The following is a 57,671-nucleotide window of genomic DNA, read 5'->3' as shown; positions in this document are numbered from 1 at the left end:
GCGCCACGGTAAGTGCCTTGCCAAAGTGCGATATGATCTTCTTTGGTTGAAATGAAGTAGGTCGGGACTTTGATTTTGTTCAAATCAATCCACACACCACCAATTTTCACGCCTTTATCTTTCACTAGGTTATTGTTCAGATAAAGTTCACGCAGCATGAAGTTATGGGTTGCACCCGCAACATTCGTGCTGTCGCTGTTCCAGTAAAGGAGATCGAAGTCGACAGGGCTGTTCCCCTTGAGGTAGTTGTCGACATAGTAGTTCCAGTACAAGCTGTTTTCACGAAGCAAGCTGAAGGTGACGCTCAGTGAGCGGCCATCCATGTAACCTTTTTCGGTGTTTTGTGCTTCAATTGCACTGACAACGCTATCGTTAATGTATGCGCCTACTTCGCCAGGCTGAGCAAAATCGAGAATCGTTGTGAAGAACGATGCTGATTTGATACGCGCTTTCATGCGTTTTGCCGCATAGTAAGCAATGGTGCTTGCTAATACAGTACCGCCGATGCAGTAACCTGCAGCATTGATTTGCGATTGACCAGTAATGTCTTCAATCGCAGTGACTGCTTTAACAACACCTTCAGTGACATAATCACCAAACTCAACGTTTCGTTGCTGTTCGCCTGGGTTGCGCCATGACATCATGAATACGGTGTGGCCTTGTTCAACCAACCAGCGCATCATCGAGTTCTTCTCGCGAAGATCAAGAATGTAGTATTTATTGACGAAAGGAGGCACTACCAATAATGGTGTTGCATTGACCTTTTCTGTCATTGGGCGGTATTGGATCAGTTCAAACAATTCATTTTGATACACCACATCACCTGGGGTGTTCGCAATGTCTTCACCAATGCGGAAAGCATTGTTGTTTGTCATTCTGACCTTCAGGATGTCAGAGCTAGATTCAAGGTCTTCTTGAAGCTGCTCGAGTCCTTTTACTAAGTTCTCACCATTTTGCTCAAGCGTTAGGCGAAACAACTCTGGGTTTGTCCCAATGAAGTTGCTAGGAGACATCGCATTGATGGCTTGGCGTGAGAAGAAAGTGAGGCGTTCTTTCGCTTTTTCATCTAGGCCTTCTACGGCATTGATGGTTTCAAGGAAAGTACGTCCAAATAGCAGGTAAGATTGTTTGATGAAGCTATAAAACGCTTCGTCTTGCCAGCTTTTGTCTTGGAATCGTTTGTCGTCTTTTTCTGGGCCAACAATGTCTTCGCAGTTTGAAGCGAGCGCCACGTTTTGCCAGATTTCGAGTTGCTTTTCCCACCACTGCATCTGAACTTGCAACATTGCAGCAGGTTGATTTGCGGCATTTTCAAGAAGTTGAGTCGTATCATTGATACTCATTTCTTGCATTGCTTTGTTCAGGGGGGTGTTTACGGCTGCCTTGCCTTGCTCAAGATCCTTAAACCATTTCTGGTTACTCTCTTGGAGTTTTTCAAGGTAGTCCGAGAAGAAGCTCTGAAACATGTGTAAACCCTCTTGATCGGATACAACACCGCCCTCCTAGAAAGGAGGGCGGTGACCTTGATTAAGCTGGAGTAGCCGCTTTAAGGTTTTCTGAAGTCAGTTGATCCAAATCGTCTTTGAACTCTTTAGCAACAGATTGAAGCTTCGCGCTGTCATCCATCATTTGTTGAGAAAGCTTAGTCATTGCTGCAAGTTGTTGGCTGCTGTATGACGTCAAAGAAGTCACATCAGTCACGCTGCTTGCTGCTTTAACTTGAGCTAGACCCATTTCGCTGTAAGTGCGAACTGCGTTTAGTTGAAGTTCAGTCAACGTTTCAACATTTTTAGCAACAAGCTTGTTGAATTTAACGTAAGGGGCAAGTGTTTTTTCAGTTTGCTCTGAGAATGCTTTAAACATATCTGTGTACATTGTGTATCTCCTAAGTGTTTGAATTAGTTCCAAAGGGGTTTTACGTTCGTTAGTTGCTAGCACGTTTCACGACAACTGCCGTACCCATGCCGCCACCGATACATAGCGAAGCCACACCATATGTGCCTTCACGCTTTTCCAACTCGTGGATCAGGGAAACGAGAACGCGGTTACCTGATGCACCTAGAGGGTGACCCAACGCAATTGCGCCACCATTCACATTTGCCTTTTCTAAAATGGCTTCAGGGCTGACGCCGTGTGTGTCAGCAAGCTGGTGGACAACACCCAGCGCCTGTGCCGCAAAGGCTTCATTGAGCTCAAACAGATCCACGTCGGAAATCGAAAGCTCTGCTTTTTTCAGCGCTTCGGTTACTGCACCCACAGGGCCTAAGCCCATAATTTTTGGATCTAACCCAACTTGTGCGTAGCTGGTGATTTCAGCTAACGGCTTCAAGCCAAGACGTTGCACTGCTGCTTCAGAAGCAACAATGATTGCGCTTGCGCCATCGTTCAAACCAGAAGCATTACCAGCGGTAACTGTACCTTCACGGTTAAACGCCGGACGCAATTTGCTTAGGCCTTCTTGTGTGGTATCAGCTTTCGGGTATTCATCGGTATCGAACGAAACCGTTTCACGACGTTGTTTCACTTCCACAGGGACGATTTCATCTTTGAATCGACCTGCTTCAACGGCTGCAACGGCTTTTTGTTGGCTTTGTGCTGCATAGGTGTCTTGTTGTTCGCGGGTAAGGCCAACAAGTTCAGCGACATTTTCTGCAGTAACGCCCATGTGATATTGGTTATAGACATCAGTCAGGCCATCAGTAATTAGAAGGTCTTTCATGCTGATGTCCCCCATTTTTTGACCGCCGCGCAGTGAGCCTGACGCCGCGAATGGGATTTGAGACATGTTTTCTACACCCGCTGCGACGACAACGTCAGCATCACCACAGCGAATGTGTGTAACTGCATCCATGACAGCTTTCATGCCGCTTCCGCAAACCATGTTGATTGCGTAAGCTGGAACGGTTTGTGGCAAACCTGCAAAAATAGCAGCCTGACGACCGATTCCCATGCCTTGTCCTGCACTAACGACGTTACCAAGGATAACTTCGTTAACCGCTTCTGGAGCAACGTTACCGGCTTCAAGTGCGCCTTTGATTGCAACAGCAGCAAGTTGACCTGCTGGTGTGTCTTTTAGCGAACCTGTGAACGCGCCGATAGCAGTACGTTTGGCTGCAACGATATACACTTTTTCCATGTGAAAAATTTCCTTGCTTAGTTCATGTACAAGCCGCCGTTGACGGACAGCGTTTCCCCGGTAATGTAAGCACCTGCATCACTTGCAAGGTACGCGACTGCTTCTGCGATTTCCTCAGGACGCGCAAGGCGCTTCATTGGGATCTCGTTTTTGATAGATTCAAGCACTTCTTCGCGCATCGCTTCTACCATTGGCGTACCAGTGTAACCAGGGGCAACAACGTTTGCCGTGACGCCTGAGCGTGCACCTTCAAAAGCCAATGCTTTAGTAAAACCAATCATGCCTGCTTTCGCAGCAGCATAGTTCGTTTGACCAAATTGACCTTTCAAGCCATTTACCGAAGAAATATTGATCACTCGGCAATTGCCTTTTTCGCACATGGCGGCAAACAGAGGTTGGGTGACGTTGAATAAGCTATTGAGGTTGGTGTCGATAACGGCATGCCAGTTATCAGCGACCATTTTCTTGAATTGACCATCACGGGTAATACCGGCGTTGTTAACTAAAACGTCGATAGTGCCTTCTTCGGCAAGAAGTTGAGGTAGACGTTCAGCACATTCTTGTGTGTTGGTCACGTCCAGTTCTAAGAGGCGTACTTGATCAGCGTTGAATCCTTTCTCCTCGAACCATTCCTCGGCACAACTTAGGTTCCCGGTGAAATACGTTGCAATCACGCGATAGCCTTGGCTGACCAGCTTTTCTGTGATCGCCGAGCCGATACCACCTTTCGATCCGGTGATGAGCGCGAGTTTTTTCATTGATGACTCCATTCTTTTAACAACAAGCAATTAAAATTGACCCCTGTAACTGCATTTGACCATCCAAAAATACAGGCACCGATAATTATTTAGTTTTAGCGCGATAAGGGTTAAGGCTTAGAAACTTAATTAGCCTTCAAATAAAATAAATTATTATTGTGATGGTTTTGTGACCACCGAGAACAAAGATATACAATCTGGTGAATAAGGCAAAAGGATGGAGGTGAGAATTGTGGAAATAAGATCTGACTCGACAAAAAATAAGCCAAAGTTAACAGGGTGTTAAAATAAGGTGTGCTTAGTGTTTTGTTGTGGTTTTTTTTGTGTTTTTCGTATTTGCTTTTTATAGAAACATGTCTTTTTATGCTGTTTAAAGAAGAAACGATGCGGCATAAAAATAAAGCAACACTATTTAAGAATTAGACGGGGATTAATGCAAAAAAAAGAGTGGAATAATTGACCAGCGTCGCACTGCTAAAATGAGGGTTGTACGGTAAAGTAGCGTCTATATGCGGTGAAATGCGTATCAAATCACCGCAACAATTGCAGAATTATATTTTCTTTATTTGTTCGATGATTGAGCGAATCCCATTGCTGCGAGACTGGCTTAAATGATTGAGTAAGTCCATGGCGTCGAAGTAGGCATCAAAATCAATTTTTCGAAGATCTTCACGTGTTTTACCTTCAATTTCTGCCAGAATTAATGAAATAAGCCCTTTTACAATGCGGGCGTCAGAGTCTGCCGAAAAATGATAGACCCCGTCAATCTCTTGCCAGATTAACCAAACCTCACTTTCACAACCGGGTATGTCCACGCTTTGACTTTTAAGTGACTGATCTAACGAGGGAAGCTTTTTCCCAAATTGGATGACAAGTCGATATTTATCTTCCCAGCTTCGGCACTTTGCCATATCACGAAGGATCGAGGTGTTGGTGATTTCAGTACCGAATGGATGTTTGGGAAAGTTATTCATGTTTGCTCAATAGTGGTTAAAGAATGTCGCAGGCTTTTTGAATGGCAGCGATGCAGCGTTCAATGTCTTCTTGGGTATTATACAAAGCGATGGATACGCGCACACAGCCTTTGATGTTTAGTGCATCCATCAGTGGGTGAGCGCAGTGGTGGCCTGAGCGTACCGCTATGCCTTGTTGATCCAGTAAGGTGGCAATATCAGAGTGATGAACCCCCTTAAGCGTAAAAGCCACCACACTTGCTCCAGCCTGCAAACCAACGAGAGAAAGATCATCAATGTCCTTTATGCCTTCAACCAATTGTTTTTGTAAGGTGGCGATATGTGCTTCTGCGGCTTTTTTATCGAGCGTGTTTAGCCAATCAATGGCTTTTGCTAGCGCTAATGCGCCTGCGACGTTTGGGGTTCCTGCTTCAAACTTGGCCGGAGACGCTGCAAATTGCGTCCCTTCGAACGTGACTTTTTCGACCATTTTTCCGCCGCCATGCCAAGGAGGCATGGATTCTAGTAGTTCTGCCTTGCCATAAAGCGCCCCGATACCCGCCGGTGCAAACAATTTATGGCCGGAAAACACATAGAAGTCCGCATCAAGTGCCGCGACGTCTACCTCTTCGTGCACCACGGCTTGAGCGCCATCAACGACCACTATTGCGCCATGAGCATGTGCTTTTTGGATGATCGTTTCGATAGGGTTACGCGTGCCCGTAACGTTGCTGATGTGACCAATTGCAACGATTTTAGTTTTTTCATTGAGCAAGGCATCGAAGGCGCGCATGTCGAGCGTGCAACTGTCCGTATTTATCGGAGATTTTACGACTTTCGCACCTGTTTGTTCGGCGACCAATTGCCATGGGACAATGTTCGCGTGATGTTCCATCTCGCTAATGAGGATCTCGTCGCCTGGTTTCAGTGTTTGTCGACCATAGCTTTGCGCGATGAGGTTGAGTGCTTCTGTCGCGCCACGCGTCCAAACAATGCATTCTTCACTCGCACCTAAAAACATCGCGACGGTTTTTCTGGCTGCTTCAAAGCGATTGGTCGCTGTTGCCGTGAGTGAATGGCTACCTCTGTGCACATTTGCCGTCGCCCCTGAATAGTAATCACTGATGCATTCTATGACTGGCAACGGTTTTTGTGCTGTCGCTGCGCTGTCGAGATACACCAATGGCTGACCATTGATGGAATGATTCAACGACGGAAAGACGTGTCGAATGCTATCGAGATGAAAGGTACGGCTTGTCATAGTGGAGTTAGTCGCTCGACTGGGCTATTGATGAGGGGAATGATCGCTTTTCTCTGAGGTTAACTCAAGTGTTGGCGCACTGTGTCAGAAAAACATCGTGTCGCTGGTGTGTTTAATTCGGTGAAAGGGAGAAAAAAAGATAAAAAAAAGCACCGAGCCATCAGCTCAGTGCACGATAAATCTTTGTGTAGATAGTATGAAATATACGTAGCGTATATAAAAATGTAGCTAATGCTACTGAGGCTCGGTAAAGCCGAAAAAATGCAAACACAACATCGCAACCAAGAAAAAACGTGCGTAGGGTACGCTTGTTCATTGGTGCCCGCGAACTATAGGTTTTCTCTGGTGACAGAACAATGGACATTTTATAATGTTCTATATTAGAAAATCTTATGTATAGGAAGCAGGATGGCTAGACGATTACCTCCTTTAAATGCGTTGCGAGTGTTTGAAGCTGCTGCGCGGCATTTAAGTTTTACGCGAGCAGCCGAAGAGTTGTTTGTGACGCAGGCTGCAGTCAGCCATCAAATCAAAGCCCTTGAAGAGTTTCTTGGCTTGAAGTTGTTTCGTCGCAGGAATCGCTCGTTACTTCTGACAGAGGAAGGGCAAAGCTACTTTCTTGATATTAAAGATATATTTACATCCATTGCTGATGCGACCGATCGCGTTTTAGAGCGTGGCGCGAAGGGGGCACTGACCATCAGTTTGCCGCCAAGTTTTGCCATTCAGTGGCTTGTTCCTCGACTGTCAGATTTTAATCAACAGCATCCAGAAGTGGACGTGCGGATTAAAGCGGTTGATTTAGAAGACGGTTCATTAACGGATGACGTTGATGTCGCGATTTATTACGGGCGAGGCAACTGGCCGGGGCTGAGGTGTGATGAACTCTATCCTGAGTTTTTATTGCCCGTGTGCAGCCCTTCTATATTGAGCGCGGATAAGCCGCTGACTTCATTTGATGATTTGAAGCACCATACCTTGCTGCATGATCGATCTCGTCGCGACTGGACCGCGTATGCAAAGCACTATCAGATTAGTAACATTAATCTAAACTATGGTCCCATTTTTAGTCACTCAGCCATGGTGTTGCAGGCTGCAGCGCTTGGACAAGGGGTCGCACTGAGCAATAACGTTCTGGCACAACCTGAACTTGAGTCGGGACGCTTAGTGTGTCCGTTTGATCATTTCTTGATGAGTAAAAACGCATTTTATTTAGTGAGCCAACAAAAGGACGCAGATTCTGGGCGTATTGCTGCGTTCAGGGACTGGGTGTTGGCGAAAGCCGCCGCAGAACAGGAGAGTATTTCTGCATGAATCAGGTTCTTATCGATGGCCCTTCTGAGGCCGACACAACGTTTATTTTTGCACATGGTGCGGGTGCTGGCATGGAACATGAGTTCATGGCTGTGGTCGCAAAGAAAATCGCGGCTCATGGTATTCGTGTCGTTCGCTTTAATTTTCCCTACATGGTGAAGCGCTCGGAAGATGGGAAAAAACGGCCACCCGATCGTGCGCCAAAGTTGCTAGAACACTACCAAGAAATCATCGCGACATACGGCAGTAAACACACTGTGATTGGCGGTAAATCCATGGGGGGAAGGATGGCGAGTCATTTGAGTGAAGAGCGGTGTGTGGCAGGCATCGCGTGTTTGGGGTTTCCTTTCCATCCACCGGGTAAGCCTGAAAAGGACAAAGGGGAACATCTTGCCCACATTGAAAAACCGACACTGATTTTGCAAGGTGAGCGCGACACATTCGGGAACCGTGCTGAATTAGAAAATTACCCGTTTTCATCGTCCGTTTCTTTGGTGTTTGTACCAGATGGCGACCATAGTCTAAAACCGCGCAAAGCTTCAGGCCACACGGAAGAAGATAATCGCCAACTTGCCGCGGATAAACTTGCCACCTTTATCGCTGAGGTATGCCAATGAAAAATAATCGACTGGCAGCTTTAGGGTGTGTCTTTGCTGGTATAGCGGTGGCCATTGGTGCGTTCGCTGCGCACGGGTTAAAGGCGCATCTTTCGGAATATGAATTGTCGATCATCGAGAAAGGTGTCCACTATCAGTTCTGGCATGCGCTGGCCCTCATTGCGTTGGCATTGTGGCAAAAACAAACGGATAGCACGTACGTTGCACTGTCAGGCGTGTTCCTTTCTCTTGGTGTTGTTTGCTTTAGCGGCAGTCTTTATGGCTTAGCACTAACGGATTGGACATGGTTGTGGCCTATCACACCTTTGGGGGGACTGAGCTTCCTTGTGGGATGGTCATTGGCTGCCTGGGGGCTTTGGCGCAGCGCCTGATTGTGTTTCATCGGTCACGTAAACCTGAAACTTTGGGCAATTTGGGTATAATGGCGCGTTATTTTTACCACGGCATAGTTAAAGGCATCGTGTGAATCAGATTTTATTGTATTGCCGCCAAGGCTTTGAGAAAGAGTGTGCGGGTGAAATTCAGGACAAAGCGACACAGGTAGAAGTGTATGGCTTCCCACGAGTGGTCAAAAACTCTGGGTATGTAGTGTTTGAGTGTTACCAGCAAGGCGATGCAGAAAAGTTGATTCAGAAGCTTCCATTTAGTTCGTTGATCTTTGCGCGCCAAATGATTGTTGTGGTGGGTCAACTGAGTGATTTGGACCCAGGTGACCGCATCTCTCCTATCCTTGCGATGGGTGGCGAATTGCCAAAATGTGGTGATGTTCGCGTAGAAACGCCAGACACCAACCAAGCGAAAGAACTGCTGAAGTTCTGCCGTAAGTTTACGGTGCCATTGCGTCAGTCGCTGCGTAAACGTGGTGTTTTGTACGCGAAAGAGCATTCAAAAAAACCGGTATTGCATGTGTGTTTTACAGAGCCTGGTTGTTGCTTTGTTGGTTACTCTGTATCAAACAACAACTCCCCGCATTACATGGGTATTCATCGTTTGAAGTTCCCATCTGAAGCGCCAAGCCGTTCTACGCTTAAGCTAGAAGAAGCCTTCCATGCCTTCATTCCAAAAGAAGAATGGGATGAGCGTTTGGCGCCGGGGATGAAAGCGGTTGACTTGGGTGCTTGTCCGGGTGGCTGGACGTATCAACTGGTGAAGCGCTCTATGTTCATCCACGCGGTGGATAATGGCCAAATGGCAGAAAGCCTGATGGAAACGGGACAGGTTAAATACCATGCTGCGGACGGTTTTAAGTTTGAGCCACCAAGAAAGAACATCACTTGGCTAGTGTGTGACATGATCGAAAAACCTTATCGCGTCGCGCCTTTAATTGGCAAATGGTTAGTTGCACGTTGGGCTGTAGAAACCATTTTCAACTTGAAGTTGCCAATGAGCCGCCGTTACGAGCAAGTGACTGAAGACATCGGTAATTTGAAAAAACAGCTGATCGAAAACGGCGTTAAATTCGATATTCAAGTTAAACACCTCTTCCATGATCGTGATGAAGTGACTGTGCATATTCGACGCACAAACTGATTACGTTCTGCCGAGAAAACAAAAAAGGGCAAGTATGATACTTGCCCTTTTTTGTGCGTGATAGGGTAGGAATGTTACTTAGCGGAAAACCGAATATCTTGTAGGTTGAACCCGAGCGTTATGTCTGTTTTCAAGGTTGCAACTTGCTTACAGCGCATGGCCAGTTCTTGGTTACCTTCGAGTTTCTTTTGCCACTTTGGCTCAATGTTGTCTGCTGCAAACAGGTCATCAAGCGTGCCATATTGGTTGAGCAAGCTAGATGCTGATTTGGGGCCAATGCCCGGCACCCCGGTGACGCCGCTGGAGCTGATACCGACCAATCCCCAATAATCTGTCAGTTGTTGTGGCGCGACTGAAAATTCTTTTTCGATAAACGGGCTGTCTAGCCAACGCTGTTGAAAGTAATCACGAATACGTAATGTAGGTTGCAGAAGCTGACAGTAGCCTTTGTCGGTAGAAACAATCGTTACTTGGCCATTGTGGCTGGCGACTTTTAACGCCAGCGTCGCAATCATGTCGTCGGCTTCATCACCCGATGATAACAATGAATCAATGCCCATTTCCCAAAACGCATCTTGGATTGTATCTAACCCTTGTTGTAGCGCTTCAGGCATCGGTTTACGGCCTTGTTTGTATTCAGGCACGAGCTCGGCACGCCATCCGCGATCTTGTTCTGTATGGTCAAATACTGCGACCATGTGTGTGGGTTCGGATGAACGAATGATCTTGGTTAAAGCGCGGCAACAGACTTGCGCGGTAGAGGCAATATCATCAGGGTTGGGCTGAGCGGCGTGAACGCGACGGATAAGGTTCATTGCATCAATGATGACAAGGTGGATAGACATGATGTGTCCGCTAAATGAAAAAATGGCCCGATAGGGCCATTCTAATTGCTTGAGAGATAAATGAAAGGTTAACGACTACGATTAGTTACCATTCCCTTGGACAATCTCATAGCAAGGAACATAAGCCGTGCCTGGAAGTTTCATGCGTTGTTGTTCAACGAAACCTCGCAGCAGTTTGTCCATTTTCTTCATGAGTTCCGCGTCACCGTTAATCTTGAACGGGCCGTGGCGCTCTATTTCTCGAATGCCTTCTTCTTTCACATTGCCAGCGACGATGCCGGAAAACGCTTGGCGCAGTGCAGATGCGAGAAGTTCAGGGCGTTGATTCATGTGCAAATCAAGGTTCGCCATATTTTCGTGTGTTGGTGCAAAAGGCAGCTGGAATTCAGGTGCGATTTTTAACGACCAGTTAAACGAGTAGGCATCGCCTGTTGATTGGCGGTGAGCTTTCACCGCAGGCATTGCTTGCTTAATAATACGCGCGGCTTTTTCCGGGTCACCGATGACGATTTCGTAATATTTTGTGGCTTCTTCACCAATCACATCTCGAATGAATTCGTCAATCACACGGAAGTAATCAGCGCTTTCTTTTGGTCCTGTCAGCACCACGGGCATCGGCTGATCTGCATTGTCTGGGTGCATCAAGATACCCAGTAAATACAGCAATTCTTCTGCCGTTCCTGCGCCACCAGGGAAAATAATGATCCCGTGGCCACAGCGCACAAAGGCTTCCAAGCGTTTTTCGATGTCTGGCATGATCACCAGTTCATTGACGATAGGGTTTGGTGGCTCTGCTGCGATGATTGATGGCTCAGTCATGCCAAGGAAGCGACTGTTGGGTACACGTTGCTTGGCGTGACCAATGGCTGCCCCTTTCATTGGGCCTTCCATTGCGCCGGGTCCGCACCCCGTGCATACATTCAGCTCTCGTAGGCCCAGCTCGTTGCCTACCTCTCTCGTGTACTGATACTCGATGGCATTGATTGAGTGTCCGCCCCAGCAGACAACCAAATTAGGATCTCGCCCCGGCACCAAGGCTTTCGCATTGCGCAGAATGTCGAAGATTAGGTTGGTGACGTGGCTGGAATTGGTCAGGTTGAACACTTTGGCGTGTTCTAGCTGCATGTTTAAGTGAATGATGTCTCGAAGCACTGAGAACATGTGTTCTTGAATACCTCGAATGATTTTTCCATCAACAAACGCATGTTCAGGTGGGTTGATGAGTTCGAGCTTCACGCCGCGTTCTCGACGCATGACGCGAATGTCAAAGCTCTTATATTGTTCCAGTAGCTCTTTAGAGCTATCAGTGTGGCTACCAGAGTTAAGTACCGCTAACGAACAGTTACGGTACAAACGGTACAGATCGCTTTTCGCGGTGTCCTTGAGCCTATCGACTTCAAGTTGGGAGAGTAGATCCATTGCCCCGACTGGGCTGATATGCGTGATCATAGTCACCTCCTGTGCAGAGAAAACACACTTTGTATTTTTGTATTAGAGGGGGACCCTAAGAAATTTATTTCAATGAAGATTACAGGTGGTTAATTAATCAACACTTTCATTGTTATAAAAATCAGTGTGTTAATTAACCATACACACAGACTTTTAGTTTATCCAGTTATCAATAGAAAAAAGCGGGTGGCAGGAGAGGGCAAGAAGGGGGGTAAACAGCGCTGCCATAGACAGTGCTGTTATGCCCAAATTAGCTTGTTGCGGCCGTTATTTTTTGCGTTGTAGAGTGCGCCATCCGAGCGCTCTAGCACAGTCACCGTGCTGTCGCCGTCTTGGAACATGCTTGCGCCGATGGACACGGTGACAGTGAGACGGCTGTCCTTAAACTTGAAGGGAAGTTTGGACACGGTTTCTCGTACATTATTGAGCATTTCTTCACGTTCATCGGGTTTTGCATCTGGAAGCAATACCACGAATTCTTCGCCACCAAATCGCGCGATGAAGTCGGTGTCTCGAAGGCATTGGTGAATGGTGCGAGCAACGACCTTGAGCACTTTATCACCCACTAAATGCCCGTAGGTGTCATTCACACTTTTAAAGTGGTCGATGTCGATCATGGCTAGGCAAAATGGCGTTTGATACCTCAACCAGCAGCGGTACTCATGTTCTAAACGATCATCAAGAGCGGCGCGGTTGTACACCTTGGTCAGCGGATCGAGCAGCAATTTTCGTTCTTGGTCACCTAAACGACGACGGTAATCCATGGTTTGCTGGTAAAGCGCATCCAGTTTTTGGTCGTTGTGTTTGAGTTGTTCTAGTAGCTGTTGTTCACGCTCTTCCAGTTCTTTGTTTCTTGCCACGAGCGATGACAGATTCACTGCGACTTGAGAAAGGTGAGGCCTTACTTGCTCTAACGATTCGGCCTCCTCAAGATGTGTTTCGATGGCGTTCACGGAAGACGCCAATTCTTCATTAAAGGCGCTACGTTGGGTGGAGATGGTTTGAGAGTTGTCGATAGAGCGGCCATTGTGGCGCTGGAGAATCGATAGGTCTTCATTCAATTGCGACAAAAAAGCTTGAGAGGCTTTTCTCTCGTTACGTGTGCCATCCAGAATGAGCTGCACGGATTCTAATGTCAGCTCAAGCAAGGTTTGTGCGTCGGGCGATAGCAGGAGTCTATTGCGGATGTCTAGCAGCCGATCACCCACTTCATCATCGAAATCTAACTCAGTGATTAAGTGTTGAAGTTCACTTGAAAGCTGAGAGATGCGGTCAATATTCAGGAGCTCTTTGGCAGACAATCCGTTAGATGGCAGAGAGAGCAATTTGAGTGCACGTTCATAGAGTTGAAGCAAGGCCACTATCTTTTCTGTGCTGCCTTTGCTTTCCGAGCCGGAACTTTGAAGTAGGTTTCGAAGGTCACGCTTTAGCTGTGCGGGTAAGCCTGTTAAGCATTTGAGGGTCTCACCGCTTTGCTGAAATTGGCATTCTAGGGCATCGCTGGCTTTTTTCTGAGTATGAGTATGTCGGTTGACCATTCGCTCCACCAATGCGAGCTGAGGAATTAATCGACTGACATCATCTTGCGCTTCAAGTTCTCGGCGAATTTGAGACAGTCGCTCATGGAGCAATGGATCATCTTGCGCTTGTGAAGCGGCAATCAGTCTGGAGATTAACCTTTTCAGGATCGTCGCCTCGCGCCGAGATTTAAGGGCTAAATCTCGGAACACCAGCTGAGAATGCTGCAACTTTTCTTTCAGTGTGATGACTTCTTCATCTGATGAGAAGTTGGACATAAAACTCGACGACAGCTCCAAACAACGCACAGTGAAAAACTCACTGAATACAGGGTGTCGTGCCTGAAAAAGTTGCAGGCACAGCCTCTAGCTATAACGGTTTATTACTATGGTTATCAATAAGCTGGCGCTAGTTTTTGTCAGATTCGTGAAGCGTCTGCCAGTTAATGCCTTCGCTTGCTGAAGTTTTAACCTTAATTAAGCCAGAACCAATGGCGTCGAAGCAGGCTTTTCGCACATTGGTATTGGCAAAACATGCTGCGGGTGTGGATTCAATTGCGCTTAAATGTACCCATTGACTGGTTTGTTCAGCCTTACAGGCTTGGCGCGCGGCGCTGGTGGCCATTAAGAGAATATCGATGAGTTCTTTGTCATTGATTGATGTAAATGCGCGAGGCAAAAATGGGTAATCCGCCATACCAATACGAAGACGATCATCCACGTCATCCAATTTCGCGTGAACGACAAAATCATCCACCATGGATTGAATTCTTTTTGCCATTTTATCAGGGTCGTTGAGCGTGACGGAATCTGGCTCGATGTAGATAAACATGGCATCAGAAAAATGATACACGCGTGCGGGGTCAGATATCTGAGATGCTAGGTAGTCACCCAGTTCGCGTTCCAACTCTAGGCCTTGATGGTACCCGTGCTGGAGATACACCACTTTCAAGAAAGGCACTTCAAACATGGCAAAACTCAGTTTGTCACTGAGTGGCTCGTGGATCATTTCACCCAAATACCACTGTTCAAAGTTGGCACTGGTTTTCGCGAGTGAATTCGACAGCCTGTCATTGAGCATTCGCAGGTTTCGTAGCCCACTACGAGGGTGGGTGTAAAGCGCTTTACGTAAATCTTGCAGTTCGCCAAGTCGTTGGTTAGCGGCGCGATGGCGTAAAATCAACACCAATAAAATGACGCTTAAACTGCCCAGCAAGAAAAGGTTAATTTTCTTCTGTTCTACCAAGGAACTGACGTTTTCACCTTGTCGGCGTTCAATATCATCAAGTTGCAGTTGGCGCTCGATCACGCGTTGACGTTCTTTGAATGACTCGGCTTCAAGAATTTGTCGGCGGTTTTCACTTCGACGGCTGATTTGGTCATAGCGACGTTGAATTTCGAGCGCTTTCTGATACTCCCCTTTTTGCTCGTAAGCTCGGGAAAGGCGAGAAAGGCACTCAAGCATGAGGGTGCGATCACGTAAGACTTCTGCACCGCCGAAGGCTTTCTTCAACGCATCAATGGCGACATCAGGCATTTGAGTAATGACTGCCAGTTCACCTTGAAGAATGTAGGCTTTTGTCAGTGGACGAGTGAGTGCGGCCTTTTCTGCGATTTCAATGGCATTCGCTGCGTACTCTTCTGCTTGCTTATATCTGAGCAATTTAAGGTAAGTACTGGCGATTGATACGTTGATGTTGGCAATGTTTTTAGTACGATCGAGCAATTGTTCAATGTCGAGCGCATTGAAATAATGCACCAGCGCAAAATTATATCGGCCTTGTTGACTGTAAATATCAGCGAGCAGGGTTTGTGCTTCAGACAAGCCTCGGACTAAATCAAAATTCTCGTAAAACTCAGCGGCTTGGTTGGCGTGTTGTAATGCCTTGTCGAGTACACCTTGCTGTTGATAAAGCTTGGTCAGAGAAACGTTGGCACTGGCAATTTGAATGGCGAAGTCATTTTCGCTGGCGAGCCAATAAGCACTGAGTAATTCAGACAGCGCGCGCTCGTAAGATTTTTCGTTTAGGAAGTAGTTACCGAGCGCAATTTGATAACGTGTCTTTTGCTTTAATTCAGGCGTATCACCCAGCTCATTTTTTACGGCATCGAATTGCGTGACCGTCTCAGCACTGTTGTTCGTTTCTGACGTGATGATGGCATTGAGCAACAACGCTTCGAATGTGAGGTTGGCAATGGTATTTGCACGTTTTGGGTCGCGTTTCCCAATTTCGCTGATGACGGTTTCAAGCGCCTTTTTTGCTGCTTGTTTGTCTTCATCGAGATAATACAGCACAGAGGCTTCTGTGAAGAGAAGCTCGAGTTCTGCAAGCTTTAGGCTGTTTTTTTCGACCATGCTTCTTGCTGTCGCAAGGGCTTCCCATGCGGCATCGTGATCACCCAGAGCACTTTGTGCTTTACCTATAATGAGGTAGGCGTGAACGGTGTTTAATGGGGTGCGAATAGAACGATCTGTTTCGTTGTTGCTGTGTGGGCGATTGGTCGCTTTCGATAAACGGCGCTGCTCTAAATATCGTTCGGTGATTTCTAACGCTTGTTCAGGGGCCGTCACCACCATTTCTTCCGCTTCAGAAAGAATAGGGGTGGAATACATCCTTGCTTGTCCATTCAGGCTGAACAGCATTGAAAAAAAGAGCAGTGCGGTTGGCAATAATCGCATGTTGGTTTCTTGTCGTTGGAAGTGAATCTGGCCTGCTTTCCCCAGTAACCTCAAAATGCTTATTCAGCGAGTGTTGGTCGGGGTGATAAACAGGCCAATCGTTCAGTTATTGTCGAGCGAGTCGATTATTTTCGCTTGGCGTTTTACCCATGTTAGTACGGTATGGGTTAATGTCTAAGCCGCCGCGACGTGTGTAACGCGCGTAAACCGTTAGCAACTCGGGTTGGCAGTATTTCATGATATCCGTGAAAATACGTTCAACACATTGCTCGTGAAATTCGTTGTGACGGCGAAAAGACACGATATAACGCAGCAATTTTTCGCGGTTGATGCGTTTGCCTTTGTAAGCAATACGTACTGAACCCCAATCAGGTTGGTTGGTGATCAGGCAGTTTGATTTCAACAGGTTGCTGTTAAGGGTTTCGCTTACCATCGGGCCGTCAGCAGCACCTTCCAGTAGGCGAGAATCGAATACATAGTCATCAATCGTGATGTCTTGCTCATCAATGTTCTCGCCGCCGAAGGCAACCACAGGTGTGTTGGTGAATTCTTCCACTGGAAGAATGGTCACGTCGACATCTTCGCCAGCACACGCTGACAAATCTTTCGCCAAGGTGTCGACCACTTCTTGCCAGTTTTTAAATTTCGTCTGGTTAAAGCTGTTGAGGTAAAGCTTGAATGACTTGGATTCAATCAGGTTAGGGCTTGTTGCAGGCAGACGCACTTCGCCGATCGCCACTTGAGGCAAACCTTTTGCGTTAAGCCAAGACAGTTCGTAAAGTGTCCAAACATCGTAACCGGTAAAAGGCAGCGTCTCTCCCATATCGAGATCGTCGCGGTTAAGGCTTCGTGGAACAGGTTGTAAAAGCTCAGGGGCATAGTGCTCCTGATAGTCCGTTTTCTGACCTAGCGTCAGGCCAGCAAGTTCTTTTGCATCTTGATATTTGCTCATACGGTTTTGCCACGGATCGATTAGAATGCGCAAAGTTTACTGAATCTTGAGGAATCTTGCTAATGAATCACTCTGTCACTCACGCGCTTTGGTCATTCAGCGAGCGCTTTGTCTCTGCGTGGAACGAACAACATGGCTCAAAGCCGCAAAGTGATGCATATATTGGCTTAGCATCGCCATGCATCGTGCAAGAGACTGATGATGTGGTGATTTGGCAACCTATTCAACGTGATGCGTTCGCCGATTTCAGTAATGTTGAAGAGGGGATAGGCATTTCTCTGCATGAAGATGTGATCTCTTTTTATGCGGGTCTTTATTGTGGTGACATGACAGCGCAATTTGAAGGCCTGAGCCTGGAACTGATTCAAGTGTGGAGCGATGAAGACTTACCACGCTTGCAAGAGAACATGTTGGGGCATTTGTTGATGCAAAAGCGTTTGAAGCAAAACCCAACCGTGTTTATTGCTGCGACGGATGATGAACTGGATGTGATTTCCATCTGTAACGTGACGGGCGAAGTCATCAAAGAGCGCATTGGCACTAAGATCCGTGATGTGCTCGCACCCAACGTTGAAACCTTCCTTCAACATCTCTCGCCTGAGGTGTAACGCCATGTACGTTGTAGAACTGACGTTTGAGTGTTTTGATGACACCACTGTTTCAGCCGTCGATCTGGCCGTGAATGGCTTGATGGATGCGTTGAGGTATAACGGGCAGGTGTTAGGGCGCGAGTTTCCTATGGTGATGGGGGATGGGCAATTTCATGTACGTGCGGTTTGCCCTGAAAAAGACAGTTTGAACCCGAAGTTTCATAGCCCACAAGTCGCGTTAAAGATTCGCCAATTGTCTGAAGCCTCTTTGCTTTCACCTAAATTGAAGGTACTTGGTCGCGACATCAATTCTGAGGCCAGCGCAGAAGACACGCCACGCAGTTGGCAGGTGCTTTATACCACTTATGTGCACACTTGCTCACCGCTTCGTTGTGGTGAAACGTTGTTGCCAATTCCTTTACACCGACTTCCAGCTACCTTCAATGGCGATCATAAAGCGGTAGTGAAATGGCAAACGGAATGGCAGGCTTGCGATGAGATTCAAATGGCAGGTTCGTTCAATGCTGAGTATGCAGCTCTCGCTGAAATCCAAGATGCTGACAGTAGATTGTTTCGTAAAGGATGGGACATTCGTGGGCGTATTGAGTACTTAACGAAGGTGCCTACGTACTACTATCAATATCGCGTGGGTGGTGAGAGTGCAGAGTCTGAACTCGAACGAAAGTGTCCCAAGTGTGGCGGCGATTGGCGTCTCGATTCACCGCTACATGATGTTTTCCACTTTAAGTGCGATGACTGCCGTATTGTGTCAAACCTGTCTTGGGACTTTCAGTGATTACTCGATGAGGCGCTTTTCCAGCGTCTCTATCCGTTCTGTGAGTGTACTAATTTGCTGTTCTAGCTCTGCAATACGTGCTTCTGCACTCTTGCCTACTGATACCTTTTCAATTTTTGGCACCACGCCATTTTTCTTCCAGCGTTGCAACGCACTGATGATCAACGGCATGGGAACTGCGCCAGTAAGGCGAGATTTTATCAACGCAACACTGGGCTCTTTGCCATCAGCAATTAAAGAGTGAATGGCTTGCTCGAGCATCGCGGTATAGTCCGTTTGCATCTTTGGTTTCCTACGTTAGCGATTTTTCTGCTCACGTTACCTGAAGCGCTAAGCATTGAAAAGGTTGCCGAATACGAAGCATATAATTGCAGGTTGGGTCAGGTTTTTCTGAGCAGGGTATCGAGAGTATCTATTTGTTCTGTCCAATCTGCATCTTGAAGCTGTGCTTCTTCCAAGAATTGGCGCTGACTGACAGTCCAAAATGCTGCAGATATCAGCGATTGCTCTTCGGTGAGAGGGTGGTCTGCAATAAAGGAAGAAATTGCATCACCGTCAGAAGGTAAGCCGAGTTGTTGAAAAAGACTTTCGAGATTGTGTGTAAACACTTCCATGGTTATCTCCCCGCAGTAATATTTCCAAACGACACCCTTTCTACATTAGTTCAGCATGTGCATTTGCGGTGAAAAAAGCGTGGCTCGATACTGGGAGTGACAGAAAATTGTTCAAAAGGTAACCGAGATGAATACGTGCCAAATGTGGGGTTGGGATAAACGGTAGGTGAGGTGTGAGATATCTCTTACAAGACCGTACGTATTTCATGCTTTCTTTTATGGTTATCACGCATGCGTGATAATTATTTCATTTAAATACAATTACTTATGATTGGTGTCTTTGGGTTGGATTAAAAATGTGATTTTGATCGCTAATCAGTATCTTGTTTAGAATTCCAGTTAGCGTAATCTTCTCGGTGTCGGAAGGATACTGACACACGGAACAGGAACTAAACCATGGACTTGGTTGCTCAGGATGAGCAGGTAACGCAAGGATTGTGTTACTAGCAAGGAAGACGGAATAGGGAATGGATGGAACCGTAGCGATGAAATGGAATTTTATCGGTCAGGATGACACTTAGGACAACCCAGGATGGGGGTTTAAGGAATCACTTCAGGACGAAGTTAAGGACACCCTCAGGATGAGGACGAGAATCGAGACAGGAAAGCTCGATGGGTCATGGTAAGACCGAAGGACACCTCCAGGACGGAGAGATAAGGAAAACGCTGAAGGATTCAGCCACTGATCAAGGAATGATGCAGGGAGCACTTTCGTAGCAGGACAGCTGCAAGTAAGACCTCTAGGGCGCGACTATATGTCGCGCCCGTTCTTTTTCTGGCTTTGAAAACGTCCCCATTCCCCCTTTTTGCTTTTTGTTGCCTATTTTCTCTTTCTTTTGAATCGAAATGCCTATTTTTCGCTTTTAGGTCGTTAGCGTTTAAGCGGAAAACACTCTAATAATGCCCTCTCTTTGGCGAAAAATTGGCCTTTTTAACTGCTCAAAGTTTTTGCGCGCTATAAAAAATGGTTCGTATTGAATGAAATGGCTGATAAGCGTGTGAGATATCTCTTACAAGTGTGTGGGATAATGGGTTTGATACCTTGAGTTATCTTTGTTTTATTTCATTTTAATTGATTGTAAAACAATGACTTATGTTTTTTTGTGTGTGTGAAAATGTGATTGTGTGATGAAAATCACTCTGAGGTGAGTTGTTTCGTCACGAAGTTAGCGTAATCTTCTCGGTGTCGGAAGGATACTGACACACGGAACAGGAACTAAACCACGGACTTGGTTGCTCAGGATGAGCAGGTAACGCAAGGATTGTGTTACTAGCAAGGAAGACGGAATAGGGAACGGATGGAACCGTAGCGATGAAATGGAATTTTATCGGTCAGGATGACACTTAGGACAACCCAGGACGGGGGCTTAAGGAATCACTTCAGGACGAAGTTAAGGACACCCTCAGGATGAGGACGAGAATCGAGACAGGAAAGCTCGATGGGTCATGGTAAGACCGAAGGACACCTCCAGGACGGAGAGAATAAGGAAAACGCTGAAGGATTCAGCCACTGATCAAGGAATGATGCAGGGAGCACTTTCGTAGCAGGACAGCTGCAAGTAAGACCTCAGGGCGCGACTATATGTCGCGCCCGTTCTTTTTTGTGTTCCCCAATAACGTTCTAGTCCCCCAATAACATGTAAATCGCCATGGCTTGAACGTACTGCTTTTACTCGTCAACCATTGGATAAGCAGGCATAAACACTTCTTGTAGCCTCATGCCTCTCATCACTGCATACCCTTGATAACAATCCAATCCATTCACTGAAAACTCAAAAAAATACCGTGTTTGGATATTCAATGGGCCTTTTGGCCAGCCAAACTTGTGGCTCCCTCTCGCAATGGAAATGAGCTGCACACCCACTTGCTGACAGCGGCGGTTAATGTATTGCTTTGCGAGCTCACTTTGACGGCGCTGTTGCCAAAATAGGCTGGCGATAACGGCAATAGCGATGATCCAAAATAAATCACTCATGACGATTTCACCGATGCTTGCAATTGCTGAACGGCTTCCATCAATGCTTCAGAGGCTTGCCCATTGAGCAGAGAGAGCATTTGAGGGCGCAGTGTGGGGATCATGACGAGATCCGCCACCATCTGTTGGAAGAAAGTAGGATCTTTTTGATCAGCGACAGCAATCAAGAAGGTATCGAGCAGTGCGTTATCATTTAACGCATGCCAGCATCGTCCCGCAATCGCGATCAACATTTCTCTGTGTTGCAGAGCAGGGTAGCTGAGTACCTGGGTGATGGTTTGTTGTAGCTGTGTGGATTGTGCACCGGACAAGGCACGAACATACGCGGAGAGTAAAAACAGATCTGCCTCGTTCTGGGTTAGAACATCGTTGATTTGTTCGTTAATCCTGTCGCTCAGTGATGCGGGCAGTGCGCAATGCTCCAAACAGCCAAGCAAGGCGTAACGCGGCGTATCAGGAAGGTTTGAAAGCGCCTTACGAATACGCGTGACATTGTTGTGGCGGTCCATACGGGCGCACAAATCGGCTAACCCTTGCAGTCCGACACCTTGCCAATCATTCCAGCCTAGCTCCCCGGATGTGTAGTGTTGAGCATGATCGTAATATTGGCTGGCGGGTTGATTGAGTCGCGCCGTTAGGAAGGCATGGAACATGGCCTTCTTGTCATCTTGTGGCGTAAAGGTGTATGGATTCGCAGCGAGCTTTTCTTGCTCTTCCTCTGTGGGTGTTTTGTTGAGTGTTGTGCCCATGGCTTGGGCGACGAACTGAATAAAGTCACCCAAGGCTGTTTGTTGGAGCAAGCCTCGCTCGTCCAATGGCATTTTCAGAAACCAAATCCAAGGCGATTGGCTGGGTTGCCAGAATGCGATGCCTATTTGCGCATGCTGTTGCGCTGGAAAAGGGTAGGCAACACGATTTTCTTCAATGGCAATAAAATCTTTGTTGCTGATTTCCGTGACGCGACGGCTCAGATCAAAAACCACAAAGTCGCAGTTTGCTTGGCTAAAAATGGCGTTAAGAGAAAGAGTATTTTCCATGATCACTTCTAATTGGTCGTGCCGTCGTTGGCGTAATGCGAAGAATGGCCAGTATATCAATCCCGCATGTTGAAAGCGGGGAGAATGGTAACAAGGCTTTTCGCTGAGTGTTATGAATGATGATATGCTTGCGCCAAGTAAGAAATTCAACCCATACGGCCAGATAAGAGACAAAATCTATGAGCAAACACCAAGATGTAAAGGTGCTGCTGGTCAGTCTGCAGCAAGTGCTAGAACGCCATGGGCACTGGCAAAGGGTACCGCCTTCTGACGAAGCCCTATCGAGTGTTGAACCTTTTTCTGTTGATGTCTTAACGTGTGCCGAATGGCTGCAATGGGTGTTCATTCCGAAAATGCACCATTTGGTCGACCATGACTTGCCACTTCCCTCGGCATTCTCTATTTCGCCGTACGTTGAAGAAGCGCTTAAAGGTGCGCATGGGCATGGAACTATTGTCCGCGTCACTAAAGATATTGATGCTCTCTCTCAACCCTCCTCTCAGTGATAACGACGTAAGATGCAAATCGAATTAGAAATACTCTATCGCGATGAATGGCTCATTGCTGTAAATAAACCTTCGGGCATGCTGGTGCACCGATCTTGGCTCGATAAAGGTGAAACGCGTTTTGTCATGCAAACGCTCCGTGACCAAATTGGGCAGCATGTTTTCCCTTTGCATCGATTAGATCGTCCAACATCCGGGGTGTTACTTTTTGCTTTATCCTCTGAAATGGCGGCGGAAATGATGCCAAAGTTTGCGGGACGCGATATTCATAAAACGTATCATGCCATTGTTCGCGGCTGGATTCAGGAAGGGGCAACGCTTGATTACGCGTTAAAAGAAGAGCTGGATAAAATTGCTGACAAGAAGGCAACCAAAGAGCCCGAAGCGAAAGAAGCGATCACTGAGTATCGTCCTATCGCTCATGCTGAGTTGCCAATCCCGATGGGACGTTACCAAAGCTGCCGATACACGCTGGTGGAAATGAAACCGCACACGGGGAGAAAACACCAATTACGTCGTCATATGCACCATTTGAGCCATCACATTGTTGGTGATGTAAATCACGGCGACGGCAGACACAATCGATTATTCCGCGACGAATTCGACTGTCATCAACTTTTGCTACATGCATCAAGTACGCAATTTATTCACCCTGTGACGGGGGAAGAGGTGAGCATTGAAGCGAAAGTCGACGCTGTGTGGCGTCGTGTTCTAGATGGGTTGACGTTGAGCGATAAGCTCTAGAAAAAACGTTCGGCGCTTTAAAACCAAAAAACCGCCAATGTAAGGCGGTTTTTTGTTTGAGCGATTGGAGATTATAGCTTCTCTAGATCTGCCTCGATCTCGGCGATCTTGCTGGCGACCACTTTTTCTAAGTGGCGAAGATCGTGCAAAATCTTCTTCTTGGTGTCCTGTTCGCCTTGCTCTTTTCTCACGATTTTATCCAGTTCATCAACCACCAAAGACAGGCTTCGATTGATTTCAGTGACTTCGCGGAAACGACCACTGCCGCTGTCTACAACGACATTCTTACGTTGGCGTGGGTATTTGAACTTCACACTCTTTGCAAAGAGCTCGCCTTTAGACTTATGAAAATAAATTTTCAGTGTGTCGGAGTTTGCTTCTTGGCGCAGGGTGTAACGTTCGATGTTTTCAGGACTTTCGATGCCGATGTTCACAAGATTCTGATACATAACTACCTCTATACAAGCACACTGAATAATTAGTGAAAATAGATTGCTTCACTGTAGCAGTTGCGCGCATCGACCCCCAATAGCCGAAATGATCAAAGACTGAGACTTGTGGTCAAGATCGCCTCGCATCGTGCATTGGGGATCTGTCCCGTTAAGACGCGTCATTTATGGCATCAAACAGCGCTTCTCTCAGTGACGTTTGTTGTTCTTCTGACAGGCTTTGGCGCTCGGTGTCCGTCACGATGAAAAAGTCTTCTGCGCGCTCACCAATGGTGGTGATTTTCGCGGCTTGAAGTGACACTTTTTCTCTCGCCAATATTGCCCCCACACGTGCTAGTAACCCTGGTGTATCGAGCGCTACAAGCTCAATGAGTGTGCGTCTTCCTGTGCGCGTTGGGAGGAAATTGACTTGAGTCTTTACGTTAAACGCCATCAATTTACGTGATGCACGACGGCAAGGTAGCGTGATCGCGCCTTCTTGCATCAATGCATGTGTTACACCTTCTTTAATTTTCGTGTGACGATCTGATGAAATGGCTTCGTTGTTTGCATCCAATACCATAAAGGTGTCCAGTGCGAAGCCATCTTTGCTGGTCATGATTTGTGCATCATGCACGCTCAAGTTCTTCTTATCGAGCGATGCCACGACGCGAGCAAAAAGGCTAGGCCTATCTTGGCTATAAACGAAAAGCTCCGTGCCGCCTCGGGTGGCATTTTTGCTGACGAGCACGAGTGGTTCGTCACTGTCGTGCGCGAGGATATTTTCGCTATGCCATGCAATTTGCTTGTGTGTATGACGCAAGAAATAATCGGCTTTAAACCGTTGCCACAGGAGTTCAATCTCTCTTGGTGGGTGGCCGTTCATTCTCAACAGCGCGGAGGCAAGTTGCTGGTTATGTCTAATGCGTTCACGGATATCCGGTGGGTTCTCAAGGCCTCGGCGTAACGCTTTTTGCGTTGAGTAATACAGCTCTGCCAGCAAGGTGCGCTTCCAACTGTTCCAAAGTTCAGGGTTGGTTGCATTGATATCTGCGACAGTTAGGCAAATAAGGTAATCCAGTCGCTCTTCATCGCGCACTGATTTTGCGAATTCAGTGATCACGTCAGGATCATAAATATCGCGGCGTTGTGCCGTTACTGACATGAGCAGGTGGTTTTTCACCAACCAGCTCACTAGATTAGCCTCTGGACGCGAAAAGCCGTGTTCAATGCAGAAGGTATACGATTCTTCTGCGCCTATCTCTGAGTGATCGCCACCACGTCCCTTACCAATGTCGTGGAAAATAGCCGCGAGTAATAGCAGTTCAGGTTTTGCTAAGCGCGGGTAGATATCACAACAAATCGGGTGTTTTTCACGGTTTTCAGTATTGCTGAATCCGTTGATGTGCTTAAGCAGGCGCACGGTATGTTCATCGACGGTGTAGGCATGAAACAGGTCAAATTGCATCTGTCCTACAATTTGGCTCCATTGCGGTAAGTACGCGGACAATACGCCATGCTTGTGCATCAACAGAAACGCCTTATGCAGGGCGTTAGGGTGGCGAGTGAGCTCGATGAATTTCTCTTTTGCTTCAGGAATGTCGCAAAGAAATCGGTTTAACCGGCGTCTAGCTGTGCGCAACTGACGCAGTGTTGGTGCGGATATGGACTCAATCGACTTGTCGTTCGCGATATGCAGAAACATATCAATGATGGTGTCAGGGCGTGCTTGGAATAAGGCAGGCTTTCGCGCTTCAATTTGACGCCCACGGCGTTGAAAGTCATCGCTGAGCACTTCAATTTTCTTATGATCTGGCTCGTCTTCAATGGCTTGTGCAAACAAGCGGATAAGCATCTTGTTCAGTTCTGATACGCGCCCCAGAGTGCGATAGAAATCCTTCATCATCAGCTCAATACCACGGTTGCCTTCCCCTTTGTATTCGAGGGTTTCTGCTACAGATGGCTGGTGAGAGAAGGTGAGGCGATTGTCGTAGCGTCTCAGTTCGAGGTGAAGGGCGAAACGAATGCGCCAGAGCATGGTTTGGCACTCATCCAGTTCACGAAATTCGGCGTCTGTGAGGAAGCCATATTTGCTCATTTCACGCAGGCTTGTTGCACCAAAGTGACGTCGAGCAATCCAACTTAATGTATGGATATCGCGCAGACCACCAGGACTGGATTTTATATCGGGCTCTAGGTTGTAAGCGGTGTCGTGGTATCGCGCGTGACGATCGCGCTGCTCTTGGACTTTGGCTTGGAAGAATTTATCGCTGGGCCAAAAGTGCTCAGAGTGAATGCGGTTTTTTAATTGATGGAAAATGCGTTCGCTGCCGCAGAGTAACCTTGCTTCTTGCAAATTAGTCGCGACGGTGAGGTCATTCAATCCAACATCTAAACACTCAGAAAGGGTTCTGACGCTATGGCCAACTTCTAACTTCAAATCCCAAAGCAAGGTAACAAATTCGCTCAGGCGTGCTTCGTATTGCTTCTCAATCCCGCTCTCACTGAGGATTAAGAGGTCAATGTCTGACAATGGGTGAAGCTCACTGCGACCATAACCACCCACTGCAATTAATGCGAGGTTCGGGTTGTGGTTAAATGCGTAGTGCTGCCAGAGCCGCTGCAAAAGCGCGTCCATGAACTCTGCGCGTTGATAGACCAAGTCATTCACAGGGGCGTGAGCGAGAAACGCCACTTTTTGAGCATCACCAAACAAAGTTAATTGGTGTTTTAGCTCGGTCACATTGAGTTGTTCTTCAGTCAGGTCTTGAGGCTTAAGCAGAACGTCGTTCATGGTCTTCCTTGATATTTCTTCTGGGTGAAACCCAAATCAATCTGCGCGAAAAGGCTTGTCTACTCACCATTAATTTTTTGGTCGTTATGTTGGTGAGGTAGATATAAAAAAGCCGGCGCTAAGGCCGACTTCACTGTGATGGTTATGCGTTGTTCAGAATGCGTGGAAGCGATTCATCACTGCGCAGGGTGAGAATTTCACACCCGTTGTCCGTGACGAGAATGGTGTGCTCCCATTGCGCTGATTTTTTGCCATCAACGGTATAAACCGTCCAACCGTCGTCTTCGTCCAATACAGTGCCAAATTTGCCTGCATTAATCATAGGCTCGATCGTGAAACACATGCCTTTTTGGATCAGGGTGCGGTCACTGTTTTTATAGTGAACAACTTGCGGCTCCTCGTGGAACTGCGCACCGATACCGTGGCCACAGTAATCTTTCACGATAGAGTAACGCTTAGGACGGTTCTTGATGAACTTCTGAATTTCCGTGCCTAAATCACCAATGCGTGCGCCTGGTTTTACTTTTTTAAGGGCTTGGTAAAGGCTTTCCTGTGCAACGTGGCACAAGGCTTTATCTTCCGCAGATACATCACCGACCAAGAACATCTTGGATGTGTCGCCATGGTAGCCATCTTTAATAACTGTGATATCAATATTGATAATGTCACCATCTTTCAGTACATCGCTTTGATTAGGAATGCCGTGGCAAACGATGTGGTTGATAGAGGTACAAATCGATTTTGGGAACCCGTGATAATTGAGTGGAGCCGGAATCGCGCTTTGCGTCTCGGTGATGAATGTGTGGCAAATGTCATCCAGTTCTTGGGTGGTGACACCAACTTTGACGTGCTCTTCGATCATCTCTAGCACTTGTGCCGCAAGGCGACCAGCCTCGCGCATTTTTTCGATTTCTTCAGCCGATTTAATAGTCGCGCTCATTGCTATCTCTCAGTTGGTTCCCTTATTTAGCAAGGGATGAATTGATTGCTATGGGTACATATTATCAATCGCATCGCCATGTGGGAACCTCAAGCCGACAAGCAATGACTTTTTTATGCTGGATTTAAGGTCGCTTTTTATGGTATAAAGCGCGCCGAAATACGCCTTCTTAGTAAATCTGCAAAACAGGTTCTAAGTATGGGTGTTTCATTATTGATTAATATAACTCACACACATATCGACACATGCTCCGGGGTGCCCGTTTAGGGTCGGATGTATGGGATATGTGGAGGCCTAACCCCCTAGAGGAATTTAAAATGGCTACTGTTTCAATGCGCGACATGCTTAAAGCTGGTGTTCACTTCGGTCACCAAACTCGTTACTGGAACCCTAAGATGAAGCCATTCATCTTTGGTGCACGTAACAAGGTTCATATCATTAACCTAGAAAAAACTGTACCAATGTTCAACGAAGTACTTGGCGAACTGACTAAAGTTGGTGAGCGTAAAGGTAAAGTACTTTTCGTTGGTACTAAGCGTGCCGCGAGCGATTCTGTAAAAGCAGCTGCAGAAAGCTGTGATCAGTTCTACGTGAACAACCGCTGGTTGGGCGGTATGTTGACTAACTGGAAAACAGTTCGCATGTCAATCAAGCGTCTTAAAGAGCTAGAAGTTCAAGCAACTGACGGTACTTTCGAGAAGCTGACTAAGAAAGAAGCCCTGATGCGTACTCGCGAAATGGAGAAACTAGAAAAATCTCTTGGCGGTATCAAAAACATGGGTGGTCTTCCTGACGCACTATTCGTTATCGATGCAGATCACGAGCACATCGCGATTAAAGAAGCGAACAACCTGGGTATCCCTGTATACGCAGTAGTTGATACCAACTCTGATCCAGATGGCGTTGACTTCGTTATCCCAGGTAACGACGACGCAATCCGCGCTGTTCAACTGTACCTGAACGCTGCAGCACAGTCTTACAAAGAAGGCCGTAGCCAGGACATCGTAGCTCAAGCTGAAGACGAGCTAGTTGAAGTCGCTGAGTAATATTTGCTCTTTGTGAGCATTCTTAGCAATCAGGCTGTCATGAACGGCGCTGTAAGCTAAGTAGGTTAGCAGGGGCCAAATTACGGCCCCTGATTTTTACCCAAAAGTTTCGAATCGAGGATTGAACAATGGCAACTGTTACCGCTGCCCTGGTTAAAGAACTGCGCGACCGTACAGCCGCAGGTATGATGGAATGTAAGAAGGCGCTTGTTGAAAGCAACGGCGACATCGAACTAGCAATCGAAAACATGCGCAAAAGTGGCGCTGCGAAAGCTGCTAAGAAAGCAGGTAACATCGCAGCTGAAGGCACAATCATCATCAAAGATGCTGACGGTGTTGCTGCGCTTGTTGAAGTTAACTGTCAAACAGACTTCGTAGCTAAAGATGGCAGCTTCACTGCATTCGCTAACGAAGTTGCTGAAGCAGCTCTAGCGTCTAAAGCGTCAGTTGAAGAACTGCAAGCGCAATTCGAAGAAGCACGTATCGCGCTAGTTACCAAAATCGGTGAGAACATCTCTATCCGTCGTGTTAACTACGTAGAAGGCGTATCAATCGCTTCTTACCGTCACGGTGAGCGCATTGGTGTTGTTGTTGCTGGCGAAGGCGACGCAGAAGTACTTAAGCACGTTTCTATGCACGTTGCTGCTTCTAAGCCAGAATACGTTAACCCATCAGATGTACCAGCTGACGTTGTTGCTAAAGAGCAGCAAATCCAAGTTGAAATCGCGATGAATGAAGGCAAGCCTCAAGAAATCGCTGAGAAAATGGTTGTTGGCCGCATGAAGAAATTCACCGGCGAAGTTTCTCTAACTGGTCAACCATTCATCATGGAACCTAAGAAAACTGTTGGCGAATTCTTGAAAGAGAAAGGCGCTTCAGTTTCTAGCTTCGTTCGCCTAGAAGTAGGTGAAGGTATCGAGAAAGCTCAAGAAATGAGCTTCGCAGACGAAGTAGCTGCTGTTCAAAAAGGTTAATCCCTTTTTATAGAACCCAAAAGACCGCAGAATCCTGCGGTCTTTTTACAATCCCATCCGTATAAGTTAAGTGCCTAAAGGTCGTGAGCATGACTACAAACCCAAAACCAGCTTATCAACGAATTTTGCTTAAATTGAGCGGCGAAGCGCTGCAAGGAAAAGAAGGGTTCGGTATCGACCCTGCAGTTCTTGACCGTATGGCTCAAGAAATTAAAGAACTTGTTGAACTTGGTGTACAAGTTGGCTTGGTTATCGGTGGTGGTAACCTATTCCGTGGTGCAGGTCTTGCCGAAGCGGGTATGAACAGGGTTGTGGGCGACCACATGGGTATGCTGGCTACCGTGATGAACGGCCTGGCGATGCGCGATGCGCTACACCGTGCCTATGTGAACGCGCGGGTAATGTCTGCAATTCCTCTTAATGGTGTGTGTGACAGCTACAACTGGGCAGAAGCAATCAGTCAGCTTCGTAATGGCCGTGTAGTGATTTTCTCTGCGGGTACTGGTAACCCATTTTTCACCACTGACTCTGCTGCGTGCTTGCGTGGTATTGAAATCGAGTCAGACATCGTGATTAAAGCCACTAAAGTTGATGGTGTGTTCACGGATGACCCAGCGAAAAATCCTGACGCAGTGCTATACAGCCACCTAACTTACCAAGACGTGCTAGAAAAAGAATTGAAAGTGATGGACTTGGCTGCTTTCACTTTGGCACGTGATCACAAGATGCCTATGCGTGTATTTAACATGAATAAGCCGGGCGCGTTGCGCCGAGTTGTGATGGGTGAGCAAGAAGGCACACTAATTAATAACGGTTAATCAAAATTAGTGGCATAATCCGCTAATTAGAAAAAAGAATCTTCAAGGATACTCTCGTGATCAATGAAATTAACGCAGATGCGAAAGAACGCATGCAGAAAAGCGTTGAAGCGCTGAAGAATAATCTGTCTAAAATCCGTACTGGCCGTGCGCATCCTGCACTGCTTGATGGTCTATCTGTCGAATATTACGGTGCTCCAACGCCACTTAAGCAATTGGCATCCATTGTTGCTGAAGACTCTCGTACACTTGCGATCACTGTATTCGATCGTTCAGTGACACAAGCTGTTGAAAAAGCAATTATGAGCTCTAGCTTGGGCCTAAACCCAATGTCTGCGGGTGCGGTTATCCGTGTTCCGTTGCCTCCGCTAACAGAAGAGCGTCGTCGTGACCTCGTTAAGATTGTTCGCGCTGAAGCTGAGCAAGGTCGTGTTGCTGTTCGTAACATCCGTCGTGATGCAAACGGTGATCTTAAAGGTCTTCTTAAAGAAAAAGAAATTTCTGAAGATGACGACCGTCGTGGACAAGACGACATCCAAAAGCTGACTGACGCGGCAGTAAAAGAGATTGACGCGATTCTTGAAGCGAAAGAAAAAGAGTTGATGGAAGTCTAATTCCGGCTACACTCTGATTCCGTTGCCGAAGCGCTGTGCTAACAGTACAGCGCTTTTTATTTGCGAAGGATAATCATGAGCTCCCTATCATCCAATCTAGTGATGGATTCAAGCCTGCTCCCTAAACACATTGCCGTTATCATGGATGGCAATGGCCGTTGGGCTAAAGCACGCGGTAAAGCCCGAATGTTTGGGCACAAAGCCGGTGTCGATGCCGTCAGAAAAACCGTCTCAACTGCTAACCGTCTCGGGATCGAAGTTCTCACGCTTTTCGCTTTTAGTAGTGAGAATTGGCGACGTCCTGAAGAAGAAGTTAGCTTGTTGATGGAATTGTTTGTCACTGTTTTAGGACGCGAAGTAAAGCGCCTACACAAGAACGGTGTCAAATTGAGAGTAATCGGCGATACCTCCCGATTTAGTAAGTCACTTCAAGATAAGATTGCGTCGGCGGAAGGGCTGACTGCGAATAACTCTGGTTTGGTACTTAATATTGCAGCGAATTATGGCGGTCAGTGGGATATCCTACAGGCGGTGCAGAAGCTAGCAAACCAAGTAGCAGATGGCGTGATTCCAGCAGAGCAATTGACCGAAGCGGATATTTCTGTGCATTTGACGACAGCACTGCTTCCTGATGTAGACTTGATGATTCGCACCAGTGGTGAATGCCGCATTAGCAACTTTATGCTGTGGCAGGCCGCCTACGCTGAACTGTATTTTACCGAGCAATTTTGGCCAGATTTTGACGAAGTCAGCCTTACCGATGCCATTGCTTGGTACGTCAACCGTGAACGCCGATTTGGCTGCACGGGTGAGCAAATTCAGGCGATGTTAAAAGTAGAAAAATAAAGAGGGTTTCGTTTGCTGAAACAACGTGTTTTAACGGCCGCTGTGCTAGCCCCTATGGTTATCGCAGGCATTTTTTTATTGCCGTTTCATATTTTTGTTATTGCTGTTGCTGGCGTAACGCTGCTGGGTCATTGGGAGTGGACAAAATTTGTTGACGTGTCTTCTCGTCCTCTCGGTTTCATTGTGCCAGCGTTACTTCTTATAGGGTCTCTCTTTACTTTTCCTGTCAACGAAACAGGTTTAGAGCTCACCGGTTTACACGGTGGTGTTATTGCATTGAGTGGTGCTGTTTGGTGGCTATTGGCCACCGTGATGGTGCTGAAATACCCTAAAGGCACAAATTGGTGGTCTAACAGCGCTGTTTTTCAGCAATTGTTTGGTGTGTTAACACTGATCCCTTTCCTTTGGAGCGTTTTACTACTCCGTGCCAATGGCTACGACACACAACCTTACTTAGGTGCGAAGCTCGTGCTGATGGTATGTTTGTTGGTTTGGGCTGCTGATACGGGCGCGTATTTTGCGGGTAAACGTTTTGGAAAACGAAAAATGGCACCTTCAGTTAGCCCAAATAAGACGATTGAAGGTTTAATTGGCGGCTTGGTGGCATCTGTGTTGGTGACCACGGGCGTTGCACATCTTTTCTCTATTCCATTTTCTTCTATATACACGCTGGGTGCGATTGCACTTGTGACCTCGTTTGCCTCAGTGCTTGGTGATTTGGCTGAGAGTATGTTCAAACGTGTTGCTGGCGTGAAAGACAGTGGTCGCATCTTGCCTGGTCATGGCGGGATTCTTGATCGCATTGACAGCCTAACCGCTGCATTTCCTGTTTTTACCGTGTTGTATTTTTGGCTGGCATAAAGAAATCACCGGTGATAAGCCGGTGATTTTTGATTGTCAGACGCTATGTAATGAATAATTGAGTGCTCTATGCGTAAGTTAACGATTCTTGGTGCGACTGGCTCTATTGGTAGCAGTACACTGGCGGTAGTTGAGAAGAATCCTCACGCGTTTGAGGTGTTTGCGCTAGCTGCAAATGCAAATGTCGAAAAAATGATCGCGCTTTGTGTGAAGTGGGAACCTCGCTTTGCTGCAATGGCCGATGCAACTGCTGCTAAAAATCTGCAAGACGCATTGCGAAAAGAAGGTGTCAAAACTGACGTTTTAAGCGGTACTGATGGTCTGTCTGCGCTTGCGTCCCATTCTGATGTCGATACCGTCATGGCTGCTATTGTTGGCGCGGCTGGGTTAATCCCCACGATGGCAGCAGTGAAAGCAGGCAAGCGCGTTTTGCTGGCAAACAAAGAAGCGCTGGTTATGTCTGGACAGCTTTTTATTGATGCGGTTCATCGCTACGGCGCGGAGCTGTTGCCGGTAGATAGTGAACATAATGCCATTTTTCAATGCCTACCTACGTCCATCCAATCCCAACTTGGTGTGTGTGATCTCGCCGCTGAAGGCGTAAGTAAAATTCTGCTGACAGGGTCAGGCGGCCCATTCCGTTATACGGACATTGACGCTCTTACATCAGTAACACCTGCTCAAGCGATCGCACATCCTAACTGGTCGATGGGGCCTAAAATCTCTGTGGATTCAGCCACTATGATGAATAAGGGGCTTGAGTATATTGAAGCACGTTGGTTGTTTAATGCCCAACGTGAACAATTAGATGTGATTATTCATCCTCAATCTGTTATTCACTCAATGGTGCAATATCGAGATGGCTCTGTCATGGCGCAAATGGGACGTCCTGACATGAATACGCCGATTGCATATTCAATGGCTTACCCTCAGCGTATTGAGGCGGGTGTGAAGCCGCTAGATTTTACCGAGGTTGCAGAATTTAGCTTTTTGAAACCTGATTTTTCTCGCTACCCGTGTTTGAAGCTGGCAATCGATGCCTGCTACGTTGGGCAATCGGCAACAACAACGTTAAACGCAGCAAATGAAATTGCCGTAGAAGCCTTTTTGAATGGGATTATCGGCTTTACACAGATTGCTGACATTAACGATGCTGTGTTACAAAAAGCGGTATTTAGTGAGCCAACCTGCATTGAAGGCTTGCTCGACATCGACGCAAAAGTGCGTGCGATGGCAATGGATTGCGTTAATAAGGTGAAACGATGAGTGCGATTTTGTGGAATCTGTGTTTTTTCTTGATTGCACTGGGCCTTTTGGTTGCTGTACATGAGTTCGGTCATTTTTGGGTGGCCCGCCGATGCGGTGTCAAAGTCGAGCGATTTTCTATCGGTTTTGGTAAAGCTATCTGGCAGCGTGTTGGGAAAGACGGTACAGAATACACATTGGCCATGATCCCACTGGGTGGATACGTCAAAATGCTCGATGAGCGTGTTGATGATGTGCCAGAAGCGATGAAACCCCATGCCTTTAACAATCGACCGTTGTGGCAACGCAGTGCCATTGTGGCCGCTGGTCCTATCGCAAACTTCCTCTTCGCTATCTTCGCTTATTGGCTTGTCATGCTCATCGGCGTACAAGCAGTAAAACCCGTTATTGGTGATGTAGCTCCGCAATCTATTGCTGCGCAGGCGGGAATTGAGCCGGGAATGGAACTAACCCAAGTATCGGGTATCAAAACGCCTGATTGGGAATCAGTTAATTTGCAGTTTATTTCCCACATCGGTGATGAATCGATGACTTTGACGGCGCAGCCTGAGAGCAATGTGGGATATGAAGTGACGAAGACACTCGATCTGTCTTCGTGGTCCTTTAACCCCGAGAAAGAATCGGCACTGCGCACCTTGGGTATTACACCATATTCACCAGAAGTGACGAATGTCATTTCTCAAGTGGTCGAAGGAAGTGCTGCTGAGCGCGTAGGTTTACTCGCGGGCGATGAACTGTTGACGATTGATGGTCAGCCTATCGATGATTGGATGGAGGTTGTTACCCTTATCCGCAATCACCCGAATATGCCTGTTCCCCTCACTGTACGTCGTGATGGTCAAGAAAAAATCATTGCATTGATTCCTGATGCGAGAGAGCAAGGCGATAAACAAATCGGCTATGCGGGCTTCGCACCTAAAACGGAACCGTGGCCTGAGTCGTATCAAATCACGATTCAATATGGCCCGTTAGAGGCAATACCTCAAGCCATGGATAAGACATGGCAGATAGTGGTGTTGACCGCGAATATGATCAAGAAATTGTTCACTGGCGATGTTGCCGTGGAAAATTTAAGTGGGCCTATCTCAATCGCGAAAGGTGCAGGGATGACCGCAGACTTCGGTCTGGTATACTTTCTCGGTTTTCTCGCACTGATCAGTGTGAACTTAGGCATCATTAACTTATTACCGTTACCGGTTTTAGATGGAGGACATTTATTGTTCTTCGGTATTGAAGCCGTAACACGCCGCCCGGTCTCTGAGCGTATTCAAGATGTGGGATACAGGGTTGGCTCCGCCATTATTGTGGTATTGATGGCCGTGGCGTTATTTAACGATTTTGCCCGACTGTAGGATTCAGCGTTTAGCAAGGAAAAGTCAGAGCAGCAATGGCGATGAAAAAACTTTTAATAGCCTCTCTTCTTTTTTCAAGTTCTGTCACAGCAAATGAGTTTGTGGTGGAAGACATTCGATTTGAGGGGCTTCAGCGAGTCAGTCTCGGTGCAGCATTGTTATCGATGCCTGTCCGAGTCGGTGACAACATAGGCGAAGGCGATGTGTCAGGGATTATCAAATCCCTGTTTGCCACAGGTAACTTCGAAAACGTACGTGTATTCCGTGATGGCGAAGACCTTTTGGTAAAGGTTATCGAACGTCCAACGATCGCGAGCATTTCCTTTTCTGGCAACAAAGCCATTGAAGATGAGCAATTGAGCGAGAATCTTGCTGCATCAGGTTTGCGCATAGGTGAGTCGTTAGATCGCACCACCTTGTCAAACATTGAAAAAGGCTTGGAAGACTTCTATTACAGTGTGGGTAAATACAACGCACTTGTAAGCGCTGTTATCACGCCACTTCCTCGAAACCGTGCTGACGTGAAGTTTGTGTTCACGGAAGGTGTCTCGGCTAAAATTCAACAAATTAACTTCATCGGGAACACTGTGTTCTCTGACGAAGAGTTGAAAACCAGCTTCAAGCTTCGCTCTGATGTGCCTTGGTGGAACTTCCTTGCCGATGAGAAATACCAGAAACAAGCACTGGCTGGTGATTTGGAGAACCTTCGTTCTTTCTATTTGAACCGTGGATATTTGAAATTCCGCGTTGAGTCAGCACAAGTATCGATATCGCCTGATAAAAAAGGCGTTTACATCACGATGAACCTCGATGAAGGTTTGCCTTACAGTGTGTCGGGCGTCAATTTCCGTGGCGGTAAATCGAGTGATGACTTCGCGGCACTTACGACCATTGAAGATGGTGAAGTGTATAACGGTGAGAAAGTCACTGCGTTAGAAGATGCCATCAAGCGTCAGTTGGGCGAGCAAGGTTACGCTTACCCGCAAGTCGCAACCATCCCAGAATTTAACGATGAAAACCAGACCGTTGCGTTGAATGTCAGCATTGAGCCTGGTAAACGCGTTTACGTGCGTAACATTCGTTTCTCTGGCAACCAAATCACTCGTGATGAAGTATTGCGCCGTGAAATGCGTCAGATGGAAGGCTCATGGCTGAATGCTAAATCGGTTGAAACCAGTAAAGAGCGTTTGAATCGTCTGGGGTATTTCGAAACCGTAGATGTGCGTACCACGCGTGTCCCTGGTACGGAAGACCAGGTAGACGTTGAATACAACGTCAAAGAAGCGAACTCCGGTAACGTTAACTTCGGTGTTGGCTTCGGTACGGAGTCAGGTATCAGTTTCCAAGCCGGTCTTCAACAAGATAACTTTGCAGGCTCAGGTAACCGTTTTGGCGCTAATGCGATGATTAACGATTACCAAAAAAACCTGACGCTCGAATACCGTGACCCATACTGGACCTTGGATGGTATTAGTTTGGGTGGCAAGGTGTTCTTCAACGAATTTGAAGCATCTGATGCGAACATCGTTGACTACACCGATAAAAGTTACGGTACTAGCCTGACGTGGGGTTTCCCATTTGATGAATTGAATTACTTCGATTTCTCACTCGGCTATACACACCGCCAAATTGAAAACTTAGGCGGTTACTACCAGATCGAGAAGTTCCTTGATTCACAAGAAGGCAATACGACTGAAAATGGCTTGGAAGTCGATGACTTCGATTGGTCAATCAGTTGGAGCCGAAACAATCTAAACCGTGGTTTCTTCCCTACAGCGGGTAACTACCAGCGCGCGTCATTCCGAATGACAGTGCCAGGGTCGGATGTGCAGTTTTATAAAGCGCAGTATGATGTCCGAAATTACATGCCACTAACCGAATCTCACAGCTTCTCGCTCTTACTGCGTGGTCGCTTGGGCTATGGTAATGGCTACGGAAGCAATGGCGAAAATGATTATTTGATGCCGTTCTATGAGAACTTCTATGCGGGCGGTTTCTCTACGCTACGCGGTTTCCGCTCAAACACTGCGGGTCCGAAAGCAGTGTATGACCAAGGTGCAGGTAATAACCCCGCGCTGGTAGGCAGTAATGATTCTGTCGGTGGTAATGCCACAGCGCTGGCCAGTGCTGAGTTGATTTTCCCAACGCCATTTGTGTCTGCGGAAGTGCGTAACTCAATTCGTACCAGTGTGTTTGTTGATGCGGCCTCGGTGTGGGACACGGAATATGACCTTAACGACGCCCGCGTGATCAGCGGACAAGAGTACATCTACGACTACAGCGATCCGACAAACTATCGTGCATCCTATGGTGCAGCGCTTCAATGGCGTTCGCCGATGGGTCCACTTGTTTTCTCGTTGTCTAAACCTATCAAAAAATATGAAGGTGATGACGAAGAATTCTTTACCTTTACGATTGGCCGTACGTTCTGATTTTCAAATTTTAGGAGAATATTTTGAAACCATTTTTCAAAGCGGCAGGCCTAAGCCTAGCCATTCTTAGTGCTTCAATGTATGCATCAGCAGCGGAAGCGGCGCAAAAAATCGGTTATGTATCGACCAGTTCTGTGATTGCGCAAATGGCCAAGCAAAGCAATGTAAGTGAAAAACTGCGTCGTGAATTCAAAGACCGCATTGCTGAAATAGAACGTCTTGAAGGCAAGCTGAAAAAAGGCGTGGATAAATTGAAGCGCAACGGCGAGCTAATGAGCGACAAAGAGCGCACTAAGCTACAGCGTGAATTGCAATCTCTGGATGCAGATTACAAGCTGAAAGTGAACAACTTAAAAGAAGATGAACGCAAGCGCAGTGCTGAAGAACAACGTAAACTGATTGAAAAACTGCAGAAAGCGATCGCTTCATTGGCGAAAAAAGAAGGCTATGACATGATCTTGGATCGTCAGGCAGTTCTTTTTGCTAGTCCGAAAGACGATCTTTCTGAGAAAGTACTGAAAGCAGTAAAATAAGTAAGGTAAAAAATGGCTTCTATTACTCTCGCTGAATTAGCGGAAAAACTGAGTGCTGAACTTCATGGCGATGGGTCTATCGTCATTCACTCAATTGCGGGTATGGATAAAGCGGGCGAAGGGCATATTACTTTTCTCTCGAGCAGCAAATATCGCAAGCATCTTGTTGAATGTCAGGCCAGTGCGGTGATGGTCAAGGAAGCCGACCTCGCTTATTGCAGCGGCAATGCGCTGGTCATGAAAGACCCTTATTTAGGGTATGCATTGACGGCGCAATTGTTAGATACCACGCCAGCGTGTGCAACGGACATTGCGCCAAGCGCGTATGTTTCTCCTACCGCGACGCTGGGTGAAGGCGTATCAATTGGTCACAATGCTGTGATTGAAGATGGTGTTACCTTGGGCGACAACGTACAGGTTGGCGCGGGCTGTTTTGTCGGAAAGAACGCAGTGCTTGGTGCGAATACCCGTCTTTGGGCAAACGTATCCATCTACCATGACGTGAAACTGGGTGAGTCCTGTTTGATTCAATCAAGTGCCGTGATTGGTTCTGATGGTTTTGGTTATGCTAATGACAAAGGCCGCTGGGTTAAGATCCCTCAGGTTGGCACTGTTATTATTGGTGACCGAGTGGAAATCGGTGCCTCTACCACCGTCGATCGTGGTGCGCTGGATGACACCCTAATTGCTGATGGTGTGATCATCGACAACCTGTGTCAGATCGCGCATAATGTCTCGATCGGTGAAAATACCGCCATTGCAGGCGCGACTGTTATTGCAGGAAGCACTAAAATAGGCAAACACTGCATTCTTGGTGGGGCATGTGTCGTTAATGGGCACATCGAAATTGCAGACGGCACCACCATCACAGGTATGGGGATGGTGATGCGGCCAATCACTGAACCTGGTATGTACTCTTCGGGTATTCCTCTTCAAAAGAATCGCGAGTGGCGTAAAACTGCTGCGCGAACATTGAAGATCGAAGAAATGCATAAACGATTGAAAGTTGTTGAAAAAAAACTAGAAGATAGCGAGTAAACGCTGTCTTGATGGCCTACTCTTCTGGCGAGTAGCAATATTGAGTATGACTCATGTTGTCTATTCCTTGCGGTGTGGGCCATTTTGCATTCAACAACAATAATAAGTTTTCATACGGGAATAATACTTTGATTCGCGAAAATAAAGTTCTGACTATTAACGAAATCCGAGAGTTGCTGCCTCATCGTTATCCATTTCTCTTGATTGACCGTGTTATTGATTTCGAAGAAGGTAAATACCTTCAGGCGATCAAAAACGTGTCAGTCAATGAACCTCAATTCACGGGTCATTTCCCGCAACTGCCAATTTTCCCTGGTGTGTTGATCCTTGAAGCGATGGCTCAAGCGACAGGTTTGCTGGCGTTCAAAACGTTTGGCGCACCTGCTGAAAATGAACTGTACTACTTTGCAAGTATCGACAATGCCAAATTCCGTGCGCCGGTAACACCGGGCGACCAAATGGTATTGGAAGTCGAATTCCTTAAAGAGCGCCGCGGCATTGCTGCATTTACTGGTGTTGCAAAAGTCGACGGTAAAGTAGTGTGTTCTGCTGACCTTAAGTGTGCCAGAAGAGAGTTTTAAACGTGATTCATGAATCTGCGCAAATTCACCCAACCGCAGTTGTAGAAGACGGGGTTACCCTTGCCGCCAATGTTAAAATTGGTGCGTTCTCCTACATTGGCTCTGGGGTTGAAATCGGTGAAGGTACTGAAGTAAAAACCCATGTTGTTATCAAAGGACCGACAAAAATTGGTCGTGATAACAAGATCTTCCAATTCGCCTCTATCGGTGAAGAGTGTCAGGATCTTAAGTACGCGGGTGAGCCAACCACATTGGAAATTGGTGATCGCAACACTATTCGTGAAAGCGTCACCATGCACCGTGGCACTGTTCAAGACGGTGGTCACACTCAGGTGGGTAGCGACAACTTATTTATGATCAATGCCCATGTTGCACATGATTGCATCATTGGTGATCGTTGTATTTTCGCAAACAATGCAACGCTTGCAGGTCACGTGACCGTGGGTGATTTCGCGATTGTTGGCGGTATGACTGCGATTCACCAATTCTGCACCATTGGCAGCCATTGCATGTTGGGTGGTGGTTCTATCGTTGTTAAAGACGTACCACCTTACGTCATGGCGCAAGGCAATCACTGTGCACCATTTGGTATTAACGTTGAAGGCCTCAAGCGTCGTGGTTTCGACAAGCCTGCAATCAAAGCGATTCGCTCGGTATACAAAGAAGTTTACCGTTCTGGCAAAACGCTAGAAGAAGCGAAAAAGCAGGTCGCGGAAATGGCGAAAGACGAAGAAGCGCTTCAGCTGTTTGTTGAGTTCTTTGATAACTCAAGCCGAGGTATTATTCGATAATGGCTGTTGCAACAAAGCCGCTACGAATTGGAATTGTCGCCGGGGAAATCTCCGGCGATATTTTAGGTGCTGGCTTTATAAAAGCGGTAAAAGCCCAATACCCAGACGTTGAATTTATCGGGATTGCAGGCCCAAGAATGAAAGCTCTTGGTTGTGAAACCCTTTTCGACATGGAAGAGCTTTCAGTTATGGGGTTGGTCGAGGTACTCGGTCGTCTTTCTCGTCTTCTCAAAGTAAAACGCGAGTTAGTGGATTACTTTGTTGCGAATCCACCTGATGTCTTTGTCGGTATTGATGCGCCTGATTTCAATCTTCGTTTAGAAAAATCATTGAAAGATAGTGGCATTAAAACCGTGCATTACGTCAGCCCGAGTGTCTGGGCTTGGCGTCAAAAGCGCATTTTTAAAATTGCTGCAGCGACCGATCTTGTTCTCGCGCTATTGCCTTTCGAAAAAGCGTTCTACGATAAGTTTGATGTGCCTTGTGATTTTGTGGGACATACAATGGCAGACGCCATTCCACTGGAAAGTGACAAGATAGCTGCACGCGAATTACTTGGTCTTCAACAAGACAAACGCTATTTGGCCGTGTTGCCGGGAAGCCGTGGGGGCGAAATGAAATTGCTCGCGCCAATTTTTATCGACACCTGCAAATTGCTAAAAGAAACACACCCTGAGATAGGTTTCGTTGTTGCATTGGTGAATGAGAAACGCCGTGCACAATTTGAGTTGGCCTGGAAAGAAACTGCACCTGAAATCGATTTTACCTTGGTGGATGATACCGCCAGAAATGTGATTGCTGCATCTGACACCGTGCTTCTTGCGTCAGGTACCGTTGCACTTGAGTGCATGTTAGTGAAACGCCCAATGGTCGTTGGCTATAAAGTGAATGCAATCACGGCATGGATTGCCCGTAAGATGGTGAAAACTGAGTTTGTTTCGTTACCCAATATTTTAGCAGGACGTGAGCTCGTACCTGAGCGTATACAAGAAGCGTGTACCGCGGAGATGTTGGCAAAAGAAGTGTCGCATTATCTTGATACTGACAACACAGATCTTCTGAACGAATTTACCCGTTTGCATGAAGTGATCCGCCGTGATGCGGATGTAACGTCAGCGCGAGCGGTGCTTAATCTAATAGGGCGTTAATTGATGGACTTCGAACCGTTTGAATATCCAGATGCAAATTTAATCGCTGGTGTGGACGAAGTAGGCCGAGGGCCGCTTGTTGGTGCTGTTGTCACTGCCGCTGTTATTCTTGATCCTAACAACCCTATTGAAGGGCTGACAGATTCCAAAAAGTTAACTGAAAAAAAACGCGAAGTGTTGTTTGAGCAGATCAAAGAAAAAGCACTCGCGTGGTCTCTTGGCCGTGCAGAGCCCGAAGAAATTGACGAAATCAATATTCTTGCTGCCACCATGCTTGCCATGGAGCGAGCTGTAAATGGTCTTTCCATTGCGCCTGACTATGTCTTGATTGACGGTAACCACGTGCCATCGGGCATCAAAGTACCCGCACAAGCCATTGTGAAAGGTGATTTACGTGTTGCCGAGATCAGTGCTGCGTCGATTCTTGCCAAAGTGGTTCGTGATCGCGAAATGGAAGCTTTGGACAAAGAATATCCGCAATATGGCTTTGCCAAGCACAAAGGCTATCCAACCAAAGCGCACTTTGAGGCGTTAGAGCAACATGGTGCCATTGAAGGCTATCGAAAGAGCTTTAAACCTGTCAAAAAAGCCCTAGGCCTTGCATAATGTTCCGAGGGGAAACGCATTTTCCCCTCAACGATTTCTTTCCTTAAACCAGTAACGTACGAGTTCTATGTCAGACCCACGCTATATCCATCTTCGTGTTCACAGTGACTACTCCATGGTCGACGGCCTGTCGAAAGTGCCGCCTTTGGTCAAAAAAGTTGCTGAAATGGGCATGCCTGCAATGGCATTGACAGATTTTACGAACTTATGTGGTTTGGTGAAGTTCTACAACACGGCGCAAGGTTGCGGCGTTAAGCCTATCATTGGCGCGGATTTTAAAGTGCAGTCGGACGCATTCGGAGACGATTTGTGTCAGCTGACCGTGCTCGCAGCAAACAATGCAGGGTATAAAAACCTGACGTTGCTGATTTCTAAAGCTTATCTACGTGGTCACGTTCAGCATCAACCTGTGATTGACCAAGCATGGCTTGAAGAGCTTAAAGATGGCTTGATTATTTTATCGGGTGGTCGTCGTGGTGATTTAGGTAAGTCATTACTGAAAGGCAATATGGGCCTTGCAAAGCAATGTGCTGCGTTTTATCAAACACACTTTCCTGATGCCTATTACATCGAATTGACGCGAACAGGTCGCCCTGATGAAGAGGCCTACCTGCACTTTGCTCTGGATTTCGCTTCTGAAAACGATTTACCCGTCGTGGCAACGAATGAAGTGTGCTTCATTACGCCGGATCAGTTTGATGCTCATGAAATTCGTGTCGCGATTCATGATGGCTACACGCTTGCAGATCCACGCAGACCAAAAAATTACAGCGAGCAACAGCATCTTCGTACTGAAGACGAGATGTGCGAACTGTTCCATGATATTCCAGAAGCCCTCGCTAACACGGTTGAAATTGCAAAGCGTTGTAATGTGACCGTGCGTTTGAACGAGTACTTCCTGCCAAACTTCCCGACCGAAGGGCTAGAGATTGGCGAGTTCTTGGTGAAGAAGTCACAAGAAGGCCTCGAAGAACGTCTTGAGTTCCTTTTCCCTGATCCCGCAGTTAGGGCGGAGAAACGCCCAGAATACGATGAACGCCTTGATATTGAATTAGGCGTGATTAACCAAATGGGATTCCCAGGTTACTTCCTCATCGTAATGGAGTTTATCCAATGGTCAAAAGATAACGATATTCCGGTGGGGCCGGGACGTGGTTCTGGTGCGGGTTCGCTTGTTGCATACGCATTGAAAATCACAGATTTGGATCCGCTGGAATTTGACCTCCTTTTCGAACGTTTCCTTAACCCTGAACGTGTATCCATGCCCGACTTTGACGTCGACTTCTGCATGGATAAACGCGATAAGGTGATCGATCACGTTGCCGAAATGTATGGCCGTGATGCGGTATCTCAGATCATTACCTTCGGTACCATGGCGGCAAAAGCGGTAATTCGCGACGTTGGCCGTGTGCTTGGCCACCCCTACGGATTTGTTGATCGCATTTCAAAACTGGTTCCGCCGGATCCGGGGATGACCCTTGCGAAAGCGTTCGATGTCGAGCCACAGTTGGGTGAATCATACGAAGGTGATGAAGACGTTCGCGAACTGATTGATATGTGTCGCATCCTTGAAGGGTGTACACGTAACGCCGGTAAGCATGCTGGTGGTGTTGTTATCTCACCGACCACGATCACTGACTTTGCGCCTCTGTATTGCGATAGCGAAGGTCATTACCCTGTTACCCAATTCGACAAGAATGACGTTGAAACCGCGGGCTTGGTTAAATTCGACTTCTTGGGTCTGCGTACGCTAACGATCATCGATTGGGCACTCAAGATGATTAACCCTCGTCTTGCGAAGGATGGGTTAGATCCTATTGCGATCGAAGCGATACCGATGGATGACGCGGCGTCGTTCCGTTTATTGCAAAACTACGAAACGACAGCGGTATTCCAGTTGGAATCCCGCGGGATGAAAGACCTTATCAAGCGTCTTCAGCCCGACTGTTTTGAAGATATGATCGCACTGGTTGCTCTGTTCCGTCCGGGACCATTGCAATCAGGGATGGTAGATAACTTTATCGACCGTAAGCGTGGCCGCGAAGCTGTCTCATACCCTGATGAAAAGTGGCAGCACGATTCCCTAAAAGAAATTCTTGAACCGACGTACGGCATCATTCTGTATCAAGAACAGGTTATGCAGATCGCACAGGTTTTGTCTGGTTACACCCTAGGTGGTGCAGACATGCTTCGTCGTGCGATGGGTAAGAAAAAGCCAGAGGAAATGGCCAAGCAGCGCGCAACCTTCCAAGACGGCGCAGTGAAGAATGGCGTCGATGGCGAGTTGGCGATGAAAATCTTCGACTTGGTTGAAAAATTTGCAGGTTACGGTTTTAACAAATCGCACTCCGCCGCCTATGCGCTGGTTTCTTACCAAACACTGTGGCTTAAAACGCATTACCCAGCAGAATTTATGGCCGCCGTAATGACGGCGGATATGGATAACACCGACAAGATCGTTGGTCTGGTGGAAGAATGCCGTCGCATGAAGCTGACGATGTTGCCGCCTGATGTAAATGCCGGTTTGTACCGTTTCAATGTGAATGAAAAAGGCGAGATCGTTTACGGTATTGGTGCGATTAAAGGTGTGGGTGAAGCACCGATTGAAAACATCATTAAAGCGCGCGAAGAAGGCGGTTATTTCCGTGACTTGTTCGATTTCTGCGCCCGTATTGATACCAAAAAAGTGAATAAGCGTGTTATTGAAAAATTGATCCAATCGGGCGCGCTTGATCGATTAGGTCCTCACCGTGCTGCGATGGTCGCATCGTTAGATAATGCGATTAAGTCAGCGAGCCAACATCATCAGGCTGAAGCATTTGGTCAGGCTGACATGTTTGGCGTGTTGACCGATGCCCCTGAAGAGGTTGAGCACAAATATGCGAACGTGCCGCATTGGCCTGAAAAGGTATGGTTGGAAGGTGAGCGTGAAACCTTAGGGCTGTATCTCACGGGTCACCCGATCAATAGCTACGTAAAAGAGCTCAAGCATTACATTACGTGGCGTTTGGAAGATGCTCACGCCACGAAGCGAGATGTGGTTTCTACCGTTGCGGGGTTGGTGATAGCCGCTCGCGTGATGACAACTAAGCGTGGAACGCGTATCGGTTTGCTGACGTTGGATGACAGATCGGGCCGAATGGAAGTGATGCTGTTCTCAGATGCATTAGAAAAGTACTTGGATCTCTTAGAAAAAGACCGAATTTTAGTCGTTTCGGGACAGGTCAGCTTTGATGACTTCAACGGTGGCCTTAAAATGTCGGCGCGAGAGGTGTTAGATCTCGCCCAAGCACGCGAAAAATATTTGCGTGGTCTTGCTATATCGGTGACCGAAGGGCAAATTGATAATAAATTCTTCGAGAGATTCAGTGAGATCCTTGAACCGCACAGAGCGGGAACGGTTCCAGTAAACTTGTACTATGAGCGTGACGATGCCCGCGCGAAACTGGTCTTAGGAACAGAGTGGCGCGTTACGCCAGACGATAAATTGATCGACGATTTAAAAACCCTACTCGGCGAAAAGCAGGTCGAGTTGGAATTTGACTGATACTTTTGCCTCGTTAAATGATTAATGGGGCATTTCATTACCTGAACAGGATTCTTTCTCTATGAGTCTTAATTTCCTTGAATTTGAACAGCCAATTGCTGAATTGGAAGCAAAAATTGAAGCCCTGCGCGTAGTGTCCAAGCGCGGTGACGATCCAGAAGCTGTCAATCTTGATAAAGAAATCGAGCAATTGGAGACAAAAAGCACTGAATTGACCAAAAAAATCTTCAGTGATTTAGGCGCTTGGCAAGTTGCTCAGCTTGCTCGTCATCCACGTCGTCCTTACACCTTGGACTATGCAGACCTTATCTTCACTGAGTTTGAAGAGTTGGCCGGTGACCGTGCCTATGCAGATGACAAGGCGATGGTTGGCGGTATGGCGCGAATTGATGGTCGCCCAGTGATGGTTATTGGCCATCAAAAAGGCCGCGAAACACGCGAAAAAGTGATTCGTAATTTTGGCATGCCAAAACCTGAAGGTTACCGCAAAGCGCTGCGCCTGATGAAAATGGCTGAGCGCTTCAAAATGCCTATCATTACTTTCATTGACACAGCGGGTGCTTACCCTGGTGTTGGTGCTGAAGAACGTGGTCAATCAGAAGCGATTGCGCGTAACTTGAAAGAAATGGCAGGTTTGACTGTGCCAGTTATCTGTAACGTTGTGGGAGAAGGTGGCTCCGGTGGCGCGCTAGCTATTGGTGTAGGTGATTATGTGAACATGCTTCAGTACTCAACTTACTCGGTTATTTCTCCTGAAGGTTGTGCATCAATCTTATGGCGTGATTCTGATAAAGCCCCGCTGGCAGCGGAAGCGATGGGCATGACTGCGCCTCGTCTAAAAGAGTTGGGCTTGATTGACTCTATCATTGCCGAACCTATGGGCGGTGCACACCGTGATGCAGCTCTGACTGCTGCAAACATCAAAGCGCTGCTTATAGAGCAGCTAGATGATCTTGCACCGTTGGATGAAGAAGCATTGCGTGAGCGCCGTTATCAGCGCCTGCTGAACTATGGATATTGCTAAGCAGTTTTTATAGATTCCAGACAAGAAATTGAAAGGGCCTGATTAGGCCCTTTTTTGCATCTGAATGTTATGATTAGCCTAATCAGTTTGCTTTGAGGCACACATGTTGTTCTCTGTTTTTGAAAATGTTCTTGATGCCCATTTATCATCTTCTCGCCAAATAGTGTTGGCCTTGAGCGGTGGTATCGACTCGCGTGTCCTGCTCGATCTTCTCTCTACGTACAGGGACGTTCACCCGCAGCACCGTTATTTAGTCATCCATATCCATCACGGGCTTAGTCCACATGCAGACTCTTGGATGACGCAGTGTGGCGAGTGGGCGAGTGACGTTGGCATCCCTTTTAAGGGCGTTAAAGTACGAGTCGAAAATAACGGAGAAGGCATTGAAAAAGCGGCGAGAACGGCGCGCTATCAAGGGATTGAAGACAATGTAGAACCGAATGCCCTTATTTTGACGGGACAACATGCCGATGATCAGGCAGAAACATTCCTTTTAGCACTTAAAAGAGGCAGTGGACCCGCTGGGTTATCCGCAATGCCAGCACTTCGTCCAATGGGCCAAGCATTCCTTTTAAGGCCCCTTTTATCTGTAACGCGAAGGGACATTGAAGCCTATGCCGAGCAACGGGGATTAAGTTGGGTAGAAGACGAAAGCAACATTGATTGTAAGTTTGACCGCAATTTCATTCGACAACACTGGCTACCGCCGGCGCAATCTCGATGGCCAGGACTCGTTAAGGCCATTAACCGTACCGCGTCTTTATGCGCTGAACAAGAAGCCTTGTTGGAAGAATTACTTCAAGAACATGATGCCATTGTGTGTCCAGACTCTATGGTTATCTCTCTGCATGCACTCAGCGGCTACTCAGCGAAAATGCAGTCAGCACTTGTTCGCCGCTGGCTGAAACAAACCACTGGGCTTTCTGCTTCTCAAGCTCAGCTAAGCATGCTGTTTTCCTCGGTAATTGCTGCGTCAGACGACGCGAACCCCAAGCTACACTTTGGGGGTTGGCAAGTAAGACGCTTTCAATCTCAGCTTCACGCCGTCCCTGAGTACGAAGACATCTCTGATTGGCGTGCGTCACTGAATCGAGGCGTGTTTATCGAACTGCCAAATGAATGCGGTCAATTGGGGATATTTGACGCTGAAAGCGCATTCAAATTTGATAATTTTGATGCTCAAGGTAATCGAGTTAGCGTGCAACTACGTAAACCTAAACTTGATGAAAAAGTGTCCATACGTTTTGATCCTGAAGGTGTGCTTGCTCATCCCCTTGGACGGCAGGGCAAACGCAAGCTGAAGAAGCTGTATCAAGAATATGGTGTGCCGAGTTGGATGCGAAGACGGACACCACTTCTATACTTTGGAGAAACAGTGGCAGCCGTTGCGGGGTTGTTTGTTTGTGAAGGCTTTGAAGGTCAGGACTGTGACTTTGTCTGGCACAAAACTCATTGATTAAGTGCGTAAATGTTATTCACGTGTAAAGATTGATTAGTACGACATAACAATAAGTGAGGAAGCAATGAAACATCTTATCTCTTTGGGGCTGGTTGCCATGATGGCGGCTGCTCCCTCATTTGCCGCTGGAGATGCGGAAGCTGGAAAAGCGAAAGCAGCAATCTGTGCTGCATGCCATGGTGCGAATGGTATCGCTGTGATTCCGGGGTACCCTAATCTAGCTGGTCAAAATCCGCAGTACATTGTTTCTGCGCTTAAAGCCTATAAAAACGGAGAGCGCACCAGTGCGCAATCTGCAATCATGAAGCCCCAAGCGACGATGCTTAGTGATGCTGACATGGAAAACCTTGCTGCATATTTCGCACAAATGAAGTAATCGCTCAGCAGGTTCTGCCGATAGAAGCCACAACAAATGTTGTGGCTTTTTTATTGCATTCGGACTAACTCGCAGATTTATATTTTGTTCGCTCGTTTTTTAGCCATTCAAATTCACTGCTATTGCTATTAATGCCAGAGTTTACTAGTGTACTAGCTCACTGGTACATTGTTCGAGGTTAACTCAATGGCAGCAGGACGTGAGCATTTTAGTTCTCGACTCGGTTTTGTTCTTGCCGCTGCAGGTGCAGCGGTTGGTTTAGGTAATATTTGGGGTTTTCCTACGCAAGCAGCAAGTAATGGGGGCGGAGCATTCCTTCTCGTCTATTTGCTACTGATCCTTGTGGTTGCTTATCCTATGCTCGTCGTCGAAATGGCGATTGGTCGTCATGGTCAAGCCAACCCTATCGACAGTATGCGCGCCTTAGGAAAGACACCACTCACGAAAAAACTGGGTGGTGGCGTCGGTTTCATTGGGCTGATGGTGCCATGCCTTGTCTTGGCGTTTTACAGCATCGTGGGTGGCTGGTTAGTGTCATTCATGTTAGCTGCTGGGGCTGATTTAGTCGGTTTACATGCAGCATCAGATTGGCTAAAAGGCTTCTCGGTTGGCCGTAACCTTTTTGGTGCGGGAGTGTTCTATTTACTGACCATTTTGATCGTTCAAGCTGGTGTGAAAAACGGCATAGAAAAGTGGTCGACGCGTTTAATGCCGGCGTTGTTTGTATTGTTCGGCGTGATGTTTATTTATGTGATGACACTACCGGGAGCAAACGAAGGCCTTGCACACTATTTGATCCCGGACTTTTCAAAGATCATGGACAGTGATTTGATTTTAGCGGCAATGGGGCAGGGCTTTTTCTCTCTCACCATTGGTGGTTGTTCCATGCTGATTTATGGCTCATACCTTAGCCGTAAAGAAAATCTACCTAAGATGGCGATGAACGTGACGCTGGTGGATACCGCGGTGGCTGTTGTTGCAGGCTTAGTCATTATGCCTGCCATGTTTGCTGCCATGGCACAGGGTGTCGAAATTTACGATCAAAACGGTGACCTGCTTAGTTCGTCCACACTGGTGTTTGATGTTCTTCCTATGTTGTTTGATGGTCTAGGTGTTGCGGGCACTTTCATTGCTTTGGTGTTCTTTGTTCTGATGACCATTGCAGCACTGACATCGTCAATTTCCATGTTGGAATGCCCTGTTGCTTTAATGAATGAGCGTGTCGGTACATCTCGCTCAACGGCGAGCTGGTTACTGGGTAGCGTGATTGCAGCTTTCAGTGCGGTGATTGTGTTTAACTTTGGTGATCTATTTGGCCTCGTGGCGACGGTTGCAACACAGTACGTCCAACCTATTGCCGCGCTTTTGTTCTGTTTGTATGGTGGTTGGGTTTGGAACCGTCATCAAAAGTTACAGGAGATGCGAGAAGGGTTTGACGATATTGAGCAGAGCCTGTTTTGGAAAGTATGGCCTTTCTATGTGAAATTCGTTTGTCCGGCATTGGTCGCAGCGGTTATCTGGATGTCTGTTGCGTAAACGCAAACCTGCGCCGCTATGAATGAAAAAACGGAAGCTGATGCTTCCGTTTTTAATTGAGGGACGATACAGGGTTATCGAAACTGCTTTTGTTCTTCCATGTAGTCAAAACCAGCAGTCGCCAGTTTGTTTTTCAGTGCTTCGGTATCAATATCAAAGTATCTAGCGAGATCATCTAAAGAATTGAAGTCATCTCTCAGCTTCATATTCACAATGCTCATCAGCATCACTGTATCCATGTTCTCAAAATTTTTCAGATCCATTAGGCATCCTCATGGTCACTGATCAGCAAATTTGCTGCCGCAAATGCTGCCTGATCGCGAGTCTCTTCTGGAAGAGAGTCGTCTGATGCAATTGAGTTTAAGGTTTTGATCGCACAGTGAATGGCTTTTGGAATATAGCCTTGTTCACCGCTGCCAATTTCTGCATAACGTTGACGAACCAACGTGCAACAATCGTAGACTTGCATAGTCACTCCTAAATAAAACGCTGAGTGAAATATATCGTAAAAAGGGAGACGAAAGGAGAGAAAACGGCGTGAATAGGGGGGATTATGCAGGACGACGGCGGCTATTCTTGTGTCGGTACATACCTCGATCTGCACGCTCAAACATGGATGTGCTGTTGTCGCCTTGTTGATAGATAGAGCAGCCGACAGAACTGGAGATATTGTGAGATGTGAGCAAGGCATCTTTTGATATGAGTGCTTTTAATCGCTCATTCACTAATTGTGCTGACTCGCGTGTAGCGGGTGTCAGTAGAACGGCAAACTCATCACCACCAAGCCTGTAGCAACGATCAGAGGCGCGAATAGCTTGCTTCAAAAGCAGAGCAAAGCGGCGTAACACTTTATCACCATCTAAGTGACCATAGGTGTCATTGACCTGTTTGAAATTATCCATGTCGAAAATCATTAAGATCAAACCATGATCTTGGCGTTCTGTGAGTGCGATAGATTGACGAATATCTTGTTCAAAACTGGTGCGGTTGTTCAGGCCTGTTAAGTTATCAAGCAAGGCAAGGTTTCTAACGCGATTGTATTCAATCGCATTGCTCAATGGCCCTGCTAGTAATCTGTGGTACGTGTGGATCAGGCTTATCTCATCAGTGTCGAGTTTGTAGGGCGTGCAGTACTGCAACATTCCTAAGGGGGATTGCGCGAATTTGATGGAGAAGGTTTGACGGTAATCGGTGGAGCCACCACGTCGAACAATGTGAGAAATCTCGTTGTGTTCCCAGATAAGACGGGAGATATCGATTTGCTTTTCGAGTTCTCGGCAAAAGACCTCGAAAAGCGAATCTATCTCGAGCCTGCCTTGCAGTTTTTGTAGCACTATCAGACGCTGATCTGCGGCTAAAGGAACGCGGCGCGATTGTATCGCTGTTTGCTTTAATTGTTCCAGTTGTCGAGTACTCATCGATAATGCCTCTAAAATCCATTACTGCGGGCTGGTTATACTTAAAGCAAAAAGTATTCCAAATGATCGATCTTACGATGATTAATCTGTTTAACAGGTTTTATTCGATGGAAAGAAACGCCGTCAAATCGGATCGACGATTTTGAGCATCTTGATATCCCATGTCAATTAAGTGGTTGATATATTTCGGCTCAAAAAGCAGATAACTGGTGATCGCTGCATCTTCAACCGGGCTAATGCCCAGTAACCTCATTAAGCCCCTAACAGCAATAGGCATATGACAATAATACTTCTCAACCAAGGGCTCAAACGGGCTGGAGGGGGAGAGGTGTAAGGCAGAGACTTGCCGCAGCGCCAAATTTTCGGCTTTTTTACGGTCGAGCGAAGAAACGATGTTGTTCATTCTATCGAGGTGCTCAAGATCGGCTGATAATGTATCGGCGAAGATCGCATCCATTAAATGTCCGCCAAGCGTCGCAAGCCCAGGCGCACTGGGCACTGCTTGTTTGTTCTTAGTTTGTGGTGGCGCTAAGTCAATGATGAGGAGCTTCTCTGCCCCCATCTTTAAAGCGGGTCGTAGTGGTGCAATTTGGTGTACAGAACCATCCCCGTAATAACCATGCCCAATCTGAGATGCGGGGAAAACAATTGGAATTGCAGATGAAGCAAGCAAGTGTTCTGTCGTGATTTGACATTGCTGCCCGATTGCCCGTGAGCGTACCCAAGGTTTGATCTCAGGTTGTCCCTGATAGAAGGTGACGGACTTACTGGTTTGATAATTCGACGCCGTAATGGCTAAGCCATGTAAGTGCTTGTTGATTATTTGGTGTTCTATCTTGTTGTAGTTTATGACGTTGTTGAGCAGTGTTCTGAGAGGGCGATTGTCGAGTAGACCAAAAGGGGGCGCGCAGTGGTACTGTGCGCGCATACGCGCAAACCCTTGCCGTCCTAGATGATGCAGTATATCGCCGTAGGAGCTACTAAAAACGTCTTTGGTGTGAAGCTTCGACCAAAGCCAAGACAATTTTTTGACGCCTAGTCGAAAAGATGACGAATGGCATGCGAGTGATGTTGCGTTGAGAGCACCTGCCGAGGTTCCGCAATAAATTGTAAAAGGGCTGGCATGGACGCGTGGATACCATTCAGAAATCGCTTTCAACACGCCCACTTGATACGCAGCACGTGCCCCACCCCCACTGAGTATCAGTGCGACCTTTTGAGGCGCGCTTTTGGTGCTTTTTTTATTACTCTTCATGTGATGGCCGATTCATCCTTGGATCTCTGTGGTTATAACAACTTTAGCATGCCGTATTAGTTGGGCTTGGTATGCATAGCTAGCTTTGAAGCTATTGTTATTCAACTGTTTCCATAGTGAGTGTGATGGAACGCTAAAAGCTGGGTCATTTATTGAGCACTAGTCAATACAATAGAACGGTGAGTGTTATATTTTTATTCATAACTCGATGTTGGATAACTACATGGCCCCTTCATTCACTGCATTGGTTGCAGATGACGACAAAGCCTTAGCAAAGCTTGTTGAAGTACTTCTACGAAAATGGGGACTAGACGTCATTGTTGCAAATGATGGTCTGGAAGCATTAGAAGTCATGATGCATCCTAACCCTCCATCTTTGTTACTTCTTGATTGGGAAATGCCGGGGTATAGCGGTATTGAACTATGTGAAAAGATCTGCCAAATCGAAACATCAAACCCGCCTTATATTATTATTTGCACCGCGCGCGACAGTGCAGAACATATCGCGTTGGGGCTAAATAAAGGGGCTAATGATTATGTGCCCAAGCCTTTTAATACACAGGTGCTTCGTGCTCGTGTTGATGTTGGGATCCGTACGTTAGAGCTTCAATCTCGGCTGGTGGATGCGATGCATCGTTTAGACCATCTTGCCAGTTACGACGAACTGACGGGGTTGCTTAATCGCAGGGCACTGTTTGAACGTTTAAATGAAGATTTCTCTCGTATAGAAAGAGAGAAGGGGAAGTTGTGTTTTGCCCTGTGTGATATCGATTGGTTTAAGAAAGTCAATGATACTTATGGTCATCCTGGTGGAGATGCATTATTGCGCCAACTTGGAGAGCTGTTAGGTCACAAGCTTCGCCCGTATGACAGAGTAGGTCGAGTTGGGGGCGAAGAATTTTGCTTGGTGTTTTCGCCGCATGATGAAAAAGAAGCGTTCATTGTTTTAGAGCGGTTGCGTGAATCGATTGAACTGTATGACTTTATGTTTGATGGACAACGTATACCGGTCACAATGAGCTTTGGGGCAACCATGGTTGATGCGAAAGAAAAGATAAAAAGTGTGGACGAGTATTTTAAGCGTGCGGATGAAGCATTGTACTTGTCGAAAGAAAAAGGCAGAAACTACGTCACTTTTTCAGAAAATCTTATATAAAAAACGCCTCCTAATGGAGGCGTTTTTTGTTTGAGCCATTAAGCCATTTGAGACTTAACGTATTCAACCATTGCGTCGATTTCAACTGGCACTTTTTCACCGTTGCGGCGGTGTTTGTATTCAAACACACTATTGTCCATGCTGCGCTCACCGATAATGATGGTATGTGGAACACCCACCAATTCAATGTCAGAGAACATAACACCAGGACGTTCTTTACGGTCATCAAACAACACTTCAATGCCTGCAGCCGTTAGGTCTGCGTACAGTTTCTCTGCTGCTTCACGTACACGCTCTGATTTATGCATGTTCATTGGAACGATCGCCACACTGAAAGGTGCAAGTGATTCTGGCCAGATAATGCCGTTTTCATCGTGGTTTTGCTCAATAGCAGCAGCAACAACACGAGATACGCCGATACCGTAACAACCCATCTCAAGGATAGTGTTCTTACCATCAGGGCCCAGTACGCCAGCATTCATTTTCTCTGAGTAGTTGGTACCCAACTGGAAGATATGACCAACTTCGATACCACGCTTAAGTTGAAGCGTACCTTTGCCACAAGGGCTTGGATCGCCGTCAACAACAGTACGGATATCGGCAACATCACCCAACTCGACGTCACGACCCCAGTTAATACCGAAGTAATGTTTATCGTCGATGTTGGCACCCGCACCGAAATCACTCATTGCGGCAACACTGCGGTCAGCAATGAAGGTCAATGATAGGTTTACAGGGCCAAGAGAGCCTGGGCCTGCGCCTACGGCTGCACGAATTTCTTCTTCAGTTGCAAATTCAAAAGGAACAGCAACTTGTGGCAGTTTCTCAGCCTTGATTTCGTTGAGCTCGTGGTCACCACGAACTAGCAACGCGACCAATTCACCATCAAACTCTTCCGATGCTTTAACAAACAGTGTTTTAACGGTCTTTTCAATTGGAAGGTTGAATTGCTCAACAAGCTCCGCGATGGTTTTTGCGTTCGGCGTATCAACCATCGTCATTTCTTGTGTCGCTGCTTCACGTTCACCTGCAGGTGCTAGCGCTTCAGCCATCTCAACGTTTGCTGCGTAATCAGATTCTGTTGAGAATGCGATGACGTCTTCACCACTGTTCGCAAGAACGTGGAATTCGTGAGAAGCAGAACCGCCAATCGCCCCTGTGTCAGCAAGCACTGGACGGTAATCAAGACCCATACGGTCGAAAGCAGCACAGTATGCGACGTGCATTGCTTCGTATGATGCTTGTAGACCTTCTTTGTCCAAATCGAAGCTATACGCATCCATCATTGAGAATTCACGTGCACGCATTGCGCCAAAACGAGGGCGTCTTTCGTCACGGAATTTCGTCTGGATTTGGTACAAGTTCAACGGAAGCTGCTTGTACGAGTTGATTTCATTGCGAACCAAGCTGGTAACCACTTCTTCAGCGGTAGGGCTCAGAACAAACGGACGCATGTGACGGTCAGTAAAGCGCAAAAGCTCAGGACCCATCTTTTCAGAGCGACCCGTTTCTTCCCACAATTCAAAGGGCTGAACCACGGGCATTAGAATTTCAATAGCGCCAGCGTTATTGATTTCTTCACGAACGATTTTTTCAACCTTTTGAAGAACACGCAAACCACTTGGCATCCAAGTGTATAGGCCTGACGCCAGTTTGCGGATCATGCCAGCACGCAACATTAGCTGGTGGCTAATGATTTCTGCGTCGTTTGGCGTTTCCTTCAGAGTACTAAGAAGGTATTTACTGGTACGCATCTATGCTATCCGTTTATCTAGTTACATTATGGAAGGTAATAAGTAGGCCATATTACCAGTGACAACACTAATCGCAAAAGGCTTCTATCGTTGTCACAACGATGGCTGGTTCATCAACGGTAAACTTCACGTTTAGATCGAAAAGATGAACAGCATATTCTTTCTTGTCTTCTTTGCCCTTTTTGTAGGCAGGGCGAGGGTCTTGAGCAAGCACTTCTTTGATGACTTGTGCCTTGTGTTGACCATCATTGATCTTTGAAAGTGCACAATTTGCTTCTGCGCTGAATGAAACATCCAGTGTGTGTGGCGCTTCGCTTGCATAGCCACCAATAGCATCTGGCACTGAATCGGAATATGGAATGTAGGGCTTTATGTCGACAACAGGTGTGCCATCAACAAGATCACAACTACCGATCTCAATGATAACTTGGCTGTCAACCCTGCGAACGTTTTTAATCGCTACAACAGACATGCCAATGCCGTTTGGACGAAAAGTCGCTCGACTGGCAAATACACCAACTCTTTCGTTACCGCCTAAACGGGGTGGGCGAACGGTTGGTGTCCAACCTTGTTTGAGGTTTTGATCAAACAAGAAGAGAACCCAAATGTGTGAAAATTGAGTTAGACCGCGAACAGCGTCTTCGTTATTGGCATCCCCAGTCAAAATGATAGATGCCGTTGCGCTAGGCGCTAACCCGGGTTGCCGTGGAACAGCGAACTTTTCTTTGAATGGGGATTGAATGTGACCCACAGGGACAAGTGAGTAATTCATAAGGTAACTCTCTATTTCATTTGATGCAGACTTTACCACAACGAGATGAAGAGACCGTGTGACAATAGATGATGAGCGAATTGCATGTCATAATCGCGCACTAAGCATATATAGAGGGCATAGCTTTGGCCAATCCAGCGGTATTTATTGATAGAGACGGCGTTATTAACGTTGATCATGGTTACATCAGCAAAGTCGACGACTTTGAATATATCGACGGTGTATTCGATGCATGTCGTGCATTGAAAGAGATGGGCTACTTGCTTGTACTCGTAACGAACCAGTCAGGCATTGCTCGCGGTTATTACACTGAAGACGACTTCCTTACCTTAACTGAATGGATGGACTGGAACTTTGCAGACAATGGCGTAGATTTTGATGGTATCTACTATTGTCCGCATCATCCTGAACATGGCGATGAAACTTATAAAAAGGACTGTGATTGTCGCAAACCTAAGCCGGGAATGCTTTTAGACGCGAGTCAGTTCTTGAAGATCGACATGGATAAGTCAGTCATGATTGGTGATAAAGCCGATGACATGCGAGCCGCCGAAGCTGCGGGTGTTGCTACAAAGATTCTTGTACGCACCGGAAAACAAGTATCAGAAGAAGGAGAGGCATTAGCAACGGCTGTATTGAATAGCATTGCTGATGTGCCTGCCTATTTAAAAGAAATGTAAACCGCGACCGTATTTTCTTTTATTGAATATCACCGTTAAAACAGCCCATTTGGGCTGTTTTTTTATCACAATGATGATGTTTTGAGCACTTGAACTGTTTTTTGATGAAAAACTAATTTTTTCGCCAAAAAGGTATTGCCAAGAATAATTCACTCCCTATAATGCGCTCCCTGTTGGCACGGCAAAGTTCGCAGCTAACATGAGGAAAGCAAAAGTGCTTGACTCAAAAAAGGAGTTGAGTTTAAATCTCTCTCCGCTCAGCAAGGCTGAGCAGCTCTTTAACAATTTGACCTATACAATCTGTGTGGGCACTCGTACTTGATAGACATAAGATTTATCAATGAACTGAGTG

Annotated in this window: 54 protein-coding genes (1 of these 54 running past the window's edge); 30 read left to right on the top strand and 24 right to left on the bottom strand. The window is 46.9% G+C overall.

What is annotated here, in order from left to right; all coding sequences use genetic code 11:
* The 6 genes from phaC to BCT27_RS02740 all read right to left on the bottom strand — a co-directional run.
* On the bottom strand, positions 1 to 1,466 hold the 5' portion of the coding sequence (gene phaC / locus BCT27_RS02765; RefSeq protein ID WP_102317371.1) for a class I poly(R)-hydroxyalkanoic acid synthase. The gene continues 355 nt to the left of window position 1, outside the view; only the first 1,466 of its 1,821 coding nucleotides appear in the window; the start codon lies at positions 1,464 to 1,466; its stop codon lies off the left edge, out of view.
* A 61-nt stretch (positions 1,467 to 1,527) separates the two neighbouring features.
* A complete protein-coding gene (locus BCT27_RS02760) occupies positions 1,528 to 1,875 on the bottom strand; it encodes a phasin family protein (RefSeq protein WP_102317370.1) in 348 nt (115 codons plus the stop codon).
* 49 nt (positions 1,876 to 1,924) lie between these two features.
* Positions 1,925 to 3,136, bottom strand: coding sequence for an acetyl-CoA C-acetyltransferase (locus BCT27_RS02755; RefSeq protein ID WP_102390302.1), 1,212 nt, complete (start codon positions 3,134 to 3,136; stop codon positions 1,925 to 1,927).
* A gap of 17 nt (positions 3,137 to 3,153) precedes the next feature.
* Entirely contained in the window at positions 3,154 to 3,894 is a 741-nt protein-coding gene (locus BCT27_RS02750) for an SDR family oxidoreductase (RefSeq protein ID WP_102317368.1), read from the bottom strand.
* 551 nt (positions 3,895 to 4,445) lie between these two features.
* The gene (csdE, locus tag BCT27_RS02745; protein ID WP_102394971.1) at positions 4,446 to 4,868 is read right to left on the bottom strand and encodes a cysteine desulfurase sulfur acceptor subunit CsdE; all 423 of its coding nucleotides are present in this window, start codon (positions 4,866 to 4,868) and stop codon (positions 4,446 to 4,448) included.
* A gap of 16 nt (positions 4,869 to 4,884) precedes the next feature.
* Positions 4,885 to 6,108, bottom strand: coding sequence for an aminotransferase class V-fold PLP-dependent enzyme (locus tag BCT27_RS02740; RefSeq protein WP_102394970.1), 1,224 nt, complete (start codon positions 6,106 to 6,108; stop codon positions 4,885 to 4,887).
* Positions 6,109 to 6,516: 408 nt separating this feature from the next.
* Between BCT27_RS02740 and BCT27_RS02735 the strand changes: the two genes are divergently transcribed.
* From BCT27_RS02735 to rlmM, 4 genes are all read left to right on the top strand, one after another.
* Positions 6,517 to 7,422, top strand: coding sequence for a transcriptional regulator GcvA (locus BCT27_RS02735; RefSeq protein WP_017012227.1), 906 nt, complete (start codon positions 6,517 to 6,519; stop codon positions 7,420 to 7,422).
* The gene (locus BCT27_RS02730) at positions 7,419 to 8,039 is read left to right on the top strand and encodes an alpha/beta family hydrolase (protein ID WP_102394969.1); all 621 of its coding nucleotides are present in this window, start codon (positions 7,419 to 7,421) and stop codon (positions 8,037 to 8,039) included. The genes BCT27_RS02735 and BCT27_RS02730 overlap by 4 nt, the downstream gene beginning before the upstream one ends.
* Complete coding sequence (locus tag BCT27_RS02725; RefSeq protein WP_102317364.1) at positions 8,036 to 8,410, top strand: DUF423 domain-containing protein; 375 nt, start codon at positions 8,036 to 8,038, stop codon at positions 8,408 to 8,410. The genes BCT27_RS02730 and BCT27_RS02725 overlap by 4 nt, the downstream gene beginning before the upstream one ends.
* 91 nt (positions 8,411 to 8,501) lie before the next feature.
* Complete coding sequence (gene rlmM / locus BCT27_RS02720; RefSeq protein ID WP_102317363.1) at positions 8,502 to 9,569, top strand: 23S rRNA (cytidine(2498)-2'-O)-methyltransferase RlmM; 1,068 nt, start codon at positions 8,502 to 8,504, stop codon at positions 9,567 to 9,569.
* 74 nt (positions 9,570 to 9,643) lie between these two features.
* Here rlmM and xni read toward each other — a convergent pair whose 3' ends face one another.
* The 5 genes from xni to queF form a co-directional block, all read right to left on the bottom strand.
* Positions 9,644 to 10,414, bottom strand: coding sequence for a flap endonuclease Xni (xni, locus tag BCT27_RS02715; protein ID WP_102317362.1), 771 nt, complete (start codon positions 10,412 to 10,414; stop codon positions 9,644 to 9,646).
* 81 nt (positions 10,415 to 10,495) lie between these two features.
* The gene (gene ppnN, locus BCT27_RS02710; RefSeq protein WP_017012222.1) at positions 10,496 to 11,863 is read right to left on the bottom strand and encodes a nucleotide 5'-monophosphate nucleosidase PpnN; all 1,368 of its coding nucleotides are present in this window, start codon (positions 11,861 to 11,863) and stop codon (positions 10,496 to 10,498) included.
* Positions 11,864 to 12,102: 239 nt separating this feature from the next.
* The gene (locus tag BCT27_RS02705; protein WP_102317361.1) at positions 12,103 to 13,659 is read right to left on the bottom strand and encodes a GGDEF domain-containing protein; all 1,557 of its coding nucleotides are present in this window, start codon (positions 13,657 to 13,659) and stop codon (positions 12,103 to 12,105) included.
* 130 nt (positions 13,660 to 13,789) lie between these two features.
* Complete coding sequence (locus tag BCT27_RS02700) at positions 13,790 to 16,060, bottom strand: tetratricopeptide repeat protein (protein ID WP_102394968.1); 2,271 nt, start codon at positions 16,058 to 16,060, stop codon at positions 13,790 to 13,792.
* 106 nt (positions 16,061 to 16,166) lie between these two features.
* On the bottom strand, positions 16,167 to 17,012 hold the full coding sequence (gene queF, locus BCT27_RS02695; protein WP_102260312.1) for an NADPH-dependent 7-cyano-7-deazaguanine reductase QueF: 846 nt from the start codon (positions 17,010 to 17,012) through the stop codon (positions 16,167 to 16,169).
* A gap of 62 nt (positions 17,013 to 17,074) precedes the next feature.
* Between queF and syd the strand changes: the two genes are divergently transcribed.
* Both syd and BCT27_RS02685 read left to right on the top strand, forming a co-directional pair.
* Positions 17,075 to 17,620 (top strand): SecY-interacting protein, encoded by a 546-nt coding sequence (syd, locus tag BCT27_RS02690; RefSeq protein ID WP_017017476.1) that lies wholly within the window; start codon positions 17,075 to 17,077, stop codon positions 17,618 to 17,620.
* A 4-nt stretch (positions 17,621 to 17,624) separates the two neighbouring features.
* A complete protein-coding gene (locus BCT27_RS02685; protein ID WP_017012217.1) occupies positions 17,625 to 18,398 on the top strand; it encodes a Zn-ribbon-containing protein in 774 nt (257 codons plus the stop codon).
* Here the strand turns inward: BCT27_RS02685 and BCT27_RS02680 are convergent, their stop codons facing one another.
* The 4 genes from BCT27_RS02680 to BCT27_RS02665 all read right to left on the bottom strand — a co-directional run bounded on the left by BCT27_RS02680 (position 18,399) and on the right by BCT27_RS02665 (position 22,024).
* Positions 18,399 to 18,680: a hypothetical protein gene (locus BCT27_RS02680; RefSeq protein ID WP_102390308.1), complete on the bottom strand. Its 282-nt coding sequence runs from the start codon at positions 18,678 to 18,680 to the stop codon at positions 18,399 to 18,401.
* Positions 18,681 to 18,778: 98 nt separating this feature from the next.
* Positions 18,779 to 19,012 (bottom strand): DUF2789 family protein, encoded by a 234-nt coding sequence (locus BCT27_RS02675; RefSeq protein ID WP_017012215.1) that lies wholly within the window; start codon positions 19,010 to 19,012, stop codon positions 18,779 to 18,781.
* A gap of 1,669 nt (positions 19,013 to 20,681) precedes the next feature.
* Positions 20,682 to 20,987 carry a DUF3301 domain-containing protein gene (locus BCT27_RS02670; protein WP_102394967.1) on the bottom strand — a complete coding sequence of 102 codons (306 nt, stop codon included), beginning with the start codon at positions 20,985 to 20,987 and terminating at the stop codon, positions 20,682 to 20,684.
* A complete protein-coding gene (locus BCT27_RS02665; protein ID WP_102394966.1) occupies positions 20,984 to 22,024 on the bottom strand; it encodes a DUF3549 family protein in 1,041 nt (346 codons plus the stop codon). The genes BCT27_RS02670 and BCT27_RS02665 overlap by 4 nt, the downstream gene beginning before the upstream one ends.
* Before the next feature lie 179 nt (positions 22,025 to 22,203).
* On the opposite strand from BCT27_RS02665, the gene BCT27_RS02660 reads away from it, so the two are divergent.
* Positions 22,204 to 22,530 (top strand): YqcC family protein, encoded by a 327-nt coding sequence (locus tag BCT27_RS02660; RefSeq protein WP_102394965.1) that lies wholly within the window; start codon positions 22,204 to 22,206, stop codon positions 22,528 to 22,530.
* A 12-nt stretch (positions 22,531 to 22,542) separates the two neighbouring features.
* On the top strand, positions 22,543 to 23,274 hold the full coding sequence (gene truC / locus BCT27_RS02655) for a tRNA pseudouridine(65) synthase TruC (RefSeq protein WP_017009881.1): 732 nt from the start codon (positions 22,543 to 22,545) through the stop codon (positions 23,272 to 23,274).
* Between the two features lie 71 nt (positions 23,275 to 23,345).
* Here truC and BCT27_RS02650 read toward each other — a convergent pair whose 3' ends face one another.
* The 3 genes from BCT27_RS02650 to map form a co-directional block, all read right to left on the bottom strand.
* Positions 23,346 to 23,723, bottom strand: a complete 378-nt coding sequence (locus BCT27_RS02650; RefSeq protein WP_017009880.1) for a DUF3461 family protein — start codon at positions 23,721 to 23,723, stop codon at positions 23,346 to 23,348.
* 151 nt (positions 23,724 to 23,874) lie between these two features.
* Positions 23,875 to 26,496 carry a bifunctional uridylyltransferase/uridylyl-removing protein GlnD gene (gene glnD, locus BCT27_RS02645; RefSeq protein WP_102317356.1) on the bottom strand — a complete coding sequence of 874 codons (2,622 nt, stop codon included), beginning with the start codon at positions 26,494 to 26,496 and terminating at the stop codon, positions 23,875 to 23,877.
* Between the two features lie 142 nt (positions 26,497 to 26,638).
* Positions 26,639 to 27,436 carry a type I methionyl aminopeptidase gene (map, locus tag BCT27_RS02640; protein WP_017014279.1) on the bottom strand — a complete coding sequence of 266 codons (798 nt, stop codon included), beginning with the start codon at positions 27,434 to 27,436 and terminating at the stop codon, positions 26,639 to 26,641.
* A 317-nt stretch (positions 27,437 to 27,753) separates the two neighbouring features.
* Between map and rpsB the strand changes: the two genes are divergently transcribed.
* The 20 genes from rpsB (at position 27,754) to BCT27_RS02540 (ending at position 50,284) form a co-directional block, all read left to right on the top strand.
* Complete coding sequence (gene rpsB, locus BCT27_RS02635) at positions 27,754 to 28,482, top strand: 30S ribosomal protein S2 (RefSeq protein ID WP_017009877.1); 729 nt, start codon at positions 27,754 to 27,756, stop codon at positions 28,480 to 28,482.
* A gap of 128 nt (positions 28,483 to 28,610) precedes the next feature.
* Entirely contained in the window at positions 28,611 to 29,456 is an 846-nt protein-coding gene (gene tsf / locus BCT27_RS02630; RefSeq protein WP_102317355.1) for a translation elongation factor Ts, read from the top strand.
* Between the two features lie 89 nt (positions 29,457 to 29,545).
* Positions 29,546 to 30,274, top strand: a complete 729-nt coding sequence (gene pyrH, locus BCT27_RS02625; RefSeq protein WP_017009875.1) for a UMP kinase — start codon at positions 29,546 to 29,548, stop codon at positions 30,272 to 30,274.
* Positions 30,275 to 30,330: 56 nt separating this feature from the next.
* Positions 30,331 to 30,888 carry a ribosome recycling factor gene (frr, locus tag BCT27_RS02620; RefSeq protein WP_017009874.1) on the top strand — a complete coding sequence of 186 codons (558 nt, stop codon included), beginning with the start codon at positions 30,331 to 30,333 and terminating at the stop codon, positions 30,886 to 30,888.
* Positions 30,889 to 30,963: 75 nt separating this feature from the next.
* Entirely contained in the window at positions 30,964 to 31,734 is a 771-nt protein-coding gene (locus BCT27_RS02615; protein WP_102317354.1) for an isoprenyl transferase, read from the top strand.
* A gap of 12 nt (positions 31,735 to 31,746) precedes the next feature.
* The gene (locus BCT27_RS02610) at positions 31,747 to 32,595 is read left to right on the top strand and encodes a phosphatidate cytidylyltransferase (RefSeq protein WP_102317353.1); all 849 of its coding nucleotides are present in this window, start codon (positions 31,747 to 31,749) and stop codon (positions 32,593 to 32,595) included.
* A 69-nt stretch (positions 32,596 to 32,664) separates the two neighbouring features.
* A complete protein-coding gene (gene ispC, locus BCT27_RS02605) occupies positions 32,665 to 33,861 on the top strand; it encodes a 1-deoxy-D-xylulose-5-phosphate reductoisomerase (RefSeq protein ID WP_102394964.1) in 1,197 nt (398 codons plus the stop codon).
* Positions 33,858 to 35,213, top strand: coding sequence for a sigma E protease regulator RseP (gene rseP / locus BCT27_RS02600; RefSeq protein WP_102394963.1), 1,356 nt, complete (start codon positions 33,858 to 33,860; stop codon positions 35,211 to 35,213). The genes ispC and rseP overlap by 4 nt, the downstream gene beginning before the upstream one ends.
* A gap of 35 nt (positions 35,214 to 35,248) precedes the next feature.
* Complete coding sequence (gene bamA / locus BCT27_RS02595; protein ID WP_102394962.1) at positions 35,249 to 37,645, top strand: outer membrane protein assembly factor BamA; 2,397 nt, start codon at positions 35,249 to 35,251, stop codon at positions 37,643 to 37,645.
* Positions 37,646 to 37,668: 23 nt separating this feature from the next.
* Positions 37,669 to 38,178 carry an OmpH/Skp family outer membrane protein gene (locus BCT27_RS02590; RefSeq protein ID WP_102317349.1) on the top strand — a complete coding sequence of 170 codons (510 nt, stop codon included), beginning with the start codon at positions 37,669 to 37,671 and terminating at the stop codon, positions 38,176 to 38,178.
* Between the two features lie 12 nt (positions 38,179 to 38,190).
* The gene (lpxD, locus tag BCT27_RS02585; protein ID WP_102317348.1) at positions 38,191 to 39,216 is read left to right on the top strand and encodes a UDP-3-O-(3-hydroxymyristoyl)glucosamine N-acyltransferase; all 1,026 of its coding nucleotides are present in this window, start codon (positions 38,191 to 38,193) and stop codon (positions 39,214 to 39,216) included.
* Positions 39,217 to 39,344: 128 nt separating this feature from the next.
* Positions 39,345 to 39,797, top strand: coding sequence for a 3-hydroxyacyl-ACP dehydratase FabZ (gene fabZ, locus BCT27_RS02580; RefSeq protein ID WP_102317388.1), 453 nt, complete (start codon positions 39,345 to 39,347; stop codon positions 39,795 to 39,797).
* Positions 39,798 to 39,799: 2 nt separating this feature from the next.
* Positions 39,800 to 40,588, top strand: a complete 789-nt coding sequence (gene lpxA / locus BCT27_RS02575; RefSeq protein ID WP_102317347.1) for an acyl-ACP--UDP-N-acetylglucosamine O-acyltransferase — start codon at positions 39,800 to 39,802, stop codon at positions 40,586 to 40,588.
* Entirely contained in the window at positions 40,588 to 41,736 is a 1,149-nt protein-coding gene (gene lpxB, locus BCT27_RS02570) for a lipid-A-disaccharide synthase (protein WP_102394961.1), read from the top strand. The genes lpxA and lpxB overlap by 1 nt, the downstream gene beginning before the upstream one ends.
* 3 nt (positions 41,737 to 41,739) lie before the next feature.
* Positions 41,740 to 42,342: a ribonuclease HII gene (gene rnhB, locus BCT27_RS02565; RefSeq protein ID WP_102394960.1), complete on the top strand. Its 603-nt coding sequence runs from the start codon at positions 41,740 to 41,742 to the stop codon at positions 42,340 to 42,342.
* A 67-nt stretch (positions 42,343 to 42,409) separates the two neighbouring features.
* Positions 42,410 to 45,889, top strand: a complete 3,480-nt coding sequence (dnaE, locus tag BCT27_RS02560) for a DNA polymerase III subunit alpha (RefSeq protein WP_102317346.1) — start codon at positions 42,410 to 42,412, stop codon at positions 45,887 to 45,889.
* A 61-nt stretch (positions 45,890 to 45,950) separates the two neighbouring features.
* Complete coding sequence (gene accA, locus BCT27_RS02555) at positions 45,951 to 46,913, top strand: acetyl-CoA carboxylase carboxyl transferase subunit alpha (protein WP_017011455.1); 963 nt, start codon at positions 45,951 to 45,953, stop codon at positions 46,911 to 46,913.
* A 103-nt stretch (positions 46,914 to 47,016) separates the two neighbouring features.
* Positions 47,017 to 48,369 (top strand): tRNA lysidine(34) synthetase TilS, encoded by a 1,353-nt coding sequence (tilS, locus tag BCT27_RS02550; protein ID WP_102394959.1) that lies wholly within the window; start codon positions 47,017 to 47,019, stop codon positions 48,367 to 48,369.
* A 67-nt stretch (positions 48,370 to 48,436) separates the two neighbouring features.
* Positions 48,437 to 48,748: a c-type cytochrome gene (locus tag BCT27_RS02545; protein ID WP_102317344.1), complete on the top strand. Its 312-nt coding sequence runs from the start codon at positions 48,437 to 48,439 to the stop codon at positions 48,746 to 48,748.
* A 186-nt stretch (positions 48,749 to 48,934) separates the two neighbouring features.
* Positions 48,935 to 50,284 (top strand): sodium-dependent transporter, encoded by a 1,350-nt coding sequence (locus BCT27_RS02540; protein ID WP_102317343.1) that lies wholly within the window; start codon positions 48,935 to 48,937, stop codon positions 50,282 to 50,284.
* Positions 50,285 to 50,358: 74 nt separating this feature from the next.
* On the opposite strand, the gene BCT27_RS02535 is transcribed toward BCT27_RS02540, so the two are convergent.
* The 4 genes from BCT27_RS02535 to BCT27_RS02520 form a co-directional block, all read right to left on the bottom strand.
* On the bottom strand, positions 50,359 to 50,547 hold the full coding sequence (locus BCT27_RS02535; RefSeq protein ID WP_102317342.1) for a DUF4250 domain-containing protein: 189 nt from the start codon (positions 50,545 to 50,547) through the stop codon (positions 50,359 to 50,361).
* Positions 50,547 to 50,753: a YaeP family protein gene (locus BCT27_RS02530; RefSeq protein WP_017011460.1), complete on the bottom strand. Its 207-nt coding sequence runs from the start codon at positions 50,751 to 50,753 to the stop codon at positions 50,547 to 50,549. Before BCT27_RS02530 ends, BCT27_RS02535 begins: the two co-directional genes overlap by 1 nt.
* 82 nt (positions 50,754 to 50,835) lie before the next feature.
* A complete protein-coding gene (locus tag BCT27_RS02525) occupies positions 50,836 to 51,702 on the bottom strand; it encodes a GGDEF domain-containing protein (protein ID WP_102317341.1) in 867 nt (288 codons plus the stop codon).
* A 100-nt stretch (positions 51,703 to 51,802) separates the two neighbouring features.
* Complete coding sequence (locus BCT27_RS02520; protein ID WP_102317340.1) at positions 51,803 to 52,957, bottom strand: patatin-like phospholipase family protein; 1,155 nt, start codon at positions 52,955 to 52,957, stop codon at positions 51,803 to 51,805.
* A gap of 223 nt (positions 52,958 to 53,180) precedes the next feature.
* On the opposite strand from BCT27_RS02520, the gene BCT27_RS02515 reads away from it, so the two are divergent.
* The gene (locus tag BCT27_RS02515) at positions 53,181 to 54,113 is read left to right on the top strand and encodes a GGDEF domain-containing response regulator (protein WP_102394958.1); all 933 of its coding nucleotides are present in this window, start codon (positions 53,181 to 53,183) and stop codon (positions 54,111 to 54,113) included.
* Between the two features lie 38 nt (positions 54,114 to 54,151).
* Here BCT27_RS02515 and BCT27_RS02510 read toward each other — a convergent pair whose 3' ends face one another.
* Positions 54,152 to 55,867, bottom strand: coding sequence for a proline--tRNA ligase (locus BCT27_RS02510; RefSeq protein ID WP_102394957.1), 1,716 nt, complete (start codon positions 55,865 to 55,867; stop codon positions 54,152 to 54,154).
* Between the two features lie 67 nt (positions 55,868 to 55,934).
* A complete protein-coding gene (tsaA, locus tag BCT27_RS02505) occupies positions 55,935 to 56,639 on the bottom strand; it encodes a tRNA (N6-threonylcarbamoyladenosine(37)-N6)-methyltransferase TrmO (RefSeq protein ID WP_102317337.1) in 705 nt (234 codons plus the stop codon).
* Positions 56,640 to 56,764: 125 nt separating this feature from the next.
* On the opposite strand from tsaA, the gene gmhB reads away from it, so the two are divergent.
* On the top strand, positions 56,765 to 57,319 hold the full coding sequence (gene gmhB, locus BCT27_RS02500) for a D-glycero-beta-D-manno-heptose 1,7-bisphosphate 7-phosphatase (protein ID WP_102317336.1): 555 nt from the start codon (positions 56,765 to 56,767) through the stop codon (positions 57,317 to 57,319).
* The last annotated feature ends 352 nt before the right edge of the window (positions 57,320 to 57,671 follow it).

This window comes from Enterovibrio norvegicus (genome assembly GCF_002876705.1).
In the GTDB taxonomy this organism is placed as follows: Bacteria; Pseudomonadota; Gammaproteobacteria; order Enterobacterales; family Vibrionaceae; genus Enterovibrio; species Enterovibrio norvegicus_B.
The sequence above is the reverse complement of the archived record's forward strand: the minus strand, read 5'-3'. Positions and strand labels throughout refer to the sequence as shown.

Bases quoted from the DNA above. Each gene is read 5' to 3' on its own strand.
- BCT27_RS02530 (WP_017011460.1), bottom strand. From the start codon at position 50,753: ATGCAAGTCTACGATTGTTGCACGTTGGTTCGTCAACGTTATGCAGAA.
- accA (WP_017011455.1), top strand. From the start codon at position 45,951: ATGAGTCTTAATTTCCTTGAATTTGAACAGCCAATTGCTGAATTGGAA.
- rpsB (WP_017009877.1), top strand. From the start codon at position 27,754: ATGGCTACTGTTTCAATGCGCGACATGCTTAAAGCTGGTGTTCACTTC.
- BCT27_RS02760 (WP_102317370.1), bottom strand. From the start codon at position 1,875: ATGTACACAGATATGTTTAAAGCATTCTCAGAGCAAACTGAAAAAACA.
- lpxB (WP_102394961.1), top strand. From the start codon at position 40,588: ATGGCTGTTGCAACAAAGCCGCTACGAATTGGAATTGTCGCCGGGGAA.
- BCT27_RS02735 (WP_017012227.1), top strand. From the start codon at position 6,517: ATGGCTAGACGATTACCTCCTTTAAATGCGTTGCGAGTGTTTGAAGCT.
- truC (WP_017009881.1), top strand. From the start codon at position 22,543: ATGCAAATCGAATTAGAAATACTCTATCGCGATGAATGGCTCATTGCT.
- BCT27_RS02750 (WP_102317368.1), bottom strand. From the start codon at position 3,894: ATGAAAAAACTCGCGCTCATCACCGGATCGAAAGGTGGTATCGGCTCG.
- BCT27_RS02685 (WP_017012217.1), top strand. From the start codon at position 17,625: ATGTACGTTGTAGAACTGACGTTTGAGTGTTTTGATGACACCACTGTT.
- map (WP_017014279.1), bottom strand. From the start codon at position 27,436: ATGAGCGCGACTATTAAATCGGCTGAAGAAATCGAAAAAATGCGCGAG.
- pyrH (WP_017009875.1), top strand. From the start codon at position 29,546: ATGACTACAAACCCAAAACCAGCTTATCAACGAATTTTGCTTAAATTG.
- glnD (WP_102317356.1), bottom strand. From the start codon at position 26,496: ATGAACGACGTTCTGCTTAAGCCTCAAGACCTGACTGAAGAACAACTC.
- BCT27_RS02660 (WP_102394965.1), top strand. From the start codon at position 22,204: ATGAGCAAACACCAAGATGTAAAGGTGCTGCTGGTCAGTCTGCAGCAA.
- BCT27_RS02520 (WP_102317340.1), bottom strand. From the start codon at position 52,957: ATGAAGAGTAATAAAAAAAGCACCAAAAGCGCGCCTCAAAAGGTCGCA.
- syd (WP_017017476.1), top strand. From the start codon at position 17,075: ATGAATCACTCTGTCACTCACGCGCTTTGGTCATTCAGCGAGCGCTTT.
- BCT27_RS02665 (WP_102394966.1), bottom strand. From the start codon at position 22,024: ATGGAAAATACTCTTTCTCTTAACGCCATTTTTAGCCAAGCAAACTGC.
- BCT27_RS02740 (WP_102394970.1), bottom strand. From the start codon at position 6,108: ATGACAAGCCGTACCTTTCATCTCGATAGCATTCGACACGTCTTTCCG.
- BCT27_RS02525 (WP_102317341.1), bottom strand. From the start codon at position 51,702: ATGAGTACTCGACAACTGGAACAATTAAAGCAAACAGCGATACAATCG.
- BCT27_RS02755 (WP_102390302.1), bottom strand. From the start codon at position 3,136: ATGGAAAAAGTGTATATCGTTGCAGCCAAACGTACTGCTATCGGCGCG.
- BCT27_RS02540 (WP_102317343.1), top strand. From the start codon at position 48,935: ATGGCAGCAGGACGTGAGCATTTTAGTTCTCGACTCGGTTTTGTTCTT.
- ppnN (WP_017012222.1), bottom strand. From the start codon at position 11,863: ATGATCACGCATATCAGCCCAGTCGGGGCAATGGATCTACTCTCCCAA.
- rnhB (WP_102394960.1), top strand. From the start codon at position 41,740: ATGGACTTCGAACCGTTTGAATATCCAGATGCAAATTTAATCGCTGGT.
- BCT27_RS02510 (WP_102394957.1), bottom strand. From the start codon at position 55,867: ATGCGTACCAGTAAATACCTTCTTAGTACTCTGAAGGAAACGCCAAAC.
- BCT27_RS02545 (WP_102317344.1), top strand. From the start codon at position 48,437: ATGAAACATCTTATCTCTTTGGGGCTGGTTGCCATGATGGCGGCTGCT.
- BCT27_RS02730 (WP_102394969.1), top strand. From the start codon at position 7,419: ATGAATCAGGTTCTTATCGATGGCCCTTCTGAGGCCGACACAACGTTT.
- BCT27_RS02515 (WP_102394958.1), top strand. From the start codon at position 53,181: ATGGCCCCTTCATTCACTGCATTGGTTGCAGATGACGACAAAGCCTTA.
- tsf (WP_102317355.1), top strand. From the start codon at position 28,611: ATGGCAACTGTTACCGCTGCCCTGGTTAAAGAACTGCGCGACCGTACA.
- csdE (WP_102394971.1), bottom strand. From the start codon at position 4,868: ATGAATAACTTTCCCAAACATCCATTCGGTACTGAAATCACCAACACC.
- ispC (WP_102394964.1), top strand. From the start codon at position 32,665: ATGCGTAAGTTAACGATTCTTGGTGCGACTGGCTCTATTGGTAGCAGT.
- tilS (WP_102394959.1), top strand. From the start codon at position 47,017: ATGTTGTTCTCTGTTTTTGAAAATGTTCTTGATGCCCATTTATCATCT.
- BCT27_RS02700 (WP_102394968.1), bottom strand. From the start codon at position 16,060: ATGCGATTATTGCCAACCGCACTGCTCTTTTTTTCAATGCTGTTCAGC.
- BCT27_RS02675 (WP_017012215.1), bottom strand. From the start codon at position 19,012: ATGGAAGTGTTTACACACAATCTCGAAAGTCTTTTTCAACAACTCGGC.
- BCT27_RS02680 (WP_102390308.1), bottom strand. From the start codon at position 18,680: ATGCAAACGGACTATACCGCGATGCTCGAGCAAGCCATTCACTCTTTA.
- BCT27_RS02705 (WP_102317361.1), bottom strand. From the start codon at position 13,659: ATGTCCAACTTCTCATCAGATGAAGAAGTCATCACACTGAAAGAAAAG.
- lpxD (WP_102317348.1), top strand. From the start codon at position 38,191: ATGGCTTCTATTACTCTCGCTGAATTAGCGGAAAAACTGAGTGCTGAA.
- BCT27_RS02535 (WP_102317342.1), bottom strand. From the start codon at position 50,547: ATGGATCTGAAAAATTTTGAGAACATGGATACAGTGATGCTGATGAGC.
- xni (WP_102317362.1), bottom strand. From the start codon at position 10,414: ATGTCTATCCACCTTGTCATCATTGATGCAATGAACCTTATCCGTCGC.
- BCT27_RS02725 (WP_102317364.1), top strand. From the start codon at position 8,036: ATGAAAAATAATCGACTGGCAGCTTTAGGGTGTGTCTTTGCTGGTATA.
- tsaA (WP_102317337.1), bottom strand. From the start codon at position 56,639: ATGAATTACTCACTTGTCCCTGTGGGTCACATTCAATCCCCATTCAAA.
- BCT27_RS02650 (WP_017009880.1), bottom strand. From the start codon at position 23,723: ATGTATCAGAATCTTGTGAACATCGGCATCGAAAGTCCTGAAAACATC.
- bamA (WP_102394962.1), top strand. From the start codon at position 35,249: ATGGCGATGAAAAAACTTTTAATAGCCTCTCTTCTTTTTTCAAGTTCT.
- BCT27_RS02670 (WP_102394967.1), bottom strand. From the start codon at position 20,987: ATGAGTGATTTATTTTGGATCATCGCTATTGCCGTTATCGCCAGCCTA.
- BCT27_RS02615 (WP_102317354.1), top strand. From the start codon at position 30,964: ATGAGCTCCCTATCATCCAATCTAGTGATGGATTCAAGCCTGCTCCCT.
- rseP (WP_102394963.1), top strand. From the start codon at position 33,858: ATGAGTGCGATTTTGTGGAATCTGTGTTTTTTCTTGATTGCACTGGGC.
- dnaE (WP_102317346.1), top strand. From the start codon at position 42,410: ATGTCAGACCCACGCTATATCCATCTTCGTGTTCACAGTGACTACTCC.
- queF (WP_102260312.1), bottom strand. From the start codon at position 17,012: ATGAGCAAATATCAAGATGCAAAAGAACTTGCTGGCCTGACGCTAGGT.